This is a genomic window from Bacillus cereus (assembly GCF_015071065.1).
GTDB classification, from domain to species: Bacteria; Bacillota; Bacilli; order Bacillales; family Bacillaceae_G; genus Bacillus_A; species Bacillus_A cereus_BA.
This window is the reverse complement of sequence record NZ_VOVA01000007.1, coordinates 1-57,671: the sequence shown is the minus strand read 5'-3', so window position 1 is coordinate 57,671 and position 57,671 is coordinate 1. Positions and strand designations below refer to the sequence as shown.

Below are 57,671 nucleotides of genomic sequence, written 5' to 3'. Positions count from 1 at the left end.
TATGGCACTAGCTACAGGGGGAGAGTAAGATATGGCTAAGAAGGGGAATGTATTACAACAACTTGGTTCTTTAATAGGTTTAGTATTAATTATCGTAGTAATTACAGCTTTAAATCCAGCATTTATTGAAATTCCAAATTTATTTAATATACTGCGCCAAGTATCGATTAATGCACTCATTGCATTTGGAATGACCTTCGTTATTTTAACTGGGGGTATTGACTTATCGGTAGGTTCTATTTTAGCATTATCAAGTGCACTTGTTGCCGGAATGATGGCAAGTGGCATGGATCCGTTCCTTGCAATGGCAGTTGGATTATTAGCAGGTCTTGTAATGGGAATTGTAAACGGTATCATTATTGCGAAGGGAAAAGTAGCTCCGTTTATTGCGACTTTAGCAACAATGACTATTTTTCGCGGGTTGACGCTTGTTTATATGGACGGACGTCCGATCACTGGTCTTGGTGATCATTTAATGTTCCAAATGTTTGGCCGTGGTTATTTCCTTGGTATTCCTGTGCCAGCCGTTACAATGATGATTGCTTTTGCAGTACTGTACTTTATTTTAAAGAAAACAACGTTTGGTCGCCGTACGTTTGCGATTGGTGGAAATGAAGAAGCGGCAGCTTTATCAGGTATTAATGTTACGAGAATTAAAGTAATGATTTACGGTCTTTCCGGAATTTTGGCAGCGCTCGCAGGTATTGTCTTAACATCAAGGTTAGATTCTGCACAGCCGACTGCTGGTACTTCTTACGAATTAGATGCAATTGCAGCAGTTGTGTTAGGAGGAACGAGTCTTTCTGGCGGAAGAGGATGGATTGTTGGTACATTCATCGGTGTGCTTATTATTGGTGTACTAAACAACGGTTTAAATTTATTAGGTGTATCTTCTTTCTTCCAACAAGTTGTAAAAGGACTTGTAATCTTACTAGCTGTACTAATTGATCGTCGAAAAGAAGCGTAATGGAGGGGCAATTCATGAAAAAATGGTTACTGATACTCGTTGCATGCATCATGGTAGTTACTGCTGGTTGTTCAATGGAACCACCAGATTGGGCAAAGGATTCTAGCGATAAAGGTCGAAATAAAACTATTAAAGTTGGATTTTCTGTTTCAACTTTAAATAATCCATTTTTCGTCACGTTGAAAAAAGGTGCAGAAAAGAAAGCGAAAGATAGCGGCATTGAATTAATTGCTGTTGATGCACAAAATGATGCAGCGAAGCAAACAAACGATGTTGAAGATTTAATTCAAAAAGGTGTCGATGTAGTTGTTATTAATCCAACCGACTCAGATGCTGTTGCTTCAGCGGTAAGTGCAGCCAATGCAGCCAATGTTCCTGTTATTACAGTAGACAGAGTTGCAAATTCAGGTAAAGTTGTTTCTCACATAGCTTCCAACAATGTAGAAGGTGGTCAAATGGCTAGTGATTACATTCGGGAAGTAGTTGGTGAAGGAACAAATGTCGCTGAGTTAGAAGGAATCCCTGGATCGTCTGCTGCTCGTGAGCGTGGGAAAGGATTCCATAATGTGGCTGATAAGTCTTTAAAAGTAGTAGCAAAACAGTCAGCTGATTTCGATCGTGCAAAAGGGTTATCCGTTATGGAAAATATTTTGCAAGCAAATAGCGATATTAAAGCAGTATTTGCTCATAACGATGAAATGGCATTAGGCGCAATTGAGGCATTAAAATCTGCTGGCAAAACAGATGTAGTCGTTGTTGGATTTGATGCAACGGACGATGCTGTAAAAGCGGTTCAAGATGGACGCATGGCAGCAACAGTCGCTCAAAAACCGGAATTAATCGGAGAGAAGGCGATGGAAACAGCAAAAGAGATAATACAAGGTAAAAAGGTGGACAAATTTATTCCGATTGAATTAGAGCTTATTAAGAAAAAATAAATATAAAATGAAAATTAGGAAGGAAGAATAACAAATGAAATTTTTTATCGATACAGCAAACATTAACGAAATTAAAGAGGCAAATGCATTAGGTGTAGTAGCTGGAGTAACGACAAATCCATCACTTGTAGCAAAAGAAGGCGTAGATTTCCATGAGCGTATTCGTGAAATTTGCAGCTTTATTGAAGGACCTGTAAGTGCAGAAGTAATTAGCTTAGAAGCTGATAAAATGATTGAAGAAGGAAAAGAGTTAGCAAAAATCGCTCCAAACGTTGTTGTAAAAGTTCCAATGACAACAGAAGGCTTAAAAGCAGTAAAAGCATTCTCTGATTTAGGAATTCGTACAAACGTTACATTAGTATTCTCAGCAGTGCAAGCATTACTTGCAGCTCGCGCTGGTGCGACATACGTTTCACCGTTCTTAGGTCGCCTGGATGATATCGGTCATAACGGTATGGACTTAATCCGTCAAATCGCAGAAATCTTTGCAATTCACGGCATTGAAACAGAAATCATTGCAGCATCTGTACGCCACAGTGTTCACGTAACAGAAGCAGCATTAAATGGTTCACATATTGCAACAATTCCAGCAAACGTAATTGCTTCATTAGTGAAACACCCATTAACAGATCAAGGAATTGAGAAATTCTTAGCTGATTGGGAGAAAACACAAGAGAAATAATTCGAAATGGAGAACCCAAGTTTAATTAACTTGGGTTCTTTTTTTATTTAAGGGAATTTTCATGCAATTTTGCATATTATCTTTAAAATTTTTAATATAAGCTATTTAATATATACAAATCACTCTTTACTTTTTGTGTTTTTACATAAAAAGGTAGAGGGTCTGACCAGAAAACTGGAGGGCATGATTCTATAACAGAAAGCTTAACGTTTATAGAATTATGCCTTTTTATATAGGGAGGGCAGAAAGCAGGGATTTCGATTAAAATGCACTTATTTATCTGAATTTTAAGTTTTACAAAAGGAGAGAAATAGAATGAGAAAAAAAACGCCATTTAAAGTGTTGTCATCATTAACGATCGCAACAATCATCGGATGCACAGCTGTAATGAGCGCTCCGTTAGCATACGCAGAAACGCCAGCAAAAGAAAGTGTGTCTACAACGCCAATTGATCATAATTTAATTCAAGAAGATCGTTTAGCGGAAGCGTTGAAAGAAAGAGGAACAATTAATCCAGCATCGTCTAAAGAAGAGACGAAAAAAGCTGTAGAGCAATATATTGAAAAGAAACAAGGGGATCAGGTAAATAAAGAAATTCTTCCAGATGATGCTGCTCAAGAAGCATCTGATTTCGTAAAAAAGGTAAAAGAGAAGAAGATGGAAGAAAAGGAAAAAGTAAAGAAAGCTGAAAAAAATGTTAGCCCTGAGCAAAAGCCAGAGCCAAATAAAAAGCAATTAGATGGGAAAGTTCCAACTTCTAAGGCGAAACAAGCTCCATATAGTGGACCTGTCCGCAATGATAAAGTGTTAGTGTTACTCGTTGAATTTAGTGATTATAAACATAATAATATTGAACAAACACCGGGTTATATGTACTCGAAAGATTTTAGTAGAGAACATTATCAAAAAATGTTATTTGGTAATGAGCCTTACACATTATTTGATGGTTCGAAAGTAAAAACATTTAAGCAATATTATGAAGAACAGTCTGGTGGTAGTTATACGACAGATGGATATGTAACAGAGTGGTTAACTGTTCCAGGTAAAGCTGCTGATTACGGCGCTGATGGCAGTAGCGGTCACGATAATAAAGGACCAAAAGGTGCGCGTGATTTAGTGAAAGAAGCATTAAAAGCTGCAGCGGATAAAGGATTAGATTTATCACAATTTGATCAGTTCGACCGCTATGATACAAATGGCGATGGCAATCTTAATGAACCGGACGGTGTAATTGATCATTTAATGGTAATTCATGCCGGTGTTGGTCAAGAAGCTGGCGGTGGTAAATTAGGAGATGATGCAATTTGGTCACATCGTTCAAAATTAGCAAGAGATCCAGTAGCGATTGAAGGTACAAAATCAAAGGTAGATTATTGGGGTGGAAAAGTAGCAGCGCATGATTACACAATTGAACCAGAAGACGGTGCAGTAGGTGTGTTTGCACATGAATTTGGACATGACCTTGGTTTACCAGATGAATATGATACGAATTATACTGGAATGGGATCACCTGTCGAAGCTTGGTCATTAATGAGTGGAGGTAGCTGGACAGGAAAAATCGCAGGAACAGAGCCAACTAGTTTTTCACCACAAAATAAAGACTTCTTACAAAAGAATATGGGCGGCAACTGGGCGAAAATTTTAGAAGTAGATTACGATAAAATTAAGAGTGGTGTAGGCGTTCCTACATATATTGATCAAAGTGTTACAAAATCAAATCGTCCAGGTGTCGTACGTGTCAACTTACCAGGTAAGAGTATTGAAACAATTAAGCCTGGATTTGGAAAGCGTGCATACTATAGTACAAGAGGCGATGATATTCATACGACATTAGAAACACCATTCTTCGATTTAACAAAAGGAACAAATGCAAAATTTGATTATAAAGCGAATTATGAACTAGAAGCAGAGTGTGATTTCATCGAAGTACATGCTGTAACTGAAGATGGAACGAAAACATTAATTGATAGATTGGGAGAAAACATAGTCCAAGAAGATAAAGATACAACAGATGGAAAATGGGTTGATAAATCATATGATTTAAGTCAATTTAAAGGGAAGAAAGTTAAACTACAATTCGACTATATTACAGATCCAGCTTTAACATATAAAGGTTTTGCAATGGATAATGTAAATGTAACAGTTGATGGACAAGTAGTATTTTCAGATGACGCAGAAGGACAGTCTAAAATGAAGTTAAATGGATTCGTTGTTTCTGATGGGACAGAACAGAAGCCACATTATTATTATCTAGAGTGGAGAAACTATGCTGGATCAGATAATGGATTAAAAGTGGGAAAAGGTCCGGTGTATAATACAGGTCTTGTCGTTTGGTATGCAGATGATAGTTTCAAAGATAACTGGGTTGGGGTACATCCAGGTGAAGGCTTCCTTGGTGTTGTAGATTCTCATCCAGAAGCGATTGTTGGAAATTTAGGTGGGAAACCAGCATACGGTAATACTGGAATTCAAATTGCAGATGCTGCATTTTCATTTGATCAAACACCTTCATGGAGTGTAAATTCATTTACACGAGGACAGTTTAATTATGCTGGATTACAAGGTGTTACAACTTTTGATGATTCTAAAGTGTATAGTAACAAACAAATTGCTGACGCGGGACGCAAAGTTCCAAACCTTGGCCTTAAATTCCAAGTTGTTGGACAGGCAGATGATAAGTCTGCGGGTGCCGTTTGGATTAGACGTTAATAAAAAAAGCACATTTTTCATATGAAGAATGTGCTTTTTTATTTGTACAGTAAGTTATTATTTTAGCTTATGTAATACAAGCGTTTATCCATGTGTAGTGTATCAAATTATGTGGGGAAAGGGAATATTTCCGAGGGAATTGTCGAAGTATCGTCGGTATTTATACACTTTCTTTTTAAAAGAAGAGATGTAGTATTGCCTTTACGGCTTAATTTATTTACATTGTTATTTGGTTATACACAAAAGTAATATATTAGGCAAAAAAAGAGCTCTATTCAATAGAGCTCTTTTTTATGGATAGAAAGGAGTGAGTAGTAAATGAAAGAAACAATTGTATGCCCACAGTGTGAAGGGAATATTACAATACAACATGTTATCGACATCCCACATCTTTTTTCATTAAGATGTCCACATTGTAAGGTGAAGCTGAGAGAAATAAGAATAACACCCTGTCTAATATTAGCGGCGATTTGTATAATCCCACTGTTTATTATTATTGGAGAGAGTATTCAAGAATTGCTAGTAAAATATTTCTCTATTATAGACAATGTACCAACCGTACTTATTTTTTTCTTATTTTGTTATCCGTTGTATTATTTCTATGAAAAATATAATGCTATATTGTTCATTAAATATGGCTTGTTGAAAGTTAAAGGTTGAATAGGAGATTATCATTATGTTGTGGAAAATTTATTTAGTAATTGTAGCGATATTAGCTATTACTTCGTTAGTAAGAGGCATGTTTCAAACTCCAATTCAAAAGTTTGATTTTGTAGTGTCCATTATTACATGGATAGGGTTATTTGGTTTTGTGTTTGATGTAGAAATATTAACCCAAATCGTTTGGAAATGCATCTTTGTGTTTAGCATTCTTTGGACTTTGAGTGCAGTTTTTGTTTTACGTTTATATGAAGAGCGAGATGAACCATTACCTTTTATATTTAAATTAATCGGCGTTATCCCAACTATTCCGTTATATTACGGGTTATATCAATATGCATTTTAAAAAAAGACAATGATGGAATTAACCCATCATTGTCTTTTTTACCTTGCTTCTTACATAAATCATTCCAGCAAATGTTAATAAGAATGCAGTTCCGATAATGAAGCTTGCACTAGGTGATGCTCCGATTGCTCCAACTGTAAAGGAGCCGGCAACAACTCCTAATGAGAAGAAGGCATAAAACAATCCGAATGCTTTTCCGCGCTTATCTTCTGTTGTATTTTCAACGAGTAAAGCATTAATTGCTGGGAAGAGGATAGCGAATCCAATTCCATAAATCATCATAACGATAAAGAGCATGCCTTTTGTTGCAAATAATCCGAGTAAAGATAACGCTAGTGCCATTACTGCAATCCCGATTAGCATTAGTTTTGAACGATTAAATCGATCGTAAATGCGATTTGTTGGCAGTAAGAAGAAGAGGATAGCGGTAATTCCGAATACACTTAACATCATGCCTGTTGTAGATGCTTTAAGTGCTAACGCCTCAACTTTTACTGGTAACATATAAGTGACAATCCCTTGTGAAAACATTAGTGTGAAAGCACCAATATATGCTTGTAATAACGGTTCTGATTTCAATAGTTCAATCATATCTTCTTTGTTCATCATTTGTGTTCTTGATGTATCTTTCCTTGATACGTTATTTGGTAAGAAGAATAGAGATACGATTGTACCAAGGACCATTAAAATAGAAATGGTAATGAACACCCACTCTATACCAGCTGTTGCTTTCATAATACCACTGAAAGCAGGTCCTACGATTGCCGCTGTTCCAACAGCAGCACCAGATAGAGCCATTGCCTTACCTTGCCTTGCTGAATTTGTTTGTTTTGATAAAAACGTAAAGGCAGCAGGAATTAAAAATCCGTCACTAAAACCGTGCATAAAGCGCACAACTAATAGTTGTTCACCACTTTGAACAACGGTGTATAACAAGACTATGAAACTCGTAATTCCCATGCTTATATAAAGGATTTTTTTTGCACCAAATTTATCGACAGCGGCTCCAGCAATAATATTACCGATCATATTAGCGAATGAGTACATACCGACAACTAGCCCGATAACAAGAGGGGTTCCCCCAAGGCTTTGAGCGAAAGTACTCATAATAGGTAATTGTGAAAATGTATCTAAAAACGCTACGATAACAATAAAGTAAATAAAATATTTCAAGCGATATTCACCTCTCCTATGCTATTATGGCATAATGCTAATTTCAACTGCAATGAAATTAGCATTAACAGATGTGGAAAAAAGTACAAAGTGACAAAATATTGAACGTTATTTGTTAAAATTTAGTGGAAATGAGATTGTTTTTTTGAAATATATGGATGAAAGTATTATAATAGATTTGTAAACTTCACCAGGTTAAGTATATACATAGAGAGGGATGTATAAAATGAAAGCATTACTTTGGCATAATCAACATGATGTACGAGTAGAAGAAGTACCAGAACCAACTGTAAGACCAGGAGCAGTGAAGATTAAAGTTAAATGGTGTGGTATCTGCGGGACAGACTTGCATGAATATTTAGCAGGACCTATTTTTATTCCGACAGAAGAACATCCATTAACACACGTAAAAGCACCGGTTATTTTAGGTCATGAGTTTAGTGGTGAGGTAGTAGAAATTGGTGAAGGAGTTACATCTCATAAAGTGGGAGACCGCGTTGTTGTAGAACCAATTTATTCTTGTGGTAAATGTGAAGCTTGTAAACATGGACATTACAATGTTTGTGAACAACTTGTTTTCCATGGTCTTGGCGGGGATGGCGGTGGTTTCTCTGAATATACAGTAGTACCAGAAGATATGGTTCATCATATTCCAGATGAAATGACGTATGAACAAGGTGCGCTTGTAGAACCAGCAGCAGTAGCAGTTCATGCAGTACGTCAAAGTAAATTAAAAGAGGGAGAAGCTGTAGCGGTATTTGGTTGTGGCCCAATCGGGCTTCTTGTAATCCAAGCAGCAAAAGCAGCAGGAGCAACACCTGTTATCGCAGTGGAACTTTCTAAAGAACGTCAAGAGCTAGCTAAATTAGCAGGTGCTGATTACGTATTAAACCCAGCAACTCAAGATGTGCTAGCAGAAATTCGCAACTTAACAAATGGTTTAGGTGTAAATGTTAGCTTTGAAGTAACAGGTGTTGAAGTTGTACTTCGTCAAGCAATTGAAAGTACAAGCTTTGAAGGCCAAACTGTAATTGTTAGTGTGTGGGAAAAAGATGCGACAATTACTCCGAATAACCTTGTATTAAAAGAAAAAGAAGTTATCGGTATTCTTGGATATCGTCATATATTCCCAGCTGTTATTAAATTAATTAGCTCTGGCCAAATTCAAGCAGAGAAATTAATTACGAAAAAAATCACAGTGGATCAAGTTGTTGAAGAAGGCTTTGAAGCACTTGTAAAAGATAAAAAACAAGTGAAAATTCTTGTTTCACCTAAATAATATATAATAGAAGAAAGTAGCCCTTTTCTAGAAATAGAAAAGGGCTACTTTTTTTCTATACTGAAAGGTGATAGACTTTCCTTTAACTAAAGGTATTTTTGTTTGGAAGGGGAAGTCCAATGCTTTCATTTATGTTGACATTGAAACGGATGTTAAGAGCCTGTTTACGAGCATGGAAAGATAAAGAGTTTCAAGTGTTATTCGTATTAACAATTTTGACATTAACATCGGGGACGATTTTTTATAGTACAGTTGAAGGATTACGTCCTCTTGACGCTTTATATTTTAGTGTGGTTACGTTGACGACTGTCGGTGATGGAAATTTTAGTCCGCAAACTGATTTTGGAAAGGTATTTACGATCTTATACATATTTATCGGGATTGGATTAGTGTTTGGATTTATTCATAAATTGGCAGTTAATGTGCAACTGCCAAGTATATTATCGAAAAGAAAAAAAGAGTAAAGCGGTTAATCGCTTTACTCTTTTTTTACATTAGTTTAGACAAGTATTTGCAGTAGCTTAACAATACTTTATTAAAATGTAAGTGTATTCATTCATTATATTCACTATGTATAAAGTTATAATGATATGAACATTTGCATATTTTAATTTATTGATAGAAATTTTGTGAAAGGTGGGATATTCTAGTCATAGGTTAACCGGAAGACATCATAGGATCCTAACAAAATATGAACAATAATTCAATTATAAAATGGAGGATTTCAGATGAAAAAGAAAGTTCTTGCTTTAGCAGCAGCTATTACGTTAGTAGCACCGTTACAAAGTGTAGCATTTGCTCATGAAAACGATGGAGGACAGAGAGTTGGAGTTATTCCGCGCTGGTCTGCTGAAGATAAGCATAAAGAAGGCGTAAACTCTCATTTATGGATTGTAAACCGTGCAATGGATATTATGTCTCGTAATACAACACTTGTAAAACAAGATCAAGTTGCACTATTAAATGAATGGCGTACGGAGTTAGAGAACGGTATTTATGCTGCTGACTATGAAAATCCTTATTATGATAATAGCACATTTGCTTCACACTTCTATGACCCTGACAATGGAAAAACTTATATTCCATTTGCAAAGCAGGCAAAGGAAACTGGAGCTAAATATTTCCAATTAGCAGGTGAGTCATACAAAAATAAAGATATGAAACAAGCATTCTTCTATTTGGGTTTATCTCTTCATTATTTAGGGGATGTAAATCAACCGATGCATGCAGCAAACTTTACAAATCTTTCGTATCCACAAGGGTTCCATTCTAAATATGAAAACTTTGTAGATACGATCAAAGATAATTATAAAGTAACGGATGGAAATGGATATTGGAACTGGAAAGGTACAAATCCAGAAGATTGGATTCATGGAGCGGCAGTAGCTGCGAAACAAGATTACTCTGGCATTGTAAATGATAATACGAAAGATTGGTTCGTGAAAGCAGCTGTATCACAAGAATATGCAGATAAATGGCGTGCTGAAGTTACACCAACAACAGGTAAGCGCTTAATGGATGCGCAACGCGTAACGGCTGGATATATTCAGCTTTGGTTTGATACGTACGGAAATCGTTAAGTATTGGAGAAGGGTCAAATCTCAGAATAGAGTATTTGGCCTTTTTATCACTATACAGTAAACGGAGGATATGAATTGTGAAAAGTAAATTGCTAAAAGGTGTACTAGGCTTTGGGATTGTTCTAGGAGCTTTATATAGCGGATCTTCTGCTCAAGCGGAAATGTCTACAAATCAAAATGATACGTTGAAAGTGATGACTCATAATGTATATATGTTATCAACGAATTTATATCCAAACTGGGGACAAAATGAGCGTGCGGATTTAATTGGGGCAGCGGATTATATGAAAAATCAAGATGTTGTTATATTAAATGAAGTATTTGATAATAACGCTTCAAATCATTTGTTAGGGAATTTAAAGAAAGAATATCCAAACCAAACAGCGGTATTAGGTCGTAGTAACGGAAACGAATGGGATAAAACGTTAGGTAACTATTCATCTTCGACCCCTGAAGATGGCGGTGTAGCTATTGTAAGTAAATGGCCAATTGTTGAAAAGGTTCAATATGTATTCGAAAAAGGCTGCGGGCCAGATAACTTATCGAATAAAGGATTTGTATACACAAAAATTAAGAAAAATGATCGTTTCGTTCATGTAATTGGGACGCATTTACAAGCTGAAGATAATATGTGTGGACAAACTTTGCCAGCATCTGTACGTACAAAACAGCTACAAGAAATTCAAGAGTTTATTAAAAATAAAAATATACCAAATAACGAGTATGTGTTAATTGGTGGTGATATGAATGTAAATAAAATAAATGCTGAGAATAATAGCAATTCAGAGTATGCATCGATGTTTAAATCATTACATGCGTCTATACCATCTTATGCAGGACATACAGCAACTTGGGATGCAACAACAAATAGTATTGCAAAGTATAATTTCCCAGATGCCCCAGCAGAATATTTAGATTACATTGTTTCTAGTAAAGACCATGCAAATCCCGCACGTATAGAAAATAAAGTGTTACAGCCAAAGTCTCCAGAATGGTCCGTTACATCATGGTTGCAAAAATATAAGTATAATGATTACTCAGATCATTATCCAGTAGAGGCAACTATTTCTATGAAGTAGAGTAGTCTTAAGAAAGTTTCTTCGTGAAGAAGAAACTTTTTTTATTTGAAAACAGGAAAATCATTCTTTCTTTCCAATATATATAAGACATATATAGAAGAGGAGAGAAAAATGTGGATAGAGGAATTTTTAAGGAAGTTCCATTACCTTGTGCATTTTTAGATGAAGTGGCTTTAGAGAGGAATATTCAATCGATTATAGAGTTAAGTGGAGATAAGAAGATTCGTATAGCGAGTAAATCATTACGCTCTGTTCCAATTATGAAAAGGATTTTAGCTGCAAATAATCGTTTTCAAGGTATTATGTGTTTTTCACCTAGAGAAGCTTTGTTTTTAACTGAACAAGGATTTAATGATTTACTGCTAGGATATCCTGTTTATGATGAAAGAGCTTTACATGAAATTAGTTTACTGACAAAGCAAGGGCTCATTATAACTTGTATGGTGGATTGTGAAGACCATATTGTTTATTTAGAAAAAATTGCTGAGAAGTCTAAAGGCTGTTTTCGCGTTTGTTTGGATATTGATATGAGTAGTCGTTTTTTAAAATTTCATTTTGGTGTAAAAAGATCCCCGGTAAAAGATGTGCGGAGCGCTTTGAAAATAGTAGAAAAGGTGGAGGGCTCATCATATTTAATACTAGATGGTGTAATGGGATATGAAGCTCAAATTGCCGGGGTGGGGGATCATATACCGAATCAATGGATGAAAAGTAAAGTGGTTTCGTATTTAAAGAAGAAATCAGTGTTAGAGGTTAAAGAAAGAAGAGGATGTATCGTAAAAGAAATACAAAACCTTGGTATTGAACTAAGGTTTGTAAATGGGGGAGGAACAGGAAGTATAAAAACAACCGAGCGAGATAATTCAATTTCAGAGATTACAATAGGTTCTGCTTTTTATTCCCCAAAACTGTTTGACTATTATAAAGAAGTACAATTTCATCCAGCTGTCGGATTTGCTTTACCAGTTGTGCGTAAACCAGCTCCGTTTACTTATACTTGCCTAGGTGGTGGATATATTGCCTCAGGTGCAGTTGGTAAAGATAAAGAGCCTGAGGTTTGGCGACCAAATGGTGCAAAACTATTAGCTTTAGAAGGTGCTGGTGAAGTGCAAACGCCAATTTTTTATAACGGTGAGGAACGAGTGGATATAGGAGATTCTATCTTGTTTCGCCATAGTAAAGCTGGAGAGTTATGTGAGCGTTTTCCTTTTTTATATCGTGTTAAAAAAGGAGAGATCGTTGGGGAGTATTCAACATATCGGGGGGATGGCCAATGCTTTCTATAAAGGGACAAAAATGGAGAAATTGGACAGGGAATGTAGAAGGAACTCCGCATTATACGATGTATCCAGAAAGTATACAAGATGTAGTAGAAGTGGTGGGGCTTGCGCGAGAAAAGGGAAAGAAAATTCGGGTTGTCGGTTCAGGGCATTCTTTTACACCTCTCGTGCAAACGGAAGAAATTTTAGTTTCTTTAGATGAATTGAAGGGCATTGCAAATATTGATGCAGAGAAGATGATTGTTGAAGTGTGGGCAGGAACAAAGTTACATGATTTAGGGAAGTTACTTGAGGAAAAAGGTTATGCGCAAGAAAATTTAGGGGATATTGATTCACAATCTATTGCGGGAGCGATTAGTACGGGAACTCATGGGACGGGTGTTACATTTGGGAGTTTATCAACACAAGTTATAGAGATCACGGCAGTTTTATCAACAGGTGAGAGTATAGTTTGTTCAGAAACTAAGAATGCCGAATATTGGAAAGCATTTCAGTTGTCGCTTGGAATGCTAGGTATCATTGTAAAGATAAAATTGAAGGTTATCCCAGCGTATTCTCTCGTTTATGAAAGCGAAAAACAGTCATTATCTACTGTGATGAACAAGCTAGAAGAATACAAGAATAATCGTCATTTTGAATTTTTTGTTTTTCCTTATTCAGATGAGGTGCAAGTGAAATTTACAAATGAAACAATGAGTAAAGAAAGTGATTTGAAATGGCATAAACTAAAGGTGGAGTTACTTGAAAATAGGATGTTCTCTTTGTTATCTAAAGGGTGTAAATGGTTTCCTTCTATAAGTAAAGGAGTAAGCCGATTATCAGCTAAGGCTGTACCAAACACAAAAATAATTGGTCCAAGCTATGAAGTATTCGCTACATCACGTACGGTTCCATTCTATGAAATGGAGTACAGTGTGCCTTCAAAGTATATGAGGGCTGTTGTAGAAGAAATTTCAAATCGTATTGAAAAGAAAAAGTATAAGGTGCACTTCCCGATTGAATGCCGCTACGTGAGAGGTGATGATATATGGCTCAGTCCAGCATATGGAAGAGATTCGGCGTATATCGCAGTTCATATGTATAAAGGTATGAAGTATGCCGCTTATTTTGGTGAAGTAGAGAAAATTTTTCTAAAGTATGAAGGGCGCCCACATTGGGGGAAAATGCATACGTTAACGTACGAAAACTTACAAAATATATATCCAGAATTGCATTCGTTTCTAAAAATGAGGAAGTCACTAGATGAAACAGGAATGTTTTTAAGCCCTTATACAGAAAAGTTATTTACGATTATGAAAAAAAGCTGACAAATTATTATTTGTCAGCTTTTTTAAGTGTAATTGCATTTCTTGTATGACTGATATGCTCGTAAAATAGTAATTTATCACGGCTAAATACATGCAATAAAACATGAATAATGAATAGGCCGTTAATTACGAATTGGAACAATAATGTAACCAGTAATACTAAAGGCTCTGTAAGATTTAAAATAGAGCTACTAGAAAGAATATAATTGATTCCACCTAAAACAAAATAGAATATACCGTAACGAATGAATAATTCCTTCATTGTAATACGTTCTGATTTTCCTTTCACGTAAATACGAAGTAATGCTTTTCCAATTGTTCTTCCATTCGTAAAGTATGGAATGATAATAAAATAAATAAAGATCGAACACGTAATGAAAATGAGTTCATACACATTTGTGTAAGATTGAATACTAGAAATAAAGATAGAATTTCCTTTGTTTTTAATGACCGGTACAACGATAGATAAGAAAATCCAATCAATTTGCATCGCGATAAGGCGACGAACGAATCCGACTGGTTTTGTTTCCAAATCAATATGACTATCCAATTCGCTTGCTTTCGGAAGGAAGTACGTAAATACTGGAGCGATAATAAAACCAATGATTCCTCCTAATGTATTTAAAAACAAATCGTCGATATCGAATAAGCGATAGGCACAATTATATATACCGTATAATCCAGTCACCTGTGTTAGCTCGAAAAATAGTGAAAGACAAAAAGAAATACAAATAGTCTGTAAGAAACTACGTCGGAAATAATAACGTAAGTAAATACCGAATGGAACGGTTAGTAGAACGTTAAAAGCAACTTGTAAAAATGCAGATTCTTTTAATAAGTAGAAATAAGTAGCTGGTTTCGTTAAAATTGTCGATGTATGATTACTAATCTCTTGTATGAAATAAAATGGTGATAGTTGCATGTGCTGTGTATTAGCAGGTTGTAGGCTACAAGTATCGTACGTTTGTGGTAACGGCAAAATAACAAGAAAATAGGCATTTAATAAGTAAAGTAATAATGAGTATAAAATAAATGAGCGCCATTTATTTAAATAACCGTATTTTCGATAATTAAATATTAAAAAAGGAATTAAGAGAAACATTGCTAAAATAGGAAATAAAATAAATGCTGTTTTTACTGGAAATAAATATGCAGTCAAAATGAAGCTCCTTTTAATAAAAATACGTCTATTATTATAGCCTTAAAAAGAGTTTCTAACAAAGATATATTAGTTTGAAATAGAAAAAATCACAAATTATATAGGATTTGCGTTATACTAAATTTAATATAAGGATATTATAATGATATAAATTGAGAGAGGTACATGATATGCAATATGAGCTTTTTTCAGTAAGCGGGGGTCATATTACGACTTTTGAAAGTGCATGGCGTTTTCAAGAGGGGGAACAGATTTTTGTCCATGATGATAACACAAAACGAAACTTTATTATTATTCGCTTAACACATGATGTATTTCAAAATAATAAACATGTTATTCGCCTGTATTGTCAGGAAAAGAAAGTTTATGCATAAGGAGAAACCTCTTACTGTATGGGGGCAGTAAGAGGTTTTTTATTTCATATAGGTAGCATTGGATTTGGAAGAAAGGATGTAATGTTGCATTTGGTGTTTCCACGTTTCACCGCTCTTTCTTTTTGAAATCCACTCATGATAATATTGTTGTGTTTTCCATAACATACGAACCATATATTCAGCGCCATCATCTGTACGATGCATGTGCGAAAATTCTATGTTAATAAAACCTTGTGTGCCAGACGATGGATAATGCTGTCTAAGCGAATGAAATATTTCATTTTCATAGCCATATTTAATATGAATAAGTTTAGTAACAATAAACATGCGAACACCTCTTTTTCGATAATGATAAAAAACAGGATAGAAGAGAGAGCTTATATTTTCTTTATACATGTAAGGGAAAGTAGTGAGGATAATTGGTGTTATGCTATTCGGAAAATTCAAAGTAAATAATGGGATTTATTTTAATTTGAAATATAAAAAGCAAGTCATCCTATTTTAATAGAATGACTTGCTTTAAAGAGTGTAAGTTTCACTTTATCCCGCTATTTGCGGGCTGTAAGACTCCCACCTCAAAATTCAGCTGGAGCGAAGAAGTTAGGTGGGAGATCAACTGCCCGTAAACCCCCACTGATTAAAGTTTCACTTTATAAGAAAATGATAGTTAGCACACCTACGATAATACAGTAGAAAGAGAAATATTTTAAATTTCCTTTTGCCATAATGTTCATAAACCATTTTAATGAAATATATGTCATGACAAATGTTGCGATGAAAGCAACAATATAAGGTACAAATAATGTATCTAAATTTGGATCGTTTGCAATGTCTGTAATACTTAACAATAAACCACCTAAGCTAACAGGAATGTATAGTAAGAATGAGAAGCGAAGAGCTGTTTCTTGCTTCATACCAAGTAACATTGCCGCTACGATTGTAGCACCTGATCTGCTTATACCAGGAATTAGTGCGCAAGCTTGTGCTAGACCAATAATGATTGCATCTTTCATAGAAAGGTCGCCATCATTTTTACGTCCACGTAAGTTTCGAATAATCCAAAGGCCGATAGCAGTAATGAGAAGGGAAATCCCAACCATTTTCACACCTTTTAAATAGTGGTCGATATAATCTTTAAATAAAACTCCAATTACACCTGCTGGAATTGTTGCAATAACAAGGTAAATAATAAAGAAGAAATCTGATTTTGCATCTTCTGCTCTTGTGAATATATAAGATAGACCATTCTTTGTTAGACGAATTAAGTCATTTCTATAAATAAGTAATACAGCTAATAATGAAGCTGAATTTACAAGTAGCTCAAAGCTAAACCCTTCTATTTTTAGTCCTAGCAAATGCTGTGCTAAAACGAGGTGACCGCTTGAAGAAATCGGAATTGGTTCTGTTAGCCCTTGGAACAGACCAAGAATTAAATACTTTAAAATGTAGTAAAATTGTTCCATAATAACCTCCTTGTTTATTAATCGAAAGAAACAACTTTTCCATTATAACAAAAGAGAGGGTGAATATTGAGAAGAAATAAATATTCGAAATATAATAAAAATCCCTTATAGCAGTATAAGGGATTTTTATTATTAATGAGAAGCTACTGTTTCTTGAAGACTTTTAGTTAATTGAACATCGACTTTTTCAGCATCATGAATATGATTCATAATAGTAGTATTTAATTTTTGGAACATTTGTTGTGTATTTGCAAATTCTCGTAATATATCATCATTACAAGATTTTTGGTTTTCGATAGCTTTAATAACATTTGTAGCGCCACTTTGTAATGTTTGAATCATTATTAAAATATTTTCAATTCTAGCGTTAGTATCGGCGCTCATTTCTACACCTTCATCAACTAAATGTAAATTATCTTTTGTATTTTCGTACGCTTTTTCAATTTCTTCTTGGATTTTTTTCGTTAAATTGCCAATATTTTTTGTACTTTCTGCTGTGCTTTCTGCTAGTTTTCTTACTTCATTGGCAACAACAGCGAATCCTTTTCCATGCTCTCCAGCACGTGCAGCTTCAATACTTGCATTTAACGCTAATAAATTTGTTTGCGCAGCAATGTTTTGAATCACTTCTACTATTTGTTCAATTTCTTTAGAGCGCTCGCTTAAATGATTCATACTATTAGAAGTGCGCTGAGATTGTTCACCTAATTTATTAATTACAATAAGTAAACGGTGAACAGATTCTTTTCCTTCATTAGAACAATCGATAATTTCTTCAATAGACTGAATTAAGCTTTGTTCTTTTTGTAACATTTCACTATTTAATTCATTGGAATGTGTCGTACGTGTTGAAACATTTTCAAAACATGAGTTTAATTGTTGAATTAAATTTTGGAGTGTATGGTGCTGGTTATTTACAAGTTGATGCTCTTGAACAACGCTTTGTACACGGTCGTGGATAGAAGAAATAGTCTCTTGGTTTTCAATATCTTTTTGTTTTAATTCTGTTTCTAGTTCTTGTATACGATTTTCTAATTGATCAATTTTATGTTGGAGTGCTTTCTTTTGAGTAAACATGTATTTATCTCAACCGCCTTTAGAAGTTATATTTTCTCTATATTTGGATTTTAGCATCTTTTATAATTTTTAAATATAGGAATTGTTAAATATTTAAGAATCTATTACATTTTATTCATAATTCCCTTTTTTTGTCATGAAAAATAAACTGTATTTAATGGTTCTGTAAACAAACTGTAAAATAAATCATGTATAACTGTATAAGAAGGGAGTCGGATTATGAACTATTTTAAGCGAATCAGTAGTCTAGTATTAGCAGGAATTATTATTCTTTCTAGTACAGTCGCTGTAAAAGCAGAGTCAAACGACGAGAAACTTAACAATATGCAACAGCAATTGCAGCAAAACGATGCAGATATGCAGAAGAAAGAGCAAGAGAAGCAAGCTGTTAGTAAAGAAATTCAAGGTATCGAAAACGAACTACATAATTTAAATAATACAATTGCAAAAAATAAAGAGGATCAAGCTGCTATTCAACGTAAAATCGATGAAACACATAAGCAGATTGAACAAAAAAAAGCAGATATTATCGTTTTAGAAGATAAAGTCCTTGCTCGTAAGGATATTATGAAAAAACGTATGGTTTCTGTTCAAAATAGCTCAAATACGAGTTTAGTAGTAGAAGTTGTTGTAGAATCAAAAAACTTTGCAGATTTCATACAACGTATGAACGCAGTTACTACTATTCTAGAAGCAGATAAAGAGATTTTACGTCTACAAGAACAAGATCTTCGTCAAATTGAAGAAGATAAAAAAGAGATTGACGAAAAAGAAGCATCTTTAGTAGTAGATAAACAAAAATTAGCAAAAGCACAAGCTGATTTGCAAGATAACTTGAAAAAACGTCAAGATAACTTACAAGCAGTTCAAGCTAAATATAATCAGGTTGCAAGCCAACTTAATTTAGCAGCGGAAGAAAAAGCTAAAATTGAGTCAAATATGAAGGCGGTACAAGAAACGATTGCTCGTGAGCAAGAAGCAGCAAGAATTGCAGCGGAAGAGCGTGCAAAAGCAGAAGCGGCTGCAAAGGCTGAGCAAGAAGCTTTAGCGAAAGCACAAGCGGAAATTGCTGAAAAGCAAAAACAAGAAAAAGCTAATAAACCAGCTGAACCTGTAGCTAAAGATACAACACCAGCTAAGCCGGATCCAAAACCAGCTCAAGGTGGAAAAGAATTTTATGTAACAGCAACTGCTTATACAGCTGATCCATCTGAAAATGGCTATAAATCGGGTGAAATTGTAAAGTCTAAGTTAGGACATAATTTGACTGCAAATCCAAACATGAAACTAATTGCTGTAGATCCAGCTGTGATTCCATTAGGTTCTACTGTATATGTGGAAAATTATGGTACAGCAATTGCTGGAGATACTGGTAGTGCGATTAAAGGTCATATAATTGATTTATTAATGCCAGATTCAGCTACAGCTAATAATTGGGGCAGAAGAAGTGTTAAAGTTACAATTTTAAACTAAAACGAAATCCAACTTTACAATATGTAAAGTTGGATTTTTTTGTAAAAATAATGTTAAGTTGAGTTTACATTTTGTTAAAGATGGCATACAATAATGGTAAGGGGTGGTAAATTTGACCATTTTAAACAGAGTGAAGGAATTAAGAGCTCGCTTTAATTTTACGCAAAGTGTATTAGCAGAAAAGGTTGGGGTGACGAGACAAACAATCGCTGCAATTGAAAAAGGGGATTATGTTCCTTCATTGTTACTAGCGTTAACGATTTGTGATGTGTTCCAGTTAAAGATGGAAGATGTGTTTGTTTTAAATAAGGAGGGGGAAGAGGATGAATAGAATTGTTGCTTCATATATCATAAATTTATTTTACAGTGTATTGGCATGCTGGGCATTTGTAGAGTTTTATGATTTTTATATACAGTTTGCTGATATTATTAAAACTGAAAAGTTCCCATTTGAAATAACGATACGTTGGTTGCCATTTGCATTAATATTTATTGTAGCTATCATATTAGCATTTTTAAAAAGATTGCATAAGAAGAAATATAATAAACATTCATTGAGATTGTTTCCTTTACTATTTCTTCAAGAGGATGAGCGTGAGAAAGTTATTACAGATAAAGCATGTCGAACAACATTTGTATCACTATGGTTTGTATTACCGTGTGCACTAGGATTATTAATATTTACGCCTGTAGCAAATTTATATATTTCGGCATATCCTTTATATGTTGTATATTTGATTTATTTAATTCAAATGACAGTATTTCACGTATCTCTATACAGAAATAAATTGGCTTAAAAAGAAACCTTCTTGCATCGGCAAGAAAGTTTCTTTTCAGCTTATACTTGTACATATAGCAATATTATTTTATCATTTTATATAGAGTAAGATTTTGTAAGGGAAAGGAATTGTATATGAATAAGCAAAGAATTTATAGTATAGTAGCAATCCTTCTATTTGTTGTAGGAGGTGTATTAATCGGAAAGCCATTCTATGATGGATATCAGGCTGAAAAGAAACAGACTGAAAATGTACAGGCTGTTCAAAAGATGGATTATGAAAAGCATGAGACGGAATTTGTAGATGCTTCAAAAATTAATCAACCAGACTTGGCAGAAGTAGCGAGTGCATCGTTAGATAAAAAACAAGTAATCGGTCGTATTTCAATTCCAAGTGTTTCAGTAGAACTGCCTGTTTTAAAAGCTTCTACTGAGAAAAACCTATTGTCAGGTGCAGGGACTGTAAAAGAAAATCAAGTAATGGGAAAAGGGAATTACGCACTAGCAGGACATAACATGTCTAAAAAAGGTGTTTTATTTAGTGATATATCATCTTTGAAACAAGGCGATAAAATTTATTTATATGATAATGAAAACGAATATGAGTATGCTGTTACTGGTGTATCTGAAGTAACTCCTGATAAGTGGGAAGTTGTAGAGGATCATGGGAAAGATGAGCTGACACTTATTACATGTGTATCTGTGAAGGATAATTCTAAACGTTATGTTGTTGCTGGTGATTTAGTAGGAACAAAGGCGCAGAAATAAAAAAGAAGGTCAACTCTTTAAAGAGTTGACCTTCTTTTTTACCAATGTTGAGAAATAATAGAATATTTTAGTTTGTATTTAAGTATTTTTCTATTTATGTATAATAAAGTTAGGATTCTAGATTTTGGGAGGAACAAGAGTGAGACAACAGGTGAAGAAACTTCTTTTAACAACAAGTGTAGCGTTATTGGTAGCGCCAATTTCTGCTTATGCACATCCAGGACGTACAGATGCTAATGGTGGACATACGTGCCGTACAAATTGTGAGAAATGGGGATTACAGTACGGGGAATATCATTATCACAATAAACCAGCTTCTAGTAGTGGTGCAACGAGTCCAGCTCCTAGCCAAAATAATAATGGTGCTGTAGAAGCTGAAAGACAAGCAGAAGCGCAGCGTAATGCGGAGGCAGAAAAACAACGTGCTGCAGAAGAACAGCGTAAAGCAGAAGAAGAGAGACAGCGCAAAGCAGAGGCAGAGAGACAACGCGTTGCAGAAGAACAGCGCAAAGCAGAAGAAGCACGTAAGCAGGAGGAAGCGCAGCGTAAAGCTGAGGCTGAAAAGGGACAAGCTGAAGGGCAAAAAAACGGAGAGACAGATTTTAAAGCAGGAAAAAACAATGCAGAAGGACATTTAGCTGGAAAGTCAGATGCATATAAACAAGCATTTACAACTGCGTATGCTACGGCATGGTCTTTAGAAGAACAGAAAAAAGCACATTTTGAAAAAGGTAAAGAGCAAGGGGTAGCACAAGAGGCAATGGACGATAGTCAAATTACTCCTGAGTTTAAGGGGAACTTTGCAGAAGGTTTCCAAGTAGGGAATAAAGAGAGAACAGCAAAAATCGAAAAAGAGCAAGCAGAACTCGGTGAAAAGGGTGGTAAAGAGTTAGCTGAAAAGAAACCTGGGAATACTGAAAAGGATGTATATGTGAAAGCATATGAAACTGCGTATGAAAAGGGATATAAGTCTGCTAAAAAGGCAGCGGAAAAAGCTGGATATACATATGCATTTGAAAACTACGACTTAAAAGTTCCTGCTAAGTATGAAAAGAATGAAACATTAAAGAAATGGTTTACTGAAGGATTTAAATCAAATAAAAAGGCAGCGGAAATTCGAGAAGAAGGATATAAAAAAGGAGACAGCTGGCTTTCGTTCTTCTATAAGAGTTTCGTGCCAAGTGAATATAAAGAACATAAAGGCTTGTATGAACAAGCAATAGAAAAGGGAAAGAAAGCGTAAAAAAAGATGAGGAAAATTCCTCATCTTTTTTTAATCCATCCATTTCACTAATTTCTTAGAAATTGATAATAAAACACAACCTAAAACGATCGCCACAGCGCCAATAACTGTGAATACTTCAGCATATCCAAGTGAAGTTGTGAAGCTTGCAAGCTGTCCGCCTAAAATATTAGCAATACCTGAGCTTGCTAACCATACGCCCATTAATAAAGAGGCTAGTTTTACTGGAGCGAGAGCACTAACCATTGATAGCCCGACAGGTGATAAGAATAGCTCACCTAACGTATGGAAAAGATACGTAAAGACGATAAATAGTAAGTTTGCTTTTTCTGTAATGTTATGTTCGTCACTACCTGTTTTTAATGTAGCGATAACAAGAACAATATAACCGATACCGAGTAAGATCATACCAAGTCCCATTTTTGTTGGGATTTTCATGTCACCATTTTTTCTAGTTGCCAGTTTCGCCCATAATGCTGAAATGGCTGGTGCAAGTAAAATAATAAATAATGGATTGACCGATTGGAACCAAGACGTTGGTACTTCCCATCCGAATACGGAGCGGTCAACGAATTTGTTTGTATATAATGTTAACGAACTACCAGCTTGTTCAAAACCGGCCCAGAAGAAGACAACGAAGCACGTTAAAATGACGATAACCGCTGTATGTTGTTTCTCTTTTTTTGTTAATGGTGTATTTCCAGCTGTTTGTTGTCCATCTGTTGTTTGTAAATCGCGAGTTGGTTTTTTACCAATATCACCAAGGAAGCGATTAGATAGTGTTGTAAATAAAATTTGTCCAATGATCATTCCGATTGAAGCGGCTAAGAAACCGTAACGGAATCCGAAATGAACAACGCCATCTACTGTTGTTTTGAATAAATTTTCTGATAAAAATCCGCAAACGAGTGGAGCTAAAAATGAACCGACGTTAATACCCATATAGAAAATTGTAAATGCACTATCACGTTTTGGATCATTTTCTTCGTATAATTCTCCAACAAGTGTAGAGATATTCGGTTTAAAGAATCCATTACCTATAATAATAAGCGCTAATCCGAGGTATAGGCCGACTTGGCTTTGCAAGGCAAATAGTGTAAGGTTACCGATTGCCATCGTTATACCACCAATTGTGATGGCTTTTCTTCTACCTAGGAAACGGTCTGTTAAGTATCCACCAATTAATGGGGTGAAATAACAGGCTCCAGTATAGAATCCGTAAATGGAGAGTGCCCATGCAGGACTAAACCCAAGACCACCGCTTACTAAGGCTGTCGTTAAATATAATGTTAATAATCCTCGTAATCCATAGTAACTAAATCTTTCCCACATTTCTGTAAAGAAGAGTAAGTATAAACCTGGAGGATGTTTCTTTTTTCTTTGTTGTTCTCTTTCTAGTTGTATCGCTGATTCCATAATATTTTCCTCCTGACACAAGCAAAAAACAAAGTTAATAGTTTTGTATGATTAATATTTTACTTTATTAACTATTATAAGTCAATAAAGGTTGATTTTTCAGAAGAAATTGGAAAAGAGATATAGATATAGAATGGGTGTTTCTTTTGTGATAGACTATGGACTATGTTTTCTTTGTAAGGAAGCGGATTGTCGCGTGTTCCCTATATGTGGAATGGATTTCATACAAGATGAAATTGAAGAAGGAGAAAGAAATGAAATTGTTACAGAAAAAAGAAATTTTGCTTATTAGTCTTATGTTATTCTCTATGTTCTTTGGGGCCGGAAATCTTATATTTCCACCTTTCCTTGGATACGAAGCAGGAGAGCATGTGTGGATTGCATTGTTAGGTTTTATTATATCAGCAACAGGGCTTCCGATATTAGGTGTTATCGCTATTGCGAAAGCAGGGAGCTTTCAAACGTTATCGGGCAGGGTTCATTCTTCATTTGCAATTATTTTTCCATGTATTGTGTACTTATTTATTGGACCTGGTCTTGGTATACCACGTGCAGGAAGTTTAGCTTTTGAAATGGGACCAGGTCAGTTGTTCCCAGAAGCGGGTAGCGTAGTCTTGTTATTATACACGGCTATTTTCTTTAGTATTGTTTACTGGTTAAGTTTATCACCGTCTAAATTAATGGGATTGTTTGGGAAGGTGTTAACGCCTTTATTATTATGTATGATTGCCATTATATTTATAAAAAGTATGTTTACATCAGTAGGCAGTGTGAAAGAGCCTGTAGGAAATTATGGACAAGCTCCTATGTTCCAAGGATTTTTAGAGGGATATTTAACGATGGATGCGTTAGCGGCTTTAATATTTGGGATTGTTATTGCAAATGCTCTGCGTGCAAAAGGTGTAGAGGATGATAAAGGTTTAGCGAAATATATGAGTATCGCTGGCATTGGAGCAGGGCTTTTATTATCTATTATTTATGTCATTCTTGGATATGTTGGCTCAATTAGTGGTTCGTTGGGCACATTTGATAACGGTGCGAAAGTGTTAGCACAAGTTATGACGACATTATTTGGACAAGGTGGGTTAGTTTTATTAGGTCTTATTTTTACTGTCGCTTGTCTATGTGTTTCAATCGGACTTGTTACGTCTTGCAGTCAATTTTTCGCAAGTGTATTTCCGAAAGTATCTTATAAAGTTTGGGCATTTATATTAAGTTTTGTTAGTATGGTTTTAGCTAATTTAGGATTAACGCAAATTTTAAAAGTATCGGTACCGATTCTTGGATTTATTTATCCAGTTGCACTAACGCTTATTATTTTAGGGTTATTCCATAAGTATATTGGGAAGTATGTATACGTATATTCGGTAACGATTGGAATCGTAGCGTTATTTAGTGCGATTGATATTTTAAACAAAAGTGTACTGATGAATAAATGGACACCACTACTAAAAATTCTTCCGTTTTATTCAGAAGGTGTAGGTTGGATTGTTCCGGCATTTGTAGGTGTCTGCCTCGGTTTAATTGTTAGTATTACTATAAATAAGAATAAATAAGTAAGAGGTGTTTTCCTATTTTGGAAAACACCTTTCTTTTTTTGGAAAAATAGTATTGAAAATGAATAGACTAAGAGTATGATAAAGGTAATTGGTAATATATAGGTTTTATAAAAGTCTATAGTGAGGGGGGAGCGTATGAAGGAGGATTTAAATAAGAAGATAGAAGCACTCGAAACAGCGATTGAAACGATTCAAGAAGCACTTTTTGAGTTGAAAGCAAAACAAAGGGAAATAGAAGTAGAAAACGCTCAGCAACATGTTGGTAAGGAAAAGAAAGAATATATTGAAACGGTAATGGGGGAAAAGCTGCAAGAGGATGTAGTTACAATAAAAGAGTCAGTACAAGAAATTGAGGTAAAACAAGTAGATATATCTTCTTTTAAACCAGAGCCATTTAATATTATAAAGTTTTGCCAAACGTGGTTACCACGTATATTTGTCGGTATTATGCTACTCGGGGTTATTTGGCTATTTAAAGCAGGGGTAGATACTGGATTATTAACACCGGCGATACGAATTGTGTTTGGCATAGCACTATCTATCGGTTTGTATTATGTAGGAGATATACAAATTAAAAGAGAGCGGCAAGCGTTAGGGTTAGTATTAGCTGGCGGAAGTATTACAGGTATTGTTTTAACGACGTTTGCGGCACATTATTTATATGAATTTATTCCTGCAAGTATCGCATTTATCTGCAACATTATATGGGTTATTTTAGGGATTTATTTAGCAAAAAGATATAGATCGGAATACCTTGCTATTTTTGTAGCGGTAGGAGCATTTTTCGTTCCGTTCTTGTTAAATAGTACGACGCCTAATACGTATATTTTCTTTAGTTATGAGACGATATTAACAATCAGTTTATTGTGGTATGCATTAAAAAACCGTTATAAGTACTTATATATGATTTCTTATGTTGTTGCTGCCATTGTCCTATTTGTCTTCTTTGCTGTTATGTCAATATTAGTAGGGAATTTGCAAGTACAGTTAACGGCTGTATACGGCGTAATTCATTTACTGTTATTTTGGCATATGTTTTCGGAGAGAAGTTTTATACAAGAAGCAAGATTGGCGCTATTTAGTGCGAATGCAGTTTTATTTATTGTAGCTATTGCAAACATACCTGAATTTACAACGTGGGGATTAGTTATAAGTGCATGCGTGCATGCTGTTATGTTCGCACTTGAATATAGGAAGAATAAACATTCTGTATTTACAAATCTTATATTCGGTTTTGCAATGGGATCATTTAGTTTAGCGATTTTATATGAGTACAGTTTAGTGAATGCAGCAATCGTGTTATTGCTACAAGGTTTCCTCGGTATGGTTACTTCTATTAAAGTAAAACAAAATATTAAATTGTATGTAAGTGCAACGATTTACGCGATTGGAATGATACAGACGATTTTTAGCCCGTTTGATCAGTTCATTTCAGCAGGATTTGTCGCTCATATTATTTTAATAGGAACGTTCTATTATTGCATGATACAAGCGAAAGAAGTGTTAGCGAGTTTTGGTAAATATGTTTATTCTATGGCGCTCTACTGGTTAATGGTCATTGTATTTATTACAATTACTAGAATCGGTGAAGTTCTTTCTACAGATGGAAGTATAATTAGCGTATCTGTATCGTTACTATGGATGGTATATGCGTTATTTGCAGTTTGGTTTGGCCGGAATAGACAGATGAATGAAATATTATATGCTGGTCTAGTCGTATTAGTAGTAACAGTAGGGAAGTTATTCCTTCTCGACTTACCAGAGGTGTCTATGATGATCAGAGCGGTGTTATTCTTAATCGTTGGTAGTATAGGTATTGTTATTTCAAGAATGTTTTTCTCGAAAGAAGAGAAGTGAAAAAAGGCAATCCACATTTGGATTGCCTTTTCTTTACTTCTTACCAATCGTTACAGTCTCATTATATTTCGCTGTTGTATTTTGACGCAGACGAAGCGTTGCTTGTCCAGTTGTATTTGAATCCAATTGTACACTCACAATTTTTTCAGCAGAACCTAAGATGTTTGTTGTGAAAGAGAATGTACTACTATATCCGAAAGCAGATGGCCAAGTGCCATTGGTATTTTGAACTTTTGCCACTTGTGTTCCGCCAGTTGTGAAGATACCTAAAGAGTAATTATTGTACGTTGTATTTGGTAATAAGTTATTTACTTGAATCTTTATTTGGAACACTTCATTGTTTGGTAGAATACTAGGATGTGTAATTACGTAATCACTTGCTGTCACTGCACCGTTATAGCCGTATGAACCCGGTTTAAAAGTATTTGTATTGAACCATTGATAACCTGCATTGGGCGCACTCCAAGGTTCTGGTTGTGGTTCTGTTGATAAGTTTGGTTGTTCAAATGTTTGTAGAGTTGTAGGTGAATCAAGCTGTAAACCATTAACTTGATCTAAGCTAGTAAATGTCTCTTGTTTAGCCAACCAATTTACGATATTTTCTAGTAAAACAGCATCGTTTTCTTCTTTGTATCCATCATATGTTTTCTTTGATTGACCGGAATCTTCACGAACGTATTTTGGAGATGCGTCTTCAACGGGAGAAGAATCACCAATAAAGGCTGCTTTTCCAAGACCAACTTTCGCAATAGCAGCGTAAGGTCCTTCTGCAACACCACCGCCGTTATAAACACCGCTATCAACAGCGTTATTCCATTTTGAAGGATTTTCTGGAAGGTAAACAAGACCTTTCGCTAGTTTTGGATTTGTAATCGCAAGAGTAGAACCGGCATGCATTGCTACAGATGAAACGCCTTCTGTAATTCCGAATGATTGCGCGGGTGAGACAATATTTTTAGCTGAAACATCACCAAGTGCATTGTAACGGAAGCGAATACCGAAATTATCGGATAGCCAATCAGAGCTTTCTACTCCTTGCATAGCTTGTGAAGTTGTTTCTTCATTAGACATTCCCTTTGCTGGATTATCCCATGCCCCGCGTCTATATCCATTGAACACTTCTGAGGAGTCCCAGCGGTTTTTATTACGATCTGCATTATAATGATCGGCAATGAAGAAAATACTACCGCCATTTTGTACGTATTGTAACATTGCATCTTGCTCAGATTTTTTATAAGGAATATTTGCTTCTGGAACGATAAATACATTGTAAGCTTTTAAATCGTCGTATGTAATAGGTGTTGATTTACGAAGTTCCTTTACATGATATCCGTTTTGGGCAATGCCGTTTCCAAAATCAGAAAATCCTCCGTCAATAACCCAGTCAGCTGTCCCAGCCGTTTGACCGTGTGTATTATCGAATAATACTTTCTTCCCATTATTTTGATTTACAACTTTTGCAGCAATTTCAGGAGCTGGGTCTACGGAGCTTTCGGCATAAGTAGACGGAATGTACGAACTTCCTATACTAAGTGTAATTGCTGCTGCTAAAGAAAATGTAATCCATTTTTTATTCTTCATAGAAGAATCCCCCTAATAATAAATATATGTGCTTTAATAATGTAATCTATTTTTTTTAGGAAAGAAAGATAGAAAATATTAAATAGTGTAAAGATAACGTTAATTTAATTGAAAAATATTTATGCGAATAATGAAAAAATCTCTTCCTAGTAAATAGGAAGAGATCATGAACTTAACTAATTTTTGAATTAGGCGTTTCATCAATCTTATGAAACCCTTTCATGTAATACACGATAGCTAAACCAATAAGCCAAATTGGGCCGACAATCAATGCAATTCGTGTATCTTCTGAATACGCCATTATACCTAGTACAAGGACAAGGAATCCAAGTGAGAAGTATGAGCTTAACGGGTGTAGTGGCATTTTATATGTTAACTTTTGTTTGTTTTGCATAGGCAAACTTTTACGGAATTTAATTTGAGCGACTAATATAATACCCCAAGTCCAAATTGCACCGAAAGTTGAAATACTAGTTAACCAAGTAAATACTTTTGCAGGAACGAGATAGTTTAACATAACGCCAACGAGTAAAACAATCGTAGTTGCTATAATCCCTTGACTCGGAATGCCATTTTTATTTAAACGACCGAATCGTTCCGGTGCTTTCTTTTGCTGTGCTAATGTAAATAACATACGGCCTGTACTAAACAAACCACCATTACAAGAAGAAAGAGCAGCTGTTAAAACAACAAAGTTAATAATACCTGCTGCCTTTGCAATACCGATTTGCTGGAACGTTAGTACGAAGGGACTTCCTTTCTCACCAAATTCGTTCCATGGATAAATTGCCATCATAACGAATAGAGCTCCAACGTAGAATAATAAAATTCTCCAAAATACGTTATCAATTGCTTTTGCAAGTGTCTTCTTTGGATTTTGAGCTTCACCAGCTGTAACCCCGATAAGTTCGACTCCTAAATAAGCGAATAATACCATTTGTAAGGAAAGCAGTAATCCAGAGAAGCCATTTGGGAACCAGCCTCCATGCTCCCAAAGATTTGAAATGCCAGTTGCAACGCCTCCGTTTCCAAATCCGAATAAAATAATCCCAGCACCGACTACTATCATACAGATAATTGTGACAATTTTGATGAGAGCAAACCAAAACTCAAGTTCTCCAAATACTTTTACAGATAAGAAGTTGAAAGCACTCATTAATAAAAGAGCTAGTAATGCCCAAATCCAGCGCGGGATATCTGGGAACCAGTACTGCATGTAAATTCCTGCCGCTGTAATTTCCGCCATACAAGTAACAACCCATAAAAACCAATAATTCCAGCCTGTAATATACCCAGCTAGTGGGCTGATGTAATCATTTGCATATTTACTAAAAGAGCCAGCAACTGGTTGTTCAATTGCCATTTCTCCGAGCGCACGCATAATGAAAAAAATAACGAGTCCGGCAATCATATAGCCTAATAAAATGGAAGGACCAGCTAGTTTAATAGCGGAGGCAGATCCTAAAAATAATCCAACGCCAATAGCTGAACCGAGAGACATTAAGGTAATATGTCGCTGTTTTAAACCACGGTTTAAAGTTTCAGATTTGTTTGTTTGCTGCATAAGAAGAATACCCCCTGTAGAGTGAACAATATTTGAATGTATTCACTAAATATTTAACTATTTCAAATTATAAAACATTTCTATCTGTTATGCTACAAAAATAATCATAATACACTGTACTATATCTGCGCTTGTCAGACTTAAACTTAAAATTCTAACTATTAGAGAATATATTGACTCTTCTTTTTATTGATTGTTAAGATTAAGTATTACATTTTCTCACATACTAATAAGAAAAGAATGTGTGATAATAATTCAGGTGTAGGAAGGGTACATAAGTATGTTTCAATTACAAAAGTATAACACTTCTGTGAAGCAAGAAATTTTAGCTGGCATCACAACTTTTTTTACATTTGCGTATATTCTTGTCATCAATCCGAAAATATTATCTGATGCAGGTGTACCATTTGATCAAGCTTTTACGGCGACTATTATTGCGACAGTTGTTGGAACGCTATGTATGGCGTTTTTAGCTAACTATCCAATTGTTATTGCTCCAGCTATGGGAATGAATGCATATTTTGCTTACTCTGTTGTTCAACAGGCAGAGGGGATTACATATGTCATTGCGTTTTCAGCAGTATTTGTAACAGGTATTATTTTTCTTTTATTATCTTTCACCTCGTTTAGGCAAAAGCTAATTGTCGCAATTCCTGACAGTTTAAAACATGCAATTGCAGGTGGAATCGGATTATTTATTGCTTTTATCGGATTGCGACTTTCGGGTATTATCGTTGATCATCCATCTAACTTAGTTACAATTGGAGACTTTCATTCACCGGCTGTTATTTTAACAATAGTTGGTTTAGTGTTAGCGGCGGTATTAATGGTATTACGTGTTAGTGGTGCGTTGTTTATTAGTATGATTGTGACAGGGATTATTGCTTTCTTTACAGGGCAATTAAGGTTTGAAAATAGCATTGTCGCAATGCCACATTTACCAGAAGGAATTATTGTTTCAAACCCTATCAATGCATTTTCAGATGTAATTCAATACGGTTTATATGGAGTTATTTTTTCATTCTTACTTGTACTTTTATTTGATACAACAGGTGCGTTACTTGGTTTAATTAAACAAGCAGGTTTAAATACAGATAACACTGAAAAGCGCTTTGGCAAGGCGTTCATTGCAGATGCAATTGGCGGGACGACAGGTTCTATCTTTGGGACAAGCCCGACAGCAGCGACAATTGAATCTTCAGCTGGAATTGCGGCAGGTGGTAAAACTGGATTGACAGGTATTGTAGTCGTTTGTTTAACGATTATAACGGCATTCTTTAGCCCTGTTATTGCCTCTTTATCAAGTGTAGCAGCTATTACAGCTCCTTCTTTAATTATAGTAGGTAGCTTAATGGCACAAAGCATTCGTGATATTAATTGGAATGAATTTGAAGATGCATTACCGGCATTTTTAATTTTCGTTGGTATTCCGTTAACATCTAGTATTGCGAATGGAATTGCAATCGGATTTTTAGTGTATCCAATTTTAAAAATCGTGAAGGGGAAAGGAATGGAAGTACATCCGTTACTATACTTATTTACAATTTTATTTGGATGTCATTTATTCTTATAATATAGATATAGGAGAGGGGGCTTCTTATGAGAGGCTCCTTTTTTGTGTATAATAAAGTGAAACTATAATCAGTGGGGGTTAATGCGGGATAAGGTGAAAATGAAATTAGTTACGCAAAATATAAATTACTTAATGGAATATATATGTTACTATAAAGATAGAGGAGGAACATGAATGGCTGTAAGTAAAATAAAAGTCGCGCGTGTTCAGTTAGATTTAACACAGCAACAATTAGCAGAAAAAGTAGGCGTTACAAGGCAAACGATTAGTTTAATTGAGAAGGGGAAATACAATCCGTCTTTAGATTTATGTTTAAAAATTTGTTATGCGGTAGATAAAACATTGAATGATTTGTTTTGGGAGGAAAAGGAGTGATAGGGTGAAAATTGTGAAAGATGAACGTTTAATGATTGAGGGATTAAAACATATTAGACTAGCTTTCATCTTACAAAATATCGTCATACTAGGTGTTGTTTTTTACCGTTACGTCTTGCAAGGGGCAGGTTATGAAAGTGTTTCGGATTTATTAATGATATTTATGGGTGGGATAATAGTTATTAACTTTTTAAACTTAAAAAATTCGGTGGAAGTGTATGAGCATACAGGGGGAGTATCTCGTAGTTATTTCATGAAATTATTATTCATTCCAGTAGGTATTGTTATTGGGATTTTAGCTATTTGTATCATTGTAACACCAGATATTTCGATAAAAGAAATGAGTATAACAGCACTTATCATGTTTGCTTGTTTTTTAGTTCCTAGTTTGTTTATATACATATATATGAAAAAGATAAAAAGTGAAGATTGAAATATAAAAAAGCTTTCCCGTATTGGGGAAAGCTTTTCTTATATCTTTTTATACAGAACTTTATGAAGACCAATCGGTTCAATTTCAAAGATTTCACCATGTTCATGAAAGCCTAAGCGCTTGTAATAGTCAGTTACAGTAATTCGGCCATTACACCATAGAATGTTTGCGTTACGCACTTGCAAGATTTGTTCCGCTTTCTGAATTAAGGAGCTTCCAGCGTGCTGATTTCGGAAGTTAGGTAATGTTGCCATTCCTCGTAGTCGATAATGAATACCAGTTTGTAAGTCTGGATATATTTCTTTTGAGAAGGAAGCGATGCTAATAAGTTCATCGTTTATAAATGCACCTAAGTGGAAGGTGTCTGTTTCGTAGTCGGAAGGGTATTTACAGTCTTCTAAAGGTTGATTGGGACGCAAAATCGTTTGACGAAATAAATATGTTTCAGACGCATCAATCTGTTTCACAGTAATCATATTATCATCCTTTCTTATAAGCCTTTTTCTATAAGTTGTAAGAAGAAATATGCGGGTGCAACGAGAAGTCCTAGTATGCTAGCGGTTCCGAGAAGGAGTGAAAGTAAGAGACAAAAGTACTTAATTCCATTCGATTTTTTCCATCCGTAGCTACAAATTTCAATGCTAATACCGATGAGAATAATGGCGACGAGTACTTCTGCTAATAATAAGAGAGCTAAAGTTGAAATAGACATAATGTTATTCATCCTCATAATATGTGATAGTAACATTTTACCATATGAAAATGAAAAAATGCCCCTCATTTATGTGAGGGGCATTTTCTATTCTAATATGTTTTTCATTGTATCAATATGTTCTTTTGAACCCGTTACAAGTAAAGTATCGCCATGCTGTAACTTCGTATCACCATGTGGGATTAATGCTTTATTACCACGGTAAATTTGAATGACAAGTACATCACCTAAAAACGGAAGGCGACGAAGTGCTAAACCGTTATATTTATTACTTCGTAGTTCAACCTCACGTACTGTTTCATTTGCTGTTGTAATTAAGCGAACGAGACTTGGCTTATCAATAAGTGCACGTAATAAAATACGTGTAGAGTTAATAGTCGAGAATACAGCGATATGTTCTTGAGTCGCTTTTTCTTGTAGAAGGGGATCTTCTACACTTGCGATGACGTGTTCAACACCTAATTCTTTTGCATGTTCTGCTAATAATAAGTTTTGTTCATCATCACTTGTCGCAACAACAACACGGTCTGCTTCGAACGCTGTTTGTTCAGTTAATGATTCGATTGTGATTTCATCTAGTTTCACGATAGGGAAGTCATGAGATATTGCTTCCTCATCATTTATTTTATTTTGACGCATCATATATAATGTTACGTCGTAATCTTCACGTTTTAAATCAAGTGATAACGGAAGGGTAATTCTGCTCGCGCCAATAATAGATACTTTCGATTTTGGTGTTGCCACTTTTGGAAACATCTTTTTAAATAATATAGGTGCAAAAATACAAGTAATAACTGCACTTAAAATAAGGGATGCTGATAAACTTGGGCTAATGATGCCTAGCTTTTCACCGATTTGTGCAGCCGCAATAACTAAAGAAAGTGTAGAGGTTAATAAAATAGCACTTCCTAAGACGATATTGCGTGGATACCATTTTCGTAAGACTAATGATGGTAACAGTTTTGAAATAAAGAGTCCCACAATTAAAATTGGAATCATTAGCATGCTAGAAGGCTCTTTAAAAATAGACCATATTTCTAGATTTACACCAACCATTACGAAGAAAATAGGGATGAAGAAACCATATCCAATGGAATCAAGTTTTTCAACCATGTCTTCATTTGGTGATAGTAAGGATACAAGTACACCTGCTAAGAAGGCTCCCAAAATATTTTCTGCACCAACAGATTCAGATAATCCGACTAATATTAAGATGAGTGCAAAAACAGCTCGTGTATCAATTTGTACACTACCGGCTTTTAAGCTTTCTAGGTATGGAATATTTTTAAAGCGTCTTGCGACAAAGTAAATTACAATACCAGCAACGAATAGAAGAAGTAGAAGCCACATGCTTTGACCACTTTCGGAATTTAATCCGACGAATACAGCGAGTAAAATCATTGTAACTAAGTCTGCAATAACAGCGACTAATAAAATAATTTGCCCGATTGCTGTTTTTCCTAAGTTATTTTCTTTTAATGTTGGTACGACAACACCTAAAGAAATGGTTGAAATAATTAAAGTCATGAACATTGCATTGTCTACAAATCCTAGCCATACGAATAGTAATGATAGGGCATAAGATAAAATGAAAATAAATAAGAAGATAATGCTTGCTGCTTGGAATGTGTTTGGTTCGTTTGTCGTATTCTTTTTCCCTTTTTGCTTAAAGATCGAAAAGTCAATTTCTAAACCACTTAAGAACATTAGGAAGATAAATCCTAGTGTTGATAAGACTTGAAGCCACATATCTGGCTCAATGATGTTAAATCCACTTTTACCTACAAAGATTCCTGCGATAATTTCTGCAACAACGACAGGAAGTGCTTTTAATTTAAAGCGTTGTAACAAAAGGGGAACGAAAAACGCGATTGCGACGACAACCATAAGTGATAGAACAGAAGAATGATGTTCCATTGCGTTCTCTCCCTTCAAATAAATATAGTACCTATTTAGCCATATAATAGGTAGAAAAGCAACGGATATGGATTCGATTTCATAAAGAAAGAGTTTTCTTAACATTTGTCATAATAAGTATATTTTTCATGATTCTGTTGTTAATTCCGTAATGTGGATGTGATAGGGGAGAGAATAAAAAAAGACTGCTGAGGAATCTCAGCAGTCTTTATCATGCAAATTACATTGAGAAGAAGATCCATACAGTAAGACCAACTGTTGCAGCTGCAACGAAGAAACTGTATATCATTGTAAGAATTTGAATGCTTCCTTCTCCTTCTTTTAAGTGCATGAACATAATTAATTGTAATAACGCTTGCGCAACTGCCATGATGATGATAGTTGTTAATATTGTTGAAAGTGGCAGGCTTGTGTAAAGTGCTACGTATAACGCTAGAAACGTTAGTGCAAGCGATAAAATAAATCCGAAAACGTGTGACCATGGGAATCCGCTATGCGCATTTGTTTGATTGTTATTTTGACCCATTTACGCCACCATCCCGTTCAAGTAAACTAGTGTGTAAATAAAGACCCAAACAAGATCAAGGAAATGCCAGTATAAGCTGATAATAAATACTTTACGAGCTGTAACTGGTGTTAAACCTCGTTTTAAAATTTGGATAATAACACAAGTTGCCCAAATGATACCACCTGTTACGTGGGCACCATGCGTTCCAAGAAGAACGAAGAATCCAGATAAGAAAGCACTTGTTTGAATTGTTGCGCCTTCACCAACGTACATAACAAATTCTTCAATTTCAAAGAATAGGAAGCCTGCACCTAAAAGTAATGTAAAGATGAACCATCCAAGCATTGCTTTTTGGTTGTGCTTACGCATTTCGTGAATTGCGATACCACATGTGAAACTACTTGTTAAAAGTAGTAGTGTTTGAATTAAAAGTGTTTTAACTTCAAACAGTTGCGCTGGTGTTGGGCCATCTGCCGTACGACCAGCAAGGACTAGATAAGAGGCGAAAAGTGTTGCGAACAGCATAATTTCAGCCCCAAGAAAAATCCAGAATCCTAGGATATTCAATCTGCTTTGTTCAGATTGATATTCTAAAGGTAAGCTTTTATCTAAAGCCGCCATTTCATTTCACCTCTCATGCTATATGTTCTGTTTCTTTAATTTCATCAACGCTTACGTAGTAGCCATCATCATAATCGAATGAACGATAGATTAAGCAACCTAAAATACCAATTCCACCGATTGCTGCAATCCAGAACCAGCTAAATACTAATGCAAAACCTGCAAGTCCGAAGAATGCAGACATAATAATAGGCACACCAGAGTTACTTGGCATGTGAATTGGTTTTAATTCATCAGCTGTTGGTGTAATTGTTTCTCCGCGTTTTTTCATGAACCAGAAAGCATCAGCTTCTTTAATTTCAGGAAGTTTCGCGAAGTTATAATGTTGTACAGGAGAATGAGTTGCCCATTCAAGTGTGCGGCCATCCCATGGATCTCCAGTAACGTCACGTTCACCATGACGTGCACTCCAAATTACGTTGTAACAAAGAATTACGAATCCGATACCCATCATTACTGCGCCGACAGATGCGATTTGGTTCAACCAACCCCATCCAAGGCTTTCAGAGTAAGTGTACATACGACGAGTCATACCATCTAAACCTAGGAAGTACATTGGGAAGAAACAGATGTTAAATCCGCTCATAAAGATCCAGAATGTCCATTTACCAAGGCGTTCATTTAGCATATGACCTGTCATTTTTGGATACCAGAATGTGAATCCGGCAAGCATAGCGAATACTGTACCTGCGATTAATACGTAGTGGAAGTGAGCGACTAGGAAGTAGCTGTTATGGTATTGATAATCAGCTGCTGCCATTCCAAGCATAACACCTGTAACTCCACCAACTACGAAGTTTGGAATAAATGCCAATGACCAAAGCATTGGAACTGTAAAACGAATACGTCCTTTATACAGCGTAAACAACCAGTTAAATATTTTAACACCGGTTGGAATCGAAATCGCCATTGTCGAAATCGAGAAGAACGAGTTAACCGCTGGACCTGCACCCATTGTGAAGAAGTGATGAAGCCATACGACGAAACTTAGTAAAGAAATTGCAACCATTGAGTATACCATCGCACTGTAACCGAATAGACGTTTACGTGAGAATGTACTAATGATTTCAGAGAAAATACCGAATGCCGGTAAAATAACGATATATACTTCAGGGTGACCCCATACCCAGAATAGGTTGGCCCATAACATTGGCATACCGCCGCTCGCCATCGTAAAGAAGTGAGCATCGAATAGACGGTCAAATGTCATTAATGCAAGAGCAACTGTTAATACTGGGAAAGCGAAAATAATGATTACACATGTAATTAAAATAGACCATGTAAACATTGGCATTTTCATTAATTTCATGCCAGGTGTACGCATTTTTAAGATCGTAACTAGGAAGTTAATACCTGTCATTAACGTACCAAGACCTGAAATCTGTAAGGCGATTGCATAGAAGTTATTTCCTACACCAGGAGTAAACTCTGTACCTGCCATTGGGAAGTAAGAAGTCCATCCAGCGTCTGGTGAACCACCGATAACGAAAGCGATGTTGAATAACATTGCTCCGATAAAGAATAACCAGAAACTTAAAGCATTTAAGAATGGATATGCAACGTCACGAGCACCAATTTGTAATGGTACAACGACGTTCATTAATCCTAGAACGAATGGCATCGCCATGAAAAGAATCATAACTGTACCATGTGTTGTAAAGATTCCGTTATAGTGTTCAGCATTTAAATATGTTGTATCTGGGAATGTTAACTGGGCACGAATCATTAAACCATCCATACCACCACGGAATAACATTATAACGGCAGAGATAATATACATGGTTCCTATTTTTTTATGGTCAACAGTTGTTAACCATTCATCCCAAAGCCATCTCCATTTTTTGTACTTTGTTAGTACGAAAAGAATCGCTAATGTCACAAGAACGATAGATGCGTCAGCTCCGTAAATAATCGGGTCACCTGTGACAAAAAATTCATCAAGCTTCACTGTGTTCACTCCAATCTGTTGGAATAATAGCTATTATTTTTTGTTTTTGTAGTAGTTGTAATCACAATATTCAAGTGATTTTGGATCTACATAACTTAAGTGATGACTAGAGAATGTCATACGACCAACTACACCAGGTTTAACAATATCGTTGTACTTATCTTCTGTTAGTTTAGGAGCAGTTTCTTGTACTTCTTTTACCCACTTGTCATACTTTTCTTTTGTTTTTGCTTCAACTTCGAATTCCATGTGAGTAAATCCTTCACCTGAGAAGTTCGAGCTACGACCTAGGTAAGAACCTGGTTTGTCAGCTTGTAAATATAAGTCCATGATCATGCCATCCATTGTATACTTCATACCACCAAGTTCTGGTACCCAGAAAGCATTCATTGGACCTACAGAAGTCAGCTTAAATTGAATTGGCACACCAGCTGGGATGTTTAAATAGTTAACGGTTTCAATTTTTTCCTCCGGATAACTAAATAACCATTTCCAGTTTGCAGATGTAACATAAATTTCAACTGGTTTAATATGTTTGGACTCTTGCGGCACCTCTTCCGAGGCATAAGTTGCTTTAACTGTTGGAATCGATAATGCGATAACGATAATAACAGGAATAATCGTCCAAATGATTTCTAATAATGTGTTACCGTGTTGATCAGGTGGCTCATAGTCCATATTCTCTGGTTTTTCACGATAACGAATCAAGATGACTGTAAACAAGATGAATACAATTGCGATAATTAATGACATAAGCACGAATGACCAAACAATTAAATCATACTGTGCCTTTGCAACAGGTCCTTGTGGATTTAATACTGCGAGTTTTTTATCACAGCCACCGAGGAACAGAACTAATGATAACGGAAGAAGCGAAGCCAACTTCCAAAATGCTTTCTTTAGTTGCACGATTGAAAATCTCCTTTCTCCTTGGATTGAAACTATGCCAATAAAACAATATAAACCTATTAATTTATAGTTGGCAATAGTTTTTGTCATATTGTTAAAAAATAGACACAAATGCACACTTTTTAAGGTGAATATCATTTGTAACTTGATTACATTGTAAACTATTTTCCAGAGAAAAACGTGATTGTGAAAATTTTAAGTTAAATAAAGTTATACCAAGATATCCAAGAAATAGAAAAAAGCTATCTTATTATAAGAAAGATAGCTGAATATTTTGTATATTTAGTTTATTTCCCGAGTTATATTTCTTTGCTGTTCAAATGTGACAACTTTTTTATATTTTACGTGGTATAAAATGTAGCAAATGATCAAAAATGGAATCCCGCAAGAAAGAGCAATTCTCTGATCTGGAATGAAGGCTAAACTAACAAATGTAAGGAAATTGAGTGTGAAAGCTACGATTGGAACTATTGGGTAAAGTGGTGTGCGGTATTTTAATTCTGCTTGTGTATTCATATGCCCCTCCCCATATTTTTTTGTATGTGTTAACTTGATTTCATTCTGGGCTTTTAATCATTAGTGGGGGATGAAAGACATACTCGGTTTATTATGTTGTGAACTGAGTATGTAAAAGAAAAACTGACTATGACTAAATACCTTAGAATGTTTATTAACCTAGTGAAGGAAATGTAATTCTTTCACTAGGTTGATAATTTTGGTTTTAGCAAAATATTCCGAAAAAAGTATATTATTTTTTCTTTTTATTAAAAATAATTAGAATTTTAAAATGATATTTGTGAATAATAATTCATAGAATCTTTCTAGCAAACTAGTAAGAAGAAAGGTACAATGATAGAAGTTGCGCCTTTAAAATAATTGATATAATGGAGTTTGGTTTATGATGAAAAAGTTAAAATATATTTTTATTTTCGGTATTATATTTGCTGGCGTGTTTTTTTTCGAGAAAGATAAAATTATGAAAAAGGCACAAGAATTACGGTTAGACCTTTTCTCTGAGATGAAAGAAAGTGCAATGATTACAGAGGTTCCGTTTATTAGACAGTTACCTGAATTACCTAGAGGTTGTGAAGTGACAAGTTTAGCGATGCTACTGCAACATAAAGGTGTACAAGTAGATAAGATGCAACTCGCTAGTGAAATTCATCGTGTCCCATTTGAACAAAATGGTTTACGTGGAAATCCCCATGAAGGATTTGTTGGAAATATCTATACGAAATCTGAGTTAGGATACGGTGTGTATAATCAACCGATTTTTAATTTAGCAGAAAAATATGTGCCTGAAAAAGTAATTAATTTAACGGGCAGAGAAGTGCAAGATTTATATAAAGTAATTAGTTCGGGATCACCTGTATGGGTAATTGTGAATACGACGTTTAAACCACTTTCAGAAGATAGCTTTGAGACGTGGAAAACAAGTTCAGGAGAAGTGAAAATTACATATTATGAGCATAGTGCAATCGTAATTGGATACGATCAAAATTTCGTATATATGAATGATCCTCTTGCAAATAACCCACGTAAGGCTGTTCCACGAGCTGAGTTCGAGAAGGCATGGGAGCAAATGGGGAAACAAGCAATTACCATTTTATAAAAATGAAAAGTCATCTTGAGATGGCTTTTTATTTTTAAGTATTTATTATAGAAAATTCTGAAGATTCTTTTAAAACTTAACGGTTCACGCTATAATAACATTTAACTTGGTGAAGAAGGGGAGAAGAGAAATGGATGTCGCAAAGGAACTTGTTTTATCAAAGAATCAGTTGATTGAGTGGAGAAGGCATTTTCATAAGTATCCAGAGTTATCTTTTCAAGAGGAAAAAACATCTCAATTTGTATTCGACATACTTCGGAAAATCCCGTATTTAGAAGTTTCGCGACCTACTAAATATAGTGTAATGGCAAGGTTAATTGGCAAGCAGTCTGGTAAAACTATCGCGGTTCGTGCTGATATGGATGCTCTTCCTATTCATGAGGAAAATAAGTTTGATTTTATTTCAACATATCCAGGTGTGATGCATGCGTGTGGTCACGATGGTCACATGGCAATATTGCTTGGTGTAGTACATAAGTTGGTAGAGAGAAGAGAGAAAGTTAAAGGAGAGATTCGCTTTTTATTTCAACATGCAGAAGAAAACTTTCCGGGCGGTGCAGAGGAAATGGTCGCAGCGGGAGTGATGGCAGGTGTGGATTACATTATTGGTGCTCACCTTTGGGCGTCGTTAGAGGTTGGGAAGGTAGGGGTAATTTATGGTCCGGCGATGGCGGCACCGGACGTTTTTAGAATTAAGATAGAGGGAAAAGGTGGGCATGCTGGAATTCCGCACGAAACAGTTGATAGTATCGCCATCGGTGCACAAGTTGTTTCGCAAATCCAGCAAATTGTATCTCGCCTCACGAACCCGTTAGATTCTCTCGTAGTATCTGTTACGCAATTTCATTCTGGGACAACCCATAATGTTATCCCAGAACAAGCGGAGATTGAAGGGACAGTGAGAAGTTTAAGGCATGAATTAAGAGAAGAAACAAAGAAGAAGCTTGAAAGGATTGTAAAACATATTACAGAATCCTACGGTGCTAAGTATACATTTTCATATGAATATGGATATCGACCAGTTGTGAACGATTATGAGGTTACAGAGCTTATTGAACGTACGGCATTACAGCTTTATGGAAGAGAAAGGGTTGTTCGTTTACAACCAACGATGGCAGGAGAAGATTTTTCAGCATTTTTACAAAAGGCACCAGGGACATTCTTTTTTATAGGGGCAGGAAATGAAGAGAAGGGAATTGTATATCCGCATCACCATCCTCGTTTTACAATTGACGAAGACGCATTACCAATTGGAATGGAAGTCTTTGTATCATCCATTATGAATTTTATAAGTAAAGGAGAATGAGATGAAGAAAATACAAGTGCTAGCACTTATTCCAGTTCTTTGTTTAGTGATTGGACCAGTATTTGCAAATTCGGTCACTCCCTACGTATTGGGGATGCCATTTTTATTATTTTGGGTACTATTATCAGTGCTTATTACGTCTCTTTGTATGGGTCTTGTGTACTTATTAGATCCGGCTAATAAGGAGGACATAGGATGATAGCATTACTTATCATTATTTTATTTTTATTTCTAGCACTATTTTTAGGGATTCGGGCACAACATGGAAAAGATATGAATTTAGAACAATGGTCAGTTGGAGGAAGAGGATTTGGAACCATTTTCGTTTTTCTCCTTATGGCAGGGGAAATTTATACAACGTTCACATTTTTAGGAGGAAGTGGCTGGGCGTATAGTAAAGGAGCTCCTACATTTTATATTTTAGGGTATGGTGCATTAGCTTATATTTTATCGTATTTCTTATTGCCTCCAATTTGGAAGTATGCAAAAGAACATAACCTCGTTTCACAATCAGATTTCTTTGCGAAGAAATACAGGAGTAAGACGCTTGGGATAATTGTTTCAATTATTGGTGTTATTTCGATTATCCCGTATCTTGTTTTACAGTTAAAGGGATTAGGAATTATCGTTTCGGAAGCTTCCTATGGAAGAGTGACACCTGTTATTGCGGTATGGATTGGTGCTATTGTTATAACTATATATGTAATGGTTTCGGGTATACATGGTTCGGCTTGGACGGCTGCTTTGAAGGATGTTATGATCCTATTCATCGTTATGTTTTTAGGTATATATTTACCGTATCATTATTATGGAGGATTTCAGCCGATGTTCGAAGCTGTAGAAGCAGCGAAACCAGGGTTTTTATCTTTACCTGAAGAAGGAATGAGTATTTCTTGGTTTGTTTCTACTATTATATTAACGGCCCTCGGTTTCTATATGTGGCCTCATACATTTGCCTCTGCTTTCTCTGCAAAAAATGAAAAAGTATTTCGTAAAAATGCGGCAATCATGCCACTGTATTCTTTAGTTTTGCTTTTCGTATTCTTTGCAGGTTTTGCTGCTATATTACAAGTTCCAGGGTTAAAGGGAGCAGATGTAGATCTTTCATTATTTCGTCTTGCTTTACAAACTTTTGACCCTTGGTTTATTGGGATTATTGGTAGTGCTGGAGTTTTAACAGCATTAGTTCCAGCATCCATGCTTGTTATGGCCGCTTCTACATTGTTAGCGAAAAATATTTACCGTACGATGGTCCCATATGCTTCAGATAGACAAGTTGCTAAAGCTGCAAAATTATTTGTGCCTGTAGTAACGCTCGTAGCAGTATTGTTTACATTTAAAGGAGGAGAAACAATAGGGGCACTTCTTTTAATGGGATACAGTATAGTGACACAACTTTTCCCTGCGCTTGTATGTAGTTTGTTTCCTCGGCAAATTATTACGAAGCAAGGAGCGATTGCAGGGATGGGGATTGGGTTGTTAGTTGTTGCATATATCACATTATCTGGTTCTACTATAGCTACAATGTTTCCGGGTTTCCCGCAATATATAAAAGATTTGAATGTAGGTATAGTCGCATTGTTAATTAATATTATTGTGATGTTTATAGTTAGTGGATTCACGAAAAGTGTATCTATAAAGACAGACAATATAATAGTAGAAAAGTAACCCGCGTGTTAGAGCTATCTTCGAAAAGAGATAGTTCTTTTTTGTATATATTTTCTTCTATTAGCGGAATCTAACTAAAAACTTGTTGAAAAGGAAGTTAGGTGGGGAAATTGTTAGAGCTAAAGGGTAACTTGTTTGAAGTTATGAAAGAAATTAGAGATGAGTTAGGTTCACCTAATGATTTAACAATTAGAGAAGTTGCTCTTGCTGGTAGTTTTACACGTTGTGCGGTTGTTTTTTTATGTGGATTAACAGATAAGGATAATGTTTATAAATATGTAGTTCGTACACTTCAATATGAAGAAATACCAAATGAAGTAGCTGTTGTTCAAACATTGTTGGATCGTTTTATTTCTATTGCGGAAGTCGGTATGAAGACGACATTTCCAGATATTATAAATGCGATTTTAGCGGGAGATACGGTTATTTTAATTGATAATATTCAGACTGCCATTGTTGTTAATAGTAGGGCTTGGGAGAAAAGAAGTTTAGAACCGCCAGTGACAGAAGATTTAATCCGTGGACCGAGAATTGGATTAAATGAAGATATTAATGTGAATAAAATGTTAATTCGCCGTAGTTTACGTGATCCCAAGTTAAGGTTTCAATCCTATATTATGGGGAAGCGATCGCAAAAAGAAGTAACTCTAGTCTATATAGAGGATATTATTAACCCTTATATTGTAGACGAATTAGATCGACGGCTTCAATCAATAGTGACAGACGTTATTCTTGAGACAGGAACGATTGAGCAATTACTGCAAGACAATAATTTATCACCATTCCCGCAATTTTTGAATACAGAAAGACCTGATAATATAGTGGCTGCACTAGCGAAAGGAAAAGCGGCCATTTTAGTGGACGGATCACCATTTGCTCTTATAGCTCCACTAGTGTTTGTTGATATTTTTCAATCTGTAGAAGATCATTATGAGCGCTGGGTAATTGGGACGTTATTAAGAATTTTACGTATGGGATCAGGTATTGCTGCGGTTTTATTACCTGCCATGTATGTAGCGCTTGTGTCGTATCATCAAGGGCTTATTCCTTCTAAGTTAGCCTACTCTATTGCGGGGGCAAGAGAGGGTGTCCCGTTTCCTGCATATATTGAAACATTAATGATGGCATTAACGATGGAATTAATAAGAGAAGCTGGAATTAGACTACCGAAACCGATGGGACAAACAATTGGGATTGTAGGTGGTCTTGTAATTGGAGAAGCAGCGGTGAATGCAGGGATTGTAAATCCGTTCTTAGTTATTATTATTGCTGTTACAGCCATTGCTACATTTTCACTTCCTGTATATAGCATTACCATTACGTTTCGCATTTTACTTTTCGTCTTTGTATTAGCTGCGACTGCTTTTGGGTTATATGGGATTATTTTAGCTCTCATTGCACTGGCAGTTCATCTTACGAATTTAAAAAGTGTTGGAGTGCCTTATACGACTCCAATCGCTCCTGCATTTTATAAAGACTGGAAAGAGGAAATTGTTCGTTTGCCGACATCAATGTTGAAAGAGAGACCAGAATATTTACAAACTAAGGATGATACATTACGTCCAAAGGAGAGAAAGTAAATTGAAACCATTTGAATACGGAGATGAAGAAATTGGATCTCGGGAACTTGGTTTTGCGGTATCGTCAACAATTATCGGTATAGGTGCATTATCTATGCCACGAGATATTGCTGCGCAAACTTTATTTTCGGATGGATGGGTCATTTTGCTGGTAGGTGGCTTGATATGTGCATGTTTTGGATGGTTTGTAACAAGGGTGGCTATTTTATTTCCTAAACAAAACTTTGTCCAGTACACAAGTGAACATTTGACAAAACCTGTTGCTTATACATTTAGCATTATTTTTGTACTAACGTTTGCATCTTTGACGGCATATGAGGCCCGGAAAATTGCGATTATTTCACAAACATATTTATTTAGTGATACACCAATACAGTGGCTGTCTTTCTTTTTTTTGTTAGTTGTCATTTATGGAGTGGTTGGATCAAGAGCAGCTTTACTAAGATTGAATGTTTTATTTTTACCGATTGTTTTAATCGCGATATTGCTGTTATCTTTGTTGAATGTGAATTTAATGGAAATAGATAATTTACTCCCTGCTTTTCAAACGGGAGCGAGTCAATATGCGGTCGGAATTAAAAATTCAATTTTTACATTTATCGGATTTGAGGTTGCTCTGTTTTATGCAGTGATGTTAAATGGAACAGCGAAAAAAGCGCCATTCGCAGTTGCTAAAGGAATAATGGTAACCGTGCTGTCCTACATCTTAATTTATTTAACATGCATTACTGTTTTTTCATATATGACAACGAGGGGATTGACGTATCCTACAATTGAATTAGGAAAGGAAATTGAAATCGGGGGAGGTTTTTTAGAAAGATTTGATGCAATTTTTTTTACTACTTGGATTATTACTATTTATAATACTACCGCAATGTATTATGACGTTGCCTCTCTATTATTTTGTGCTATGTTTCCGAAAGTGAAGAAACATATTTTTATTTTTGTAAGTGCCCCTATTATTTTTATGGTGAATATGATACCTGGTAATTTGGACACTTTATCAAATTATGGAACTTATTTAGCTTGGATAGATATGGGGCTCATACTTTTAGCGCCTTTGTTAGTTTTGATTGTATATAAAATGAAAAGAAGGAATGGTAAAAATGAAACACCTTCTTAAAATTATGCTATGCGTTGTTTTTGTTAGTTCTATAAGTGGGTGTTCTGAGTTAGAAGAGATTGAAGAAAGAGGGTTTGTGGTAGGTGCGGCTTACGACATTGTGAAAGAAAAGCAATCTAATCCAGTTATGAAAGGTACATACCAAATGGTGCTTCCGAGTAAGTTGACGCCACAAGGTGGGCAGGGGGATGGAGATAGTGAAAACTATATTAATGTTAGTGCAAAGGCAGATAGCGTTTTTGAACAAATAAGAATTATCGCTACGAAAATTAGTCGCTCATTATTCTTTCCGCATATACAAGTGATAATTTTTTCAGAAGAATTACTTGCGAATCCATATGTTTTACAAAATACGTTAGATATATATATTCGCGATCATGAAATGAGAAGAAATATTCGTTTGTTCGTTTCGAAAAAGAATGCAGAGGCTATTTTAAAACAAAGTGCAAAGCCTGAAAATTTACCAGCGAAGTACATTGATATGTTAGCTGAACATCCTCCGAAAAATGCCCAAATGATTGAGGCGGCAAGAATTGGTGAAGTGCAGGAAAAAATGATTTCAAGGCGAAGTTTTGCGTTACCTGTTTTAGGATTAACGAAACAAGGGGTACAAATGGAAGGTGCAGCTTTATTTCGCGGAAAGGATAATAAGTGTGTGGGGAGTTTGAGTGGGGAACAAACATTAGGAATGAACTATGTAATAGGTAAAAAAATTGGAGGTTTTTTTACCATTCGTAAAAAGAATCAGCTTATTACATATGAAATTCATAAGATGCGCCGAAATATTAAAGTATCCACTGCAAATGCTACAAAACCGAAGTTCAATATTCATTTATTTATGGAAGGGACATTGGCTGAGTTGCATTTTAGTGATCATAAGCAAGTTATGAATGAAAAAAAAATAAAGGAAAATATCGCGAAAGAAATGGAGAAGCGTATCCAAAAATCAATTCAGCTTGTTCAAAAAAAATATAGGGTTGATGTATTAGGGTTAGGAGAAGTGTATAAGCGGCATAATTATAAAGAATGGAAAAAAATAAGTAAAAATTGGGAGCAAGGTGAAAATTATTTTAGCGATGCTGAAATTATTGTTCATGTCCATCCAACAATTGAACATTCGGGTTCGGCTTTACCGAAGAGAGTGAAATAAGGTGATTTAAGTTGTTTACTGGCTTAGGAATTAGTTGCACGATATTAATGGCGGTTCTTCCAGGGGCTGTATATTTGATTCATAAAAAACTTACAACATATGGTGCTCAGCCGTGGAAAAAGGATGCGCAAAAAAAGAAACCTGAATAAGTTTCAGGTTCCTTTTATGCACAAAGTATATGTTGAAGGGGGATACCTTCTATGTATACTTTGCTTTTATAAAATCCCTAACCAATGTACCAATTGTGTAGAGAGGAATGTAACAACAATGGCAATAACAGTAGGGATTGCAAACGATAAAAATGTCCATTTTGCACTTTTTGTTTCTTTATATATGTTAACCAGTGTTGTTCCACATGGGAAATGAAGAAGTGAGAACAACATTGTGTTTAACGCAGTTAACCAAGTCCAACCGTGTTCTAAGAATAGATTTTTAATTTGATTAAAATCATCTATTTCAGTTAAAGCACCAGTTGATAAGTAAGACATTAATAAAATCGGAATAACAATTTCATTAGCTGGTAGTCCAAGAATAAACGCTGCTAGAATAAATCCGTCAAGTCCTAACATTTTAGCAAATGGATCTAGGAAGTTTACGAAATGCATAAGTAAGCTTGTGTCACCGACGAAAATATTTGCGAGTATCCAAGTTAATACAGCGGCAGGTGCAGCTACAATTACAGCTCGTTTTAAAACATATATTGATTTATCGAGCGTTGAACGTACAATTGTATTCCAAATTTTTGGTTTACGGTATGGTGGTAGCTCTAACGTATAGTGAGTTGGAACGCCTTTTAGGGCAGTTTTAGATAAAACCCAAGAAACAGTTAAAGTTACAATAACACCAATTACAACCATTCCAACTACAACGCCGGCAGTAACAAGTGTTTGCATACTGCCTGTATATCCAGCGGCCATAAATAATGAAGCCATTAAGATTAATGTAGGCCAGCGTCCATTACATGGGACGAAGTTGTTTGTTAAAATAGCAAGCATACGTTCACGTGGTGATTCGATAATACGTGTTGACATAATAGCTGCAGCGTTACAGCCAAACCCCATTGCCATTGTTAAAGATTGTTTCCCATGCGCGCCAGAGCGTTTAAATAAACGATCCATGTTAAACGCAACACGTGGTAAATATCCGTAGTTTTCTAATAGGGCAAACATAGGGAAGAAAATGGCCATAGGTGGTAACATAACACTAATAACGGCTCCGGTACCACGGAATAAACCGAGTATTAAAACGCCATGTAGCCATTCTGGTGCATGTATCGCTTGGAACCAAGATGTTAAATATCCTTCGGCCCAGCCAAAAAACTCAGCAATCATCTCGGATGGCACGTTAGCACCAGCGATTGTAAGATAAAAAATAATAGATAAAATACCGAGCATAATTGGAAATCCCCAAATAGGAGAAGTGAAAATCTTATCTAATCTTTCTGAACGATACAATTTATCAGTATTCGTATATTGGACAGCTTCTTTACATATACTCGCGGAGGTTCGATAAATATCTCCGACAATATCATCTCGTATGTCCTCTTTTGAAAGTGTTTGTGCATGTTGAACAATATAGTCCAGCGGAAGTGCTTTACTGGCTGAGTGAGATTCCATTTATTACGACCTCCCTTACAAGTGGTTCGTTATGATGTTTTTGAAGTGCAGTTAAGAAATTTTTATCTCCATCTAAAATACGTAGCGCAATCCAACGTGCTGGATACGTACCACCGAACACTTCATAAATTTGTGGTTCTAATTCTTGAATCATATTTTCAATTTTTTCATTATAAGTAATTTTAATTGGTGTTGGAATGAGTTTTTTAGTGGCTACTTTAGCAATGACGCTTAGTAAGTGACCGATACCAACTCGGTTTCGGGCTGAAATTTTAACTACCGGTACACCAAGTGATTTTGCTAATTTCTTTTCATCAATAATGATTCCTTTTTTCTCCGCTTCATCAATTAAGTTAATACAAATGACCACATCGTTTGTCATTTCCATCACTTGGAGTGCTAAATTTAAATTTCTTTCCATTGCAGTTGCGTCTATAACAACTACAGTTACTTCTGGTTTTTCAAATATAATATAATCTCGTGCGACTTCTTCATCTGCCGAATTTGAATACAGTGAGTAAGTTCCAGGTAAATCTATTATTGTATATATATTTCCGCTATGCTTATATTCCCCTTCAGCCTTTAAAACAGTTTTCCCCGTCCAGTTTCCAGTATGTTGTTTTAAGCCTGTTAAAGTATTAAATAATGTACTTTTCCCGGTATTCGGGTTACCAGCTAACGCAATGCGATGGTTACTCATCTGAAATCATCTCCTATTAATATCCCGAAAATAAGGGAGCTTTCTTCACTACGCAGTGCAATAGTTGTGTTGCTTACTTGATAAGCGACTGGGTCTCCAAGTGGGCTGCGTTGTAATACTTTAATTGTCGCTCCAGGAAAAAAGCCTAAATCTAATAAGCGTCGTTTCATAGTTCCTTCTAATTGTATCTTCTCAATTTGTACAAATTCCCCTGTTCTGAATTCGGAAAGGGGTTTAGTATTAGCCGATACCATAAAAGTTACCTCATCTCTATATTTTTAGTTTTAGTTTAAAAAGTTTCCTTAGGTAAACTTTTTGATACTAATATAGTAGACTACATTTAATGATGCTGTCAATTAGTACTTTAAAAATATTCAAATATTTTTAGAATTGTTCCAATTTATTTAGTTGTACCGAAAAATATTACTGGAATTCTTCTTAATGTAAATGAAGTAAGAGTGTAAAAGTTAAAAAATATAAGGGAATTGTAAATATAGTTTTAATCTAAAGGGCAAAATAAAGAAAAATATTTACATTGGATTTACATTGTTAAGATTAAATTTACAATACTGCGTGTTTAGTGTGGGTTTTGTTGGCTTTTTTAACTGTAAATGTTGGAATGTCTAGCTTTTATGGGATGTTACCTCCATTTACTTAAACTTAAAAATTGCTTAACACTCACATAATATTTTTGTCCTACAATGAATTTGTGTTCGAAAGAAGATGAATTCGAAAAGTGATAATCCAAATGGGGGTACAAGACATGATTATGAAAAAGGGTATTAAATTTTCTTTAGCGGCTTTAGTTGTTGCAGGTGCATTAGTTGGATGTGGAAAAGCAGAAAGTACGGATAATAAGGAAGCTGCTAAAGGTAGCGATGCAAAACAAGAATTATCAGGTACGATTGCAGCGGCTGGCTCTACAGCTCTTCAACCTCTTGCGGAGGAAGCTGGAAAGAAATTCATGGAGGAAAATTCAAAAGTTTCTATTCAAGTTCAAGGTGGCGGTAGTGGAACAGGGATTAACCAAGTAGCATCTGGTGCAGTACAAATTGGTAATTCGGATGTTCCAGCTTCAGATAAAATAAAAGATGCTGAAAAAGCAAAAGAATTAGTAGATAACAAGGTAGCGGGTATCGCATTCGCGCTTGTCGTAAATAAAGATGTAAAAGTTGATAACTTAACAGCAAAACAAGTACAAGATATCTTCACTGGAAAAGTGACAAACTGGAAAGAGTTAGGCGGAAAAGATGAAAAAATCAATGTAATTAATCGTCCAGCTTCATCTGGTACACGTGCTACATTTGAAAAAACAGTTATGAAAGAAGCTAAAATTAATGATGGAACTGGTACAACACAAGATTCTAACGGTGCAGTAGAGCAAGCGATTAACTCTACTCCAGGTTCAATCAGCTATTTAGCAATGTCTTACATGGTTGGCGATAAAAAAGGTGCATTGCAAACTGTGAAAATTGATGGTGCTGAACCGAAAGTTGAAAACATCTCTGCTGGTAAATATCCATTCTGGTCTTACGAGTACATGGTAACTAAAGGTGAGGCAAAAGAAGCGACAAAAGCTTACATTGACTATGTAAAAGGTAAAGATTTCGAAAAACAAGTAGAAGATATGGGTTACATCCCAATGTCTAAATTAAATAAGTAATAAAATTTTATGGGGCTGGCTGCAAGGCCAGCCCTGTTCATTTCAATCTATGAAGTGGGGTCTGTCCTGTGATGAAGGGGAAAAAACAAATTAATTACGTAAAGAGTGAATATATAGGTAGATCACTTGTTACGTTTTGCGGTATCTTTATTGTTTTTATTACATTAGCTATTATTGCGTTTATTTGCGGCAAAGGAATTCAATCTTTCACGCAAAGTGGTATCTCATTTTCTGAGGTGTTAACTTCGACAAAATGGAACCCGAATGCTGATCAAGGTACGTATGGTGCTGTAATCTTTATTGTCGGTTCGACGCTTGTGTCGTTAGGTGCTGTTGTCATTAGTGCACCAATTGCTATAGCTCTTGCTATATTCATGAATTTAATTTCGCCGAAGTTTGGGAATAAAGTATTAAAGCCTGTTTTAGAATTATTAGTTGGTATTCCATCAGTTGTATACGGATTATTAGGGGTTACGATCTTGGTTCCTCTATTACGTGATACGTTCGGTGGAGTGGGCTTTAGTTTAATTGCGGGTATTATTGTCCTGAGTATTATGATTTTACCTACTATTGCTAGTATTGCCTCTGATGCAATACGCTCTGTTCCGTTTGATTACTTGGAAGCTTCTTACGGTCTAGGGTCGACGAAATGGCAAGCGATTAGCCGAGTTATTGTTCCTGCTGCAAAACAAGGGATTTTAACAGGTATAGTTTTAGGATTAGCGCGTGCTTTTGGTGAAGCGTTAGCGGTTCAAATGGTAATCGGGAACACGATTAAATTACCGGAAGGAATATATAGTCCAACAGCAACGTTAACGGGTATTCTGACAATGGATATGACGAATACATTGAACGGAACAGCTTGGAACAATGCGCTATGGACGTTAGCAATGATTTTACTTGTTATTTCATTCCTGTTTATTTTAGTAATTCGAGCGATTGGTCAAAGAGGTGAGCGATAATAATGAATGCAAGAACGGTAAATAAAGTTTGGACAGGTATCTTTTATGCGGTTGCAGCTTTAGTTGTAGCTTTGCTGGCTTTTTTAATGTACGAAATTCTACAAAAGGGATGGGGATTTTGGGATCCTAGTTTCTTATTCGGAGAACCGAGTAATACAAGAGCTGGTGGTGGCATTGGTCCGCAGTTATTCAATTCCTTCTACATGCTTGTTATAACGCTTATTATATCTATTCCTCTTGGATTAGGAGCTGGAATATATTTAGCGGAGTATGCAAAACAAGGTCGTTTTTTAAGTTTTGTTCGTTTATGTATTGAAACAATGGCGTCTTTACCTTCTATTGTTGTTGGATTATTTGGTTTGTTAGTATTTGTTACAATGACAGGCTGGGGATACACAGTAATGGGTGGGGCTCTTGCTTTAACTATTTTGAATTTGCCTGGTTTAACACGTGTTTGTGAAAATGCGATTTCTGAAGTTCCTCATAATGTAAAAGAGGCGAGTCTTGGACTAGGTGCAACGAAATGGCAAACAATTGCCCGTATCATTATCCCAACGTCGTTACCACAAATCATTACAGGTATTATTTTAGCGGCAGGCCGTATATTCGGTGAAGCTGCGGCATTAATTTATACAGCGGGTTTAACATCACCTATTTTAAATTCAGCAGCGGACTTCTCAAGTCCGTCGCATCCTTTAAATCCATTTAGACCAGCTGAAACGTTAGCTGTTCACATTTGGAAATTAAACTCTGAAGGGATTATCCCGGATGCGAAGTTAATTGCAACGAAATCTGCAGCTGTATTAATTATTATGGTATTACTCTTTAATATCATTTCTCGTTTCGTAGCATCTGTATTACACAAGCGTTTTACAGGAACGAAAAGAAAAAGTAAAACGACGAAGAAGGTAAAAGCGGCATAAATTGAAGGTAAGAACTCTCTGTTTATAAACGGAGAGTTTTTTTACGGCCATTTATTACAATCATTAACGGCAAAAGGGATTGAATCAACAGTTGTTGGGGGAGTCTACGATGATATTGAGTGGGAACTGATAGGTTTTTTGTTGGAACAAGAACATAGTGTTAGATTAGATAGTCCATGTCTCTATGAGGGGATGCTTGAAAAGGAATAGGTTTATGGCGGAAGTATGGTGCTACATATAAATATATTGAATGTTATCTTAATAATATAGAAGAAATTAATCGTAGGTTACAAACACGTGAACATAAGATAAGTCAGTAGAATCAGAAGTAGCGTTTGAAAAAAGTGCTGGATTATATCGATAGGTAGGGAATTCCAAAAGGCGTTATCTTCAATTATGAAGATAACGCCTTTTAGTTTAAATATCAGGTGTTTCTGTAGAAGTACTTATTTTTCTGCGGGAGCGTCTTTTTCTCCCGATTTTATCTAATAGTTCATACATAACGGGAACGACTACTAATGTAAGAACGGTTGAGACTGCCAAACCACCGATTACAACGACGGCTAGACTTTTGGATACCATACTTCCTGCTTGAGATTGACCGAATAGGAGTGGTAGCATAGCGACGATTGTTGTTATAGCTGTCATAATAATTGGGCGTAATCTAGTAGATCCTGCTTCTAGTAAGGCTTCTCTTGTTTCCATACCGTTTTCTCGATTTTGTTGAACTCTTTCTATTAATACAATGGCATTTGTAACGACAATCCCGATTAACATTAATGCGCCGATCAATGAATTTACATCAACAGGTGTTCTTGAAATGATTAATCCTAAAATACCACCGACAGCAGCTAATGGTAAGGAGAATAAAATTGCGAAAGGAGCACGTGCTTGCCCGAATGTGATAACCATAATTAAATATACAATCCCAATTGCAATCCCCATAATTTTAAATAAATCAGCGAAGTTCTCTTGCATAGATTCGGTAGCACCTGCGATATTTACTTTTGCTCCGTTAGGTAAATCTAAGTCGGCTATCGCCTTGTTTACTTCTGCGCTTACTTTACTTAAATCTTCACTTGAAGCTTCTGCAGTAATTTGTATCGTTTCTTTCCCATCTTTATGGAAGATTTCTGTTTGAAGTTGCTTTTCTGAAATAGTTGCAATGTCTTTTAAAGGAATTGGTCCGTTAATAGGTGATAGTATGTTTGTGTTTAAAATATCTTCTTGTTTGTTAATGGATGCCTTTTTATGTTCTATCATAATAGTTGTTTTTTCATTATTGATTGAGATTTCCCCAATAGGAGATTTCTTCATAAGGAATGATATTTGTTGTGCTGCTAATTCTGGTGTTAAACCGAGTTGTTCCGCTTTTGTTTGATCGATATGAATTTGCCATTCTTTTTTAGAGTCTTCTATATTTGTTTTTACTTTAGAGAGAGCGTCCATACTTTTTAGTTTTGTTTCGACGATGTTAGCGGCCCTTTTTAAATTTGTTTCGTTAGTAGCGGTTACGTTAAATTGTAAGTTGTTTCCGTCTCCGGAGTCAGAGTAACTAGTTTTTATATAATCAAATTCAGCTGGTTCAAAAGCATTATGCTCTTTTTTTAATTCTTTAATATATTGGTCGATATCAGATCCCTTTTTAAAGACTACAAATATAGTTGCAAGATTGTTTTTAGTTGTCTGTCCCCATTGTGCATCTTCTGCGCTAGATCCCATTCGCAAAATAACATCTGTTACATCAGAATTAGAGAGTAGTTTCTTTTCAAAATCAAAGGCTTTTTGTTTTTTAGCTTCGGACTCATAATCGGTTGGAAATGTCATATTAACGGATAGCATTGTATCGTCCTCAGACTTTATGTTCGCTTTCGGTAGTAATATGTAGGCTGCAATGGATCCTGCAAACAATAAAAACGAAGTAAGTAGAATGATAAATTTATGAGAAAGAGCCCACTTTAATGTAGCGACATATCGCGGTGAAGAATGTGAATTGCGACGTTTTGTTTTTTTGAGTAGTAGAAAAGCCATAAGTGGAACAACTGTTAACGCAACGATTAAAGAAGAAAGGATAGAATATACAACTGCTAATACCATAGGTAACATTAGTTTTCCGATTACTCCTGAAACGAGACCAATAGGTAAAAAAACGGCGACTGTTGTTAAAGTAGAAGAGGTAATTGCGACTGCGACCTCTTTCGTTGCTTCAAGAATAATATTTTTAGAGAAGGTTTCTTTTTGTAAACGACGGAAAATGTTCTCGATTACAACGATACTATCATCGACGAGACGTCCCACGGCAACGGCTAAGCCACCAAGAGTTAGAATGTTAAGTGTGATGTTAGATTGATGGAGTAAAAATAGTGTTAATAAAATAGATAATGGAATACTAACGACAGCGATGAGTGTTGTTCGGAAGCTGCGTAAAAAGATTAAGATAATGAGAGTTGCAGCAAGTGCCCCAAGGATTACTTCTTTGCCCATACTAGTAACAGCATTTTCAACTTGCTCATGAGTTGAAGCTAGAAGTTTAATAGAAAACTGATCTTTATATTGCTTGCTTATATCTTTAATCTTTTTATCAATCTCTTTTCCGATTGCAACCGCGTTTTTACTCGGTTCTTTCATGATGACTAATCCTGTTCCTTCTTCTCCGTTTATGTGCGAGATTGTATCATGATGTTGTTTTAGTTCAATTTGAGCGACATCTTGTAACTTTACTTGAGGTGTAACGGTAATATTTTTAATGTCATTTACATTTTTTATATCTCCGATGACACGAAGGTTGTATTCTTCCTTATTAACGGTAATTGCTCCGGCAGGAGTGGAAGTTTCTTTTCCTTGTAAAACTGCTAATACTTGCTCTGATGTTACGTTTTTATCTTTTAGTTGGTTAGGATCGAGTACGATGGATAATTCGGAAGTTGATTTTCCGAAAAACATAACATTGGCAACACCATCAATGCTTTCGAGTTGTGGTACGATTTCTTTCTCGATTTGTTTTTCGTCAGCTTTTGAAAATCCGTTCTGCTTCTGGATGGTAATTTGAGCGAGTGGAATCATAGAAGTATTTAATTGGCTAACTACAGGCTTAGTTACATCTTTAGGTAATTTAATTGTATTCATTGCTTTTTCGACTTCGCGTGCCGCGTCTTTCATATTCGCCTTGGATGTATATGCAATGTCGATGCGTGATAATCCCTCGTGAGTGGAAGAAGTGATGCCATCGATATGTTCTAAATTACGAAATTGTTTTTCAAGGGGATCAGTTACGTCCTTGGTCATCGTTTCAGCATCGAGCCCTTGAGATAATGTCGTGACAGTTATTGCAGGGTTATCGATACTTGGTAAAAATTCCATAGGTAATTTAGAGCCGGAATAAACGCCGAGTATGGAAATGAGAAAAACCATGATAATAATAGCGGCTCGGTTTTTTAATGAAAATTTTGTTAACCTATCCATAAGATAATTCCTCCAGTAGTTTATTTATAGTTTCGTGGGCACTTTCTTACTATATAACAAAAAATGGATATCTTTCACTAATTAAATGTAAAAAAATTCTAACAATAATCTTAAGTTAATATTTCGAGGGGAAGTTCGTTATTTGTGGGAGTGAAATTCCTGATTGGCGAGAAAAAGCATTAATTAAAGTTTTGCTCTAGTATAGTGGTTTCGTTTTTAGTTACTCTACATTTAAATGGTATTTGTCCTTCTTAAGTAGAACTGTGGTAATTGTAAAATTTAAAAAGGAGAGGACTAAAGGTTAGGAACTTATTGTGAAATACCGCCTGGTTGATGATAGTGTATAGTAACTTGTATACAATCAAAATGGATGTTTTCAGTAGAAAGGATAAGGGTTCTTTCTATAGAAGAAAGTAGGATAGATAACTTTTTGTATTTTTTTATAAAAAATACTTGTTATTTAAAAACCATGATGGTATATTAATAAACGTCGCTGATGCGGAAACGCAGAAAACGACAAAAAAGAAATTAAAAAACATAGTTGACATCAAAAAATGAAGATGTTAATATGATGAAGTCGCTTTTAAAGCGGCAGACA

Annotated in this window: 53 protein-coding genes and 3 pseudogenes (1 of these 56 running past the window's edge); 36 read left to right on the top strand and 20 right to left on the bottom strand. The window is 35.5% G+C overall.

All coding sequences use genetic code 11. The features are described 5' to 3' along the window. From rbsA to FT637_RS18225, 7 genes are all read left to right on the top strand, one after another. Positions 1-28, top strand: the end of a protein-coding gene (rbsA, locus tag FT637_RS18255; protein WP_193647507.1) for a ribose ABC transporter ATP-binding protein RbsA. It extends 1,457 nt beyond the left edge of the window; the window shows 28 of its 1,485 coding nt (coding positions 1,458-1,485); the start codon falls outside the window, past its left edge; its stop codon occupies positions 26-28. Positions 29-31: 3 nt separating this feature from the next. Continuing rightward, positions 32-967, top strand: a complete 936-nt coding sequence (locus FT637_RS18250) for an ABC transporter permease subunit (protein WP_001074641.1) — start codon at positions 32-34, stop codon at positions 965-967. A 14-nt stretch (positions 968-981) separates the two neighbouring features. Beyond that, positions 982-1,905, top strand: coding sequence for a ribose ABC transporter substrate-binding protein RbsB (gene rbsB / locus FT637_RS18245; protein ID WP_193647506.1), 924 nt, complete (start codon positions 982-984; stop codon positions 1,903-1,905). Between the two features lie 34 nt (positions 1,906-1,939). Then, entirely contained in the window at positions 1,940-2,587 is a 648-nt protein-coding gene (fsa, locus tag FT637_RS18240; RefSeq protein WP_000667669.1) for a fructose-6-phosphate aldolase, read from the top strand. A gap of 315 nt (positions 2,588-2,902) precedes the next feature. Next, positions 2,903-5,296 (top strand): M6 family metalloprotease immune inhibitor InhA2, encoded by a 2,394-nt coding sequence (gene inhA2 / locus FT637_RS18235; RefSeq protein WP_193647505.1) that lies wholly within the window; start codon positions 2,903-2,905, stop codon positions 5,294-5,296. Between the two features lie 318 nt (positions 5,297-5,614). Further along, a complete protein-coding gene (locus tag FT637_RS18230; RefSeq protein ID WP_193647504.1) occupies positions 5,615-5,956 on the top strand; it encodes a hypothetical protein in 342 nt (113 codons plus the stop codon). A gap of 16 nt (positions 5,957-5,972) precedes the next feature. After that, positions 5,973-6,302: a hypothetical protein gene (locus FT637_RS18225; RefSeq protein WP_193647503.1), complete on the top strand. Its 330-nt coding sequence runs from the start codon at positions 5,973-5,975 to the stop codon at positions 6,300-6,302. 18 nt (positions 6,303-6,320) lie between these two features. On the opposite strand, the gene FT637_RS18220 is transcribed toward FT637_RS18225, so the two are convergent. Next, positions 6,321-7,475, bottom strand: coding sequence for an MFS transporter (locus FT637_RS18220; RefSeq protein WP_193647502.1), 1,155 nt, complete (start codon positions 7,473-7,475; stop codon positions 6,321-6,323). Between the two features lie 226 nt (positions 7,476-7,701). On the opposite strand from FT637_RS18220, the gene bdhA reads away from it, so the two are divergent. The 6 genes from bdhA (at position 7,702) to FT637_RS18190 (ending at position 14,000) form a co-directional block, all read left to right on the top strand. Beyond that, complete coding sequence (gene bdhA, locus FT637_RS18215) at positions 7,702-8,754, top strand: (R,R)-butanediol dehydrogenase (RefSeq protein WP_002114142.1); 1,053 nt, start codon at positions 7,702-7,704, stop codon at positions 8,752-8,754. 119 nt (positions 8,755-8,873) lie between these two features. After that, positions 8,874-9,218 (top strand): potassium channel family protein, encoded by a 345-nt coding sequence (locus FT637_RS18210; protein ID WP_002114144.1) that lies wholly within the window; start codon positions 8,874-8,876, stop codon positions 9,216-9,218. Positions 9,219-9,482: 264 nt separating this feature from the next. After that, positions 9,483-10,334: a phospholipase CerA gene (gene cerA / locus FT637_RS18205; RefSeq protein WP_193647501.1), complete on the top strand. Its 852-nt coding sequence runs from the start codon at positions 9,483-9,485 to the stop codon at positions 10,332-10,334. Positions 10,335-10,411: 77 nt separating this feature from the next. Further along, positions 10,412-11,413 (top strand): sphingomyelin phosphodiesterase, encoded by a 1,002-nt coding sequence (gene sph, locus FT637_RS18200; RefSeq protein WP_193647500.1) that lies wholly within the window; start codon positions 10,412-10,414, stop codon positions 11,411-11,413. 113 nt (positions 11,414-11,526) lie between these two features. Further along, entirely contained in the window at positions 11,527-12,699 is a 1,173-nt protein-coding gene (locus FT637_RS18195; protein ID WP_193647499.1) for an amino acid deaminase/aldolase, read from the top strand. Further along, positions 12,687-14,000 (top strand): D-arabinono-1,4-lactone oxidase, encoded by a 1,314-nt coding sequence (locus tag FT637_RS18190; protein ID WP_193647498.1) that lies wholly within the window; start codon positions 12,687-12,689, stop codon positions 13,998-14,000. The genes FT637_RS18195 and FT637_RS18190 overlap by 13 nt, the downstream gene beginning before the upstream one ends. A gap of 7 nt (positions 14,001-14,007) precedes the next feature. Here FT637_RS18190 and FT637_RS18185 read toward each other — a convergent pair whose 3' ends face one another. Further along, positions 14,008-15,159, bottom strand: coding sequence for a VanZ family protein (locus tag FT637_RS18185; RefSeq protein WP_193647497.1), 1,152 nt, complete (start codon positions 15,157-15,159; stop codon positions 14,008-14,010). Positions 15,160-15,329: 170 nt separating this feature from the next. Here FT637_RS18185 and FT637_RS18180 point away from each other — a divergent pair, with 170 nt between their 5' ends. Then, positions 15,330-15,533, top strand: a complete 204-nt coding sequence (locus FT637_RS18180) for a hypothetical protein (protein ID WP_193647496.1) — start codon at positions 15,330-15,332, stop codon at positions 15,531-15,533. Positions 15,534-15,572: 39 nt separating this feature from the next. Here the strand turns inward: FT637_RS18180 and FT637_RS18175 are convergent, their stop codons facing one another. From FT637_RS18175 to FT637_RS30640, 3 genes and pseudogenes are all read right to left on the bottom strand, one after another. Beyond that, positions 15,573-15,860: a hypothetical protein gene (locus tag FT637_RS18175; protein ID WP_193647495.1), complete on the bottom strand. Its 288-nt coding sequence runs from the start codon at positions 15,858-15,860 to the stop codon at positions 15,573-15,575. Between the two features lie 323 nt (positions 15,861-16,183). Next, positions 16,184-16,996 carry an undecaprenyl-diphosphate phosphatase gene (locus FT637_RS18170; RefSeq protein WP_002010553.1) on the bottom strand — a complete coding sequence of 271 codons (813 nt, stop codon included), beginning with the start codon at positions 16,994-16,996 and terminating at the stop codon, positions 16,184-16,186. 132 nt (positions 16,997-17,128) lie between these two features. Next, positions 17,129-17,647: pseudogene (locus FT637_RS30640) on the bottom strand (methyl-accepting chemotaxis protein); the annotation flags it as partial. Between the two features lie 645 nt (positions 17,648-18,292). Between FT637_RS30640 and FT637_RS18160 the strand changes: the two are divergent. From FT637_RS18160 to FT637_RS18140, 5 genes are all read left to right on the top strand, one after another. Next, positions 18,293-19,546, top strand: a complete 1,254-nt coding sequence (locus FT637_RS18160) for a 3D domain-containing protein (protein WP_193647493.1) — start codon at positions 18,293-18,295, stop codon at positions 19,544-19,546. 112 nt (positions 19,547-19,658) lie between these two features. Beyond that, positions 19,659-19,877, top strand: coding sequence for a helix-turn-helix transcriptional regulator (locus tag FT637_RS18155; RefSeq protein ID WP_000154019.1), 219 nt, complete (start codon positions 19,659-19,661; stop codon positions 19,875-19,877). Further along, on the top strand, positions 19,870-20,343 hold the full coding sequence (locus FT637_RS18150; protein WP_193647492.1) for an RNA polymerase: 474 nt from the start codon (positions 19,870-19,872) through the stop codon (positions 20,341-20,343). Before FT637_RS18155 ends, FT637_RS18150 begins: the two co-directional genes overlap by 8 nt. Positions 20,344-20,459: 116 nt before the next feature. Beyond that, positions 20,460-21,092, top strand: coding sequence for a class A sortase (locus tag FT637_RS18145; protein WP_193647491.1), 633 nt, complete (start codon positions 20,460-20,462; stop codon positions 21,090-21,092). 139 nt (positions 21,093-21,231) lie between these two features. Then, positions 21,232-22,335: a YHYH domain-containing protein gene (locus FT637_RS18140; RefSeq protein WP_193647490.1), complete on the top strand. Its 1,104-nt coding sequence runs from the start codon at positions 21,232-21,234 to the stop codon at positions 22,333-22,335. Between the two features lie 30 nt (positions 22,336-22,365). Here FT637_RS18140 and FT637_RS18135 read toward each other — a convergent pair whose 3' ends face one another. Next, entirely contained in the window at positions 22,366-23,751 is a 1,386-nt protein-coding gene (locus FT637_RS18135; RefSeq protein ID WP_193647489.1) for a peptide MFS transporter, read from the bottom strand. Between the two features lie 254 nt (positions 23,752-24,005). Here FT637_RS18135 and brnQ1 point away from each other — a divergent pair, with 254 nt between their 5' ends. Both brnQ1 and FT637_RS18125 read left to right on the top strand, forming a co-directional pair. Continuing rightward, complete coding sequence (brnQ1, locus tag FT637_RS18130; RefSeq protein WP_227493854.1) at positions 24,006-25,307, top strand: branched-chain amino acid transport system II carrier protein BrnQ1; 1,302 nt, start codon at positions 24,006-24,008, stop codon at positions 25,305-25,307. Between the two features lie 138 nt (positions 25,308-25,445). Then, the gene (locus tag FT637_RS18125) at positions 25,446-27,167 is read left to right on the top strand and encodes a DUF2339 domain-containing protein (protein WP_193647487.1); all 1,722 of its coding nucleotides are present in this window, start codon (positions 25,446-25,448) and stop codon (positions 27,165-27,167) included. Positions 27,168-27,200: 33 nt separating this feature from the next. On the opposite strand, the gene FT637_RS18120 is transcribed toward FT637_RS18125, so the two are convergent. Further along, entirely contained in the window at positions 27,201-28,748 is a 1,548-nt protein-coding gene (locus FT637_RS18120; RefSeq protein ID WP_193647486.1) for a DNA-binding protein, read from the bottom strand. Between the two features lie 172 nt (positions 28,749-28,920). Beyond that, complete coding sequence (locus FT637_RS18115; RefSeq protein ID WP_193647485.1) at positions 28,921-30,312, bottom strand: amino acid permease; 1,392 nt, start codon at positions 30,310-30,312, stop codon at positions 28,921-28,923. Positions 30,313-30,592: 280 nt separating this feature from the next. Here FT637_RS18115 and FT637_RS18110 point away from each other — a divergent pair, with 280 nt between their 5' ends. From FT637_RS18110 to FT637_RS18100, 3 genes are all read left to right on the top strand, one after another. Beyond that, entirely contained in the window at positions 30,593-31,885 is a 1,293-nt protein-coding gene (locus tag FT637_RS18110) for an NCS2 family permease (RefSeq protein ID WP_193647484.1), read from the top strand. Between the two features lie 174 nt (positions 31,886-32,059). Beyond that, positions 32,060-32,260, top strand: coding sequence for a helix-turn-helix transcriptional regulator (locus FT637_RS18105; RefSeq protein ID WP_000301182.1), 201 nt, complete (start codon positions 32,060-32,062; stop codon positions 32,258-32,260). Between the two features lie 4 nt (positions 32,261-32,264). Then, positions 32,265-32,693 carry a hypothetical protein gene (locus FT637_RS18100; RefSeq protein ID WP_193647483.1) on the top strand — a complete coding sequence of 143 codons (429 nt, stop codon included), beginning with the start codon at positions 32,265-32,267 and terminating at the stop codon, positions 32,691-32,693. Positions 32,694-32,731: 38 nt separating this feature from the next. Here the strand turns inward: FT637_RS18100 and FT637_RS18095 are convergent, their stop codons facing one another. The 8 genes and pseudogenes from FT637_RS18095 to FT637_RS18060 all read right to left on the bottom strand — a co-directional run. Continuing rightward, entirely contained in the window at positions 32,732-33,169 is a 438-nt protein-coding gene (locus tag FT637_RS18095) for a GNAT family N-acetyltransferase (protein ID WP_193647482.1), read from the bottom strand. Positions 33,170-33,183: 14 nt separating this feature from the next. Next, the gene (locus FT637_RS18090) at positions 33,184-33,474 is read right to left on the bottom strand and encodes a DUF4022 family protein (protein ID WP_193647481.1); all 291 of its coding nucleotides are present in this window, start codon (positions 33,472-33,474) and stop codon (positions 33,184-33,186) included. An 18-nt stretch (positions 33,475-33,492) separates the two neighbouring features. Beyond that, positions 33,493-35,322, bottom strand: coding sequence for a monovalent cation:proton antiporter family protein (locus FT637_RS18085; protein WP_193647480.1), 1,830 nt, complete (start codon positions 35,320-35,322; stop codon positions 33,493-33,495). 220 nt (positions 35,323-35,542) lie between these two features. Then, complete coding sequence (gene qoxD, locus FT637_RS18080) at positions 35,543-35,848, bottom strand: cytochrome aa3 quinol oxidase subunit IV (protein WP_193647479.1); 306 nt, start codon at positions 35,846-35,848, stop codon at positions 35,543-35,545. Then, positions 35,849-36,451, bottom strand: coding sequence for a cytochrome aa3 quinol oxidase subunit III (gene qoxC, locus FT637_RS18075; protein ID WP_193647478.1), 603 nt, complete (start codon positions 36,449-36,451; stop codon positions 35,849-35,851). Between the two features lie 13 nt (positions 36,452-36,464). Next, positions 36,465-38,399, bottom strand: coding sequence for a cytochrome aa3 quinol oxidase subunit I (gene qoxB / locus FT637_RS18070; RefSeq protein ID WP_193647477.1), 1,935 nt, complete (start codon positions 38,397-38,399; stop codon positions 36,465-36,467). Between the two features lie 33 nt (positions 38,400-38,432). Then, the gene (locus tag FT637_RS18065) at positions 38,433-39,308 is read right to left on the bottom strand and encodes a cytochrome aa3 quinol oxidase subunit II (RefSeq protein ID WP_002114212.1); all 876 of its coding nucleotides are present in this window, start codon (positions 39,306-39,308) and stop codon (positions 38,433-38,435) included. A 282-nt stretch (positions 39,309-39,590) separates the two neighbouring features. Next, positions 39,591-39,809: pseudogene (locus FT637_RS18060) on the bottom strand (amino acid permease); the annotation flags it as partial. A gap of 400 nt (positions 39,810-40,209) precedes the next feature. On the opposite strand from FT637_RS18060, the gene FT637_RS18055 reads away from it, so the two are divergent. The 8 genes from FT637_RS18055 (at position 40,210) to FT637_RS18020 (ending at position 47,896) form a co-directional block, all read left to right on the top strand. Next, a complete protein-coding gene (locus tag FT637_RS18055) occupies positions 40,210-40,920 on the top strand; it encodes a C39 family peptidase (RefSeq protein ID WP_193647611.1) in 711 nt (236 codons plus the stop codon). Between the two features lie 130 nt (positions 40,921-41,050). After that, the gene (locus FT637_RS18050) at positions 41,051-42,226 is read left to right on the top strand and encodes an amidohydrolase (protein ID WP_193647476.1); all 1,176 of its coding nucleotides are present in this window, start codon (positions 41,051-41,053) and stop codon (positions 42,224-42,226) included. 1 nt (position 42,227) lies between these two features. After that, positions 42,228-42,425 carry a DUF3311 domain-containing protein gene (locus tag FT637_RS18045; RefSeq protein ID WP_193647475.1) on the top strand — a complete coding sequence of 66 codons (198 nt, stop codon included), beginning with the start codon at positions 42,228-42,230 and terminating at the stop codon, positions 42,423-42,425. After that, positions 42,422-43,894: a sodium:solute symporter family protein gene (locus FT637_RS18040; RefSeq protein WP_193647474.1), complete on the top strand. Its 1,473-nt coding sequence runs from the start codon at positions 42,422-42,424 to the stop codon at positions 43,892-43,894. The genes FT637_RS18045 and FT637_RS18040 overlap by 4 nt, the downstream gene beginning before the upstream one ends. A gap of 101 nt (positions 43,895-43,995) precedes the next feature. After that, positions 43,996-45,474 carry a spore germination protein GerLA gene (gene gerLA, locus FT637_RS18035; protein ID WP_193647473.1) on the top strand — a complete coding sequence of 493 codons (1,479 nt, stop codon included), beginning with the start codon at positions 43,996-43,998 and terminating at the stop codon, positions 45,472-45,474. A gap of 1 nt (position 45,475) precedes the next feature. Next, positions 45,476-46,597 (top strand): endospore germination permease, encoded by a 1,122-nt coding sequence (locus FT637_RS18030; protein ID WP_193647472.1) that lies wholly within the window; start codon positions 45,476-45,478, stop codon positions 46,595-46,597. Next, positions 46,581-47,747, top strand: coding sequence for a Ger(x)C family spore germination protein (locus tag FT637_RS18025; RefSeq protein WP_193647610.1), 1,167 nt, complete (start codon positions 46,581-46,583; stop codon positions 47,745-47,747). The genes FT637_RS18030 and FT637_RS18025 overlap by 17 nt, the downstream gene beginning before the upstream one ends. A gap of 11 nt (positions 47,748-47,758) precedes the next feature. Continuing rightward, the gene (locus tag FT637_RS18020; RefSeq protein ID WP_193647471.1) at positions 47,759-47,896 is read left to right on the top strand and encodes a hypothetical protein; all 138 of its coding nucleotides are present in this window, start codon (positions 47,759-47,761) and stop codon (positions 47,894-47,896) included. Between the two features lie 66 nt (positions 47,897-47,962). On the opposite strand, the gene FT637_RS18015 is transcribed toward FT637_RS18020, so the two are convergent. Genes FT637_RS18015 through FT637_RS18005 form a run of 3 tightly spaced genes read right to left on the bottom strand, consistent with a single transcriptional unit; the run spans position 47,963 to position 50,317 of the window. Next, entirely contained in the window at positions 47,963-49,363 is a 1,401-nt protein-coding gene (locus FT637_RS18015; protein ID WP_193647470.1) for a ferrous iron transporter B, read from the bottom strand. Beyond that, positions 49,341-50,063, bottom strand: coding sequence for a FeoB small GTPase domain-containing protein (locus tag FT637_RS18010; RefSeq protein ID WP_193647469.1), 723 nt, complete (start codon positions 50,061-50,063; stop codon positions 49,341-49,343). The genes FT637_RS18015 and FT637_RS18010 overlap by 23 nt, the downstream gene beginning before the upstream one ends. Further along, entirely contained in the window at positions 50,060-50,317 is a 258-nt protein-coding gene (locus FT637_RS18005; RefSeq protein WP_088077541.1) for a FeoA family protein, read from the bottom strand. Before FT637_RS18005 ends, FT637_RS18010 begins: the two co-directional genes overlap by 4 nt. 509 nt (positions 50,318-50,826) lie before the next feature. On the opposite strand from FT637_RS18005, the gene FT637_RS18000 reads away from it, so the two are divergent. From FT637_RS18000 to FT637_RS29930, 4 genes and pseudogenes are all read left to right on the top strand, one after another. Next, on the top strand, positions 50,827-51,726 hold the full coding sequence (locus FT637_RS18000) for a phosphate ABC transporter substrate-binding protein PstS family protein (protein ID WP_193647468.1): 900 nt from the start codon (positions 50,827-50,829) through the stop codon (positions 51,724-51,726). A 71-nt stretch (positions 51,727-51,797) separates the two neighbouring features. Further along, a complete protein-coding gene (gene pstC, locus FT637_RS17995; RefSeq protein WP_193647467.1) occupies positions 51,798-52,688 on the top strand; it encodes a phosphate ABC transporter permease subunit PstC in 891 nt (296 codons plus the stop codon). A 2-nt stretch (positions 52,689-52,690) separates the two neighbouring features. After that, a complete protein-coding gene (gene pstA, locus FT637_RS17990; protein ID WP_193647466.1) occupies positions 52,691-53,611 on the top strand; it encodes a phosphate ABC transporter permease PstA in 921 nt (306 codons plus the stop codon). A 51-nt stretch (positions 53,612-53,662) separates the two neighbouring features. Continuing rightward, positions 53,663-53,928, top strand: a pseudogene (locus FT637_RS29930) (ATP-binding protein); the annotation flags it as partial. Positions 53,929-54,028: 100 nt separating this feature from the next. Here FT637_RS29930 and FT637_RS17985 read toward each other — a convergent pair. Beyond that, positions 54,029-57,073, bottom strand: coding sequence for an efflux RND transporter permease subunit (locus FT637_RS17985; RefSeq protein WP_193647465.1), 3,045 nt, complete (start codon positions 57,071-57,073; stop codon positions 54,029-54,031). Between the last annotated feature and the right edge of the window lie 598 nt (positions 57,074-57,671).

Coding starts and splice junctions, on each gene's coding strand:
- FT637_RS18250 (WP_001074641.1), top strand. CDS start 32: ATGGCTAAGAAGGGGAATGTATTACAACAACTTGGTTCTTTAATAGGT.
- rbsB (WP_193647506.1), top strand. CDS start 982: ATGAAAAAATGGTTACTGATACTCGTTGCATGCATCATGGTAGTTACT.
- fsa (WP_000667669.1), top strand. CDS start 1,940: ATGAAATTTTTTATCGATACAGCAAACATTAACGAAATTAAAGAGGCA.
- inhA2 (WP_193647505.1), top strand. CDS start 2,903: ATGAGAAAAAAAACGCCATTTAAAGTGTTGTCATCATTAACGATCGCA.
- FT637_RS18230 (WP_193647504.1), top strand. CDS start 5,615: ATGAAAGAAACAATTGTATGCCCACAGTGTGAAGGGAATATTACAATA.
- FT637_RS18225 (WP_193647503.1), top strand. CDS start 5,973: ATGTTGTGGAAAATTTATTTAGTAATTGTAGCGATATTAGCTATTACT.
- bdhA (WP_002114142.1), top strand. CDS start 7,702: ATGAAAGCATTACTTTGGCATAATCAACATGATGTACGAGTAGAAGAA.
- FT637_RS18210 (WP_002114144.1), top strand. CDS start 8,874: ATGCTTTCATTTATGTTGACATTGAAACGGATGTTAAGAGCCTGTTTA.
- cerA (WP_193647501.1), top strand. CDS start 9,483: ATGAAAAAGAAAGTTCTTGCTTTAGCAGCAGCTATTACGTTAGTAGCA.
- FT637_RS18190 (WP_193647498.1), top strand. CDS start 12,687: ATGCTTTCTATAAAGGGACAAAAATGGAGAAATTGGACAGGGAATGTA.
- FT637_RS18180 (WP_193647496.1), top strand. CDS start 15,330: ATGCAATATGAGCTTTTTTCAGTAAGCGGGGGTCATATTACGACTTTT.
- FT637_RS18175 (WP_193647495.1), bottom strand. CDS start 15,860: ATGTTTATTGTTACTAAACTTATTCATATTAAATATGGCTATGAAAAT.
- FT637_RS18170 (WP_002010553.1), bottom strand. CDS start 16,996: ATGGAACAATTTTACTACATTTTAAAGTATTTAATTCTTGGTCTGTTC.
- FT637_RS18160 (WP_193647493.1), top strand. CDS start 18,293: ATGAACTATTTTAAGCGAATCAGTAGTCTAGTATTAGCAGGAATTATT.
- FT637_RS18150 (WP_193647492.1), top strand. CDS start 19,870: ATGAATAGAATTGTTGCTTCATATATCATAAATTTATTTTACAGTGTA.
- FT637_RS18145 (WP_193647491.1), top strand. CDS start 20,460: ATGAATAAGCAAAGAATTTATAGTATAGTAGCAATCCTTCTATTTGTT.
- FT637_RS18135 (WP_193647489.1), bottom strand. CDS start 23,751: ATGGAATCAGCGATACAACTAGAAAGAGAACAACAAAGAAAAAAGAAA.
- brnQ1 (WP_227493854.1), top strand. CDS start 24,006: ATGAAATTGTTACAGAAAAAAGAAATTTTGCTTATTAGTCTTATGTTA.
- FT637_RS18125 (WP_193647487.1), top strand. CDS start 25,446: ATGAAGGAGGATTTAAATAAGAAGATAGAAGCACTCGAAACAGCGATT.
- FT637_RS18120 (WP_193647486.1), bottom strand. CDS start 28,748: ATGAAGAATAAAAAATGGATTACATTTTCTTTAGCAGCAGCAATTACA.
- FT637_RS18115 (WP_193647485.1), bottom strand. CDS start 30,312: ATGCAGCAAACAAACAAATCTGAAACTTTAAACCGTGGTTTAAAACAG.
- FT637_RS18110 (WP_193647484.1), top strand. CDS start 30,593: ATGTTTCAATTACAAAAGTATAACACTTCTGTGAAGCAAGAAATTTTA.
- FT637_RS18105 (WP_000301182.1), top strand. CDS start 32,060: ATGGCTGTAAGTAAAATAAAAGTCGCGCGTGTTCAGTTAGATTTAACA.
- FT637_RS18095 (WP_193647482.1), bottom strand. CDS start 33,169: ATGATTACTGTGAAACAGATTGATGCGTCTGAAACATATTTATTTCGT.
- FT637_RS18090 (WP_193647481.1), bottom strand. CDS start 33,474: ATGAGGGGCATTTTTTCATTTTCATATGGTAAAATGTTACTATCACAT.
- FT637_RS18085 (WP_193647480.1), bottom strand. CDS start 35,322: ATGGAACATCATTCTTCTGTTCTATCACTTATGGTTGTCGTCGCAATC.
- qoxD (WP_193647479.1), bottom strand. CDS start 35,848: ATGGGTCAAAATAACAATCAAACAAATGCGCATAGCGGATTCCCATGG.
- qoxC (WP_193647478.1), bottom strand. CDS start 36,451: ATGGCGGCTTTAGATAAAAGCTTACCTTTAGAATATCAATCTGAACAA.
- FT637_RS18055 (WP_193647611.1), top strand. CDS start 40,210: ATGAAAAAGTTAAAATATATTTTTATTTTCGGTATTATATTTGCTGGC.
- FT637_RS18050 (WP_193647476.1), top strand. CDS start 41,051: ATGGATGTCGCAAAGGAACTTGTTTTATCAAAGAATCAGTTGATTGAG.
- FT637_RS18045 (WP_193647475.1), top strand. CDS start 42,228: ATGAAGAAAATACAAGTGCTAGCACTTATTCCAGTTCTTTGTTTAGTG.
- FT637_RS18040 (WP_193647474.1), top strand. CDS start 42,422: ATGATAGCATTACTTATCATTATTTTATTTTTATTTCTAGCACTATTT.
- FT637_RS18025 (WP_193647610.1), top strand. CDS start 46,581: ATGAAACACCTTCTTAAAATTATGCTATGCGTTGTTTTTGTTAGTTCT.
- FT637_RS18015 (WP_193647470.1), bottom strand. CDS start 49,363: ATGGAATCTCACTCAGCCAGTAAAGCACTTCCGCTGGACTATATTGTT.
- FT637_RS18010 (WP_193647469.1), bottom strand. CDS start 50,063: ATGAGTAACCATCGCATTGCGTTAGCTGGTAACCCGAATACCGGGAAA.
- FT637_RS18005 (WP_088077541.1), bottom strand. CDS start 50,317: ATGGTATCGGCTAATACTAAACCCCTTTCCGAATTCAGAACAGGGGAA.
- FT637_RS18000 (WP_193647468.1), top strand. CDS start 50,827: ATGATTATGAAAAAGGGTATTAAATTTTCTTTAGCGGCTTTAGTTGTT.
- pstC (WP_193647467.1), top strand. CDS start 51,798: ATGAAGGGGAAAAAACAAATTAATTACGTAAAGAGTGAATATATAGGT.
- pstA (WP_193647466.1), top strand. CDS start 52,691: ATGAATGCAAGAACGGTAAATAAAGTTTGGACAGGTATCTTTTATGCG.
- FT637_RS17985 (WP_193647465.1), bottom strand. CDS start 57,073: ATGGATAGGTTAACAAAATTTTCATTAAAAAACCGAGCCGCTATTATT.